We start from the raw sequence: 53,129 nt of genomic DNA, 5'->3' as shown, positions 1-53,129 counted from the left end.
TGTCGGAAGCGGTGGGGTGGCCGGGCGGGGGGGGCGCCTGCCCGCCCCGGTGGGGTGGCCGGGCGAGGGGCGCCTGCCCGCGCCGGTGGGGTGGCCGGGCGGGGGTCGCCTGCCCGCGCCGGTGGGGTGCCTGGTGGCCCCTGCTGGAAGAGCGCGGGGGAGGCACGACTGCCCGCACCCGTGTACGTCCGTTCCGGCGCCGGAACCGCTCACACCCCCGGCGCCAGCGCGCCCCGCCTCGGCTGGATCCCCGACGGGACCGCGCGGGAGCGGGACGGTGTGCCCGTCCAGCACGTGCCGCGGCGGGCGAGCAGGCGCCGCAGCCACAGTTCGAGCGAGACCAGGTCGGCGAGGCCGTCCAGTGGCAGGGGCTCGTCCGCCGCCCCGCCCCGCAGGGCCGCGCGGACGACCCGGGCCTCCACCAGCCCGGCGTCGGCCAGCAGCGGTGTGGCGAACAGGTCCAGGAGAGGGTCGGCGGCGGCCCGCAGCCCCGCGCGTGCCGCCGCCACCGTGGGGGCGTGGGAGGGGGCGCCCCAGCCGGCCGGGAGGCCGGTGACGCCGGCGCCCTCCAGGACCGTGCGCAGGACGGCGGCGCGGGCGCCGGGCCGGACGCGCAGAGCCTCGGGGAGGTCGCGGCAGGCGCGGACCACCTGGTTGTCGAGGAACGGCGCGTGCAGCCGCTGGGAGCGGATCTCCGCGGCCTGCTCCAGGACGCGGAGGTCGGCGGCGTGCCGGGCGAGCGCCGCACGCGCGCGGTAGTCGCCGGGCCGCTGGACGCCGGTGCCGGAGCGGTCGGCCTCCGCCTGGAGCAGAACCGATACTTCGGCCAGCGCCTCCCCGGTCAGCCAGCGCGCGGCGGGACCGGGCCCGGCCCAGCTCAGCGCGGCGAGGGACGCGTCGGCCGCACCCTGGGGCTCGTCGAAGCGGCGCCGCATCAGCCGCTCGGCGAGTGCCTCCAGGCCCGCCCGGTAGGGGGTGCGGGCCAGGCGCCGGGCCGCGCCGTACACGCGGGCGGGGACGAACACCGAGCCGTCGGCACGGGCCAGCGCGGCGACCGGCCGGACCAGGTGGCGCCGCCGGCGGTCCATCAGGAGGTCGGCGAGCCGGGCGGGGTGGGCGTCCAGGACCTGGCGGGCGCCGTGGCCGGTGAAGTGGTCGGCGCTGCCGGCGGCGAGCCGTGCCCGGTGCCGGGCGGCCTGGACCAGGCAGGGGCCGGGTTCGTCGGTCAGGGGGCCGTCCAGGTCGGCGTACGGCAGGGTCTCCTGGCCGCCGGTGACCACGACGTGGTGCAGGCGGGGGCCCGCGGCCAGGGCCGCCGCCCGCTCGAGTTCGGCCTCGCGGCCGGGCACGGCCAGGTCGTTGAAGGTGACGGCGAGGAGGCGTTCGCCGGCGCCGGTGCGATGGCCGAGGAGCGTGCCGGGGCGGCCGGGCAGCCCGGCGGCCAGCAGCGCGAGGGTGCCGGAGGCGGGCCCGCCGGAGAGGTCGGCGCCGACGCCGGGGACCGGCATCCCGCGCGCGGCGCGCCGCTCGGCCGGCCCCATGCCGGGCACCGGTCCGGGGTCCAGGTCGGGTACGTGCCGGGGGGCGGCGAGCCGGGTGCGGACCGCCTCCACCAGGGCGTCCCGTACTGCGTCCACGGCGCGGTCGGGGTCGGCGGGGGGCGCGGCCACGGCGAGGGAGGCGACCGGTTCGTACCCGGCGATCTCGCGCGCTCCGGCGCGCAGCACCAGGGCGTGCCCCGGCGGAACGCGCCGTACGCCGTCGTAAGGGGTGGTGTCGCGCAGCGCGGCCGGCACGTCCGGGGCGGCGAGCAGGGCGGCGAGGTGGGTGAAGTCGAGGTTGGCCTCGACCAGGTCGGCGAGGGGCAGGGCGGCGGTGGCGTAGGCCGTGCCGCCGTTCCAGGGGGTGTGGAAGACCGGCCGGGCGCCCGCGAGGTCGCCGCAGACGGTGATGCGGCGGCCCGCCTGGACGACGGCGGTGTAGCTGCCGGGCCAGGTGGTCAGGTGGCGCACCGCGCCTCCGCGCGCGGTGAACAGGCCGCGCCGCAGTTCCTCGTCGGTGGCGCCGCAGATACCGAGGACGGCGATCCGGTGCTCGGGGTCGGCGTGCACCACCCGCACCTCGTCGGGGCGCCAGTCGCCGACCGCCCACAGGGGGTCCGGGTCGCCCCACAGGAGCTGGGAGCCGACCGGTTGCAGGGTTTCGCCGTCGTAGCCGACGGCCCCCGCGGAGCCGGTCCCGGCGGCGCCCGCGGTGGTGCTGCTCCACCCCACCAACCACCGCATCGACGCCTCCACAGGCTGTGGACCACCAGTGCACCGCACGAACCGGCCCCCATGCTGCCATGAAGAGCAGGCCGGGGAGACGCGGCGTGGCCGCCTCAGCCGAGGGATGTACGCGCTGCGGGAAGGGGAGTTGACGGGCGCCGGGCGGGTGCGGCGGAGGCGGCGCTCCACGGGGGCGGGAGGCGGCGCTCCCCACGTGCGATACGAATGCGCCCCCAATGCGCTCCCCCAAATCCCCTTTCGCGCCCCGAAGTTGCATGGTCACGAAGGAAATTCACCGCACGATCGGGGGATTATTTTCAGCCAATTCCGTGACGGCGCGCCGGAATCGAGCACTCTCCGTACAGGCTTGCGGAGCGCCTGGGGGCTTACAGGTACGCACGGTCCGGGAGGCGGACGACGCCTCCCGGACCGGTCCGCCACCCGCGGGGATGAAGGCGGCGGTGTCCCCCAGCCCACTGGATCCAGTACAGCGGGCCGACCCACGCACGGCCCATGGAATCGCCCCCGGGATGGCCGGAGAAGAGCGCACGGGCGGGCGCACGGCCACACGGGCGGGGGCACGTCGCGACGGTCCGTGCACGGTGCGTACAGGGCCGCGCCCGCCTACCGACCACAATCCCGCCATCCGGAACATTGCCCCTTAACGCTTGGGATGCGGCGAACTACGCTGGGTTTACGAATGCCGCACGGTTATGCCAGCGCGGCAGCCGTCTGTGTCGAGGGGTGGCGCATGTCCAGGGAGCAACGCGGGCCGAACGAAAAGCTCGGCGCCGTTCTCGCCCTCGCGGGAATCAGCAACGCCGGACTCGCCCGGCGCGTCAACGACCTTGGCGCCCAGCGTGGTCTGACGCTTCGCTACGACAAGACGTCCGTGGCGCGCTGGGTGTCGAAGGGCATGGTGCCGCAGGGAGCGGCGCCGCATCTGATCGCCGCCGCCATCGGCCAGAAACTCGGCCGCCCGGTCCCGCTGCACGAGATCGGCCTGGCGGACGCCGATCCCGCGCCGGAGGTGGGTCTCGCCTTCCCCCGGGACGTGGCACAGGCGGTGAAGTCGGCGACCGAGCTGTACCGCCTCGACCTGGCCGGCCGCCGGGCCGGCTCCGGCGGCATCTGGCAGTCCCTCGCCGGATCGTTCGCGGTGAGCGCATACGCAACGCCCGCCTCGCGCTGGCTGATAACCCCCGCCGACAGCTCGGTCGCCCGGGAGGCGGGCGCCGCCGAGGGCTCCGGCCCGCCGCTCAAAGTCGGCCACAGCGACGTGCAGAAGCTGCGCGAGGCCGCCGAGGACGCCCGGCGCTGGGACTCCAAGTACGGCGGCGGGGACTGGCGTTCGTCGATGGTGCCGGAGTGCCTGCGGGTGGAGGCGGCACCGCTGCTGCTCGGCTCCTACTCCGACGAGGTGGGCCGCGCCCTGTTCGGCGCCTCCGCCGAACTCACCCGGCTCGCGGGCTGGATGGCCTTCGACACCGGGCAGCAGGAGGCCGCGCAGCGGTACTACATCCAGGCGCTGCGCCTCGCGCGCGCGGCGGCCGACGTCCCCCTCGGGGGGTACGTACTGGCCTCCATGTCGTTGCAGGCCACCTACCGCGGCTTCGGCGACGAGGGCGTGGACCTCGCGCAGGCCGCGCTGGAGCGCAACCGGGGGCTGGCCACCGCCCGCACCATGAGTTTCTTCCGGCTGGTCGAGGCGCGGGCCCACGCGCGCGCGGGCGACGCGCAGGCGGCCGGCGCGGCACTGAAGGCGGCGGAGAGCTGGCTGGAACGGTCCCGGCCCGGCGACAACGACCCCTCCTGGCTGGGTTTCTACGGATACGACCGGTTCGCCGCGGACGCCGCCGAGTGCTACCGCGATCTCAAGGCACCCCGTCAGGTGCGGAGGTTCACCGAGCAGGCGCTGTCGAAGCCGACGGAGGAGTTCGTGCGGTCGCACGGGCTGCGGCTGGTCGTCTCCGCCGTCGCCGAGCTGGAGTCGGGGAACCTCGACGCGGCCTGCGAGCAGGGGGTGCGGGCCGTGGAGGTGGCGGGCCGGATCTCGTCCGCGCGCACCACCGAGTACGTCAAGGACCTCCTGCACCGGCTGGAGCCGTACGGGGACGAGCCGCGGGTGGTGGAGCTGCGGGAGCGGGCCCGGCCGCTGCTGATGGCCCCGGCGTAGGGCCGCGCCGCTCCGGCGTCCGCCGAGGGACGCCGGCCGGGCGTTTGAAGCCGCTGTCAGTGGCGCAGTGCACTATCGGGAGTGGAGGTGGTGCTCGGTGCTGGGCGGGGCGTACGACTGTGATGTGCTCGTGGTCGGCGGGGGGATCGTCGGGCTGTCGACGGCGTACGCGATCACCCGGGCGGCGCCGGGCACCCGCGTGACGGTGCTGGAGAAGGAGGACGGGCCCGCCCGGCACCAGACGGGACGCAACAGCGGGGTCATCCACAGCGGGATCTACTACCGCCCGGGCTCCCTCAAGGCGCGGTACGCGGTGCGGGGCGCCGCCGAGATGGTGAAGTTCTGCGCCGAGTACGGCATCGCGCACGCCGTCACCGGCAAGCTGATCGTCGCCACCGAGCGGGCCGAGCTGCCCCGGCTGCACGCGCTCGTGCAGCGCGGCCGGGAGAACGGCATCCCGGTGCGGGAGCTGGGACCGGCGCAGATCGCCGAGTACGAACCGGAGGTGCGCGGCCTGGCCGCGATACACGTCGGCACGACCGGCGTGTGCGACTACGCGGCGGTGGCCCGCGAGCTGGCCCGGGCCTCCGGGGCGGAGATCCGCTACGGCGCGCGGGTGGTCCGGGTGGACCGGCGGCCGGAGCGGGGCGTGGCCGTGCTCACCGCGGCCGGAGCCGTCGTCCGCGCCCGGGTGCTGGTCAACTGCGCCGGGCTGCGCTGCGACGAGGTGGCGCGGCTGACCGGGGACGAGCCGGGGATGCGGATCGTGCCGTTCCGCGGGGAGTACTACGAGCTGGCCCGGCCGGAGCTGGTGCGGGGCCTGGTGTATCCGGTGCCGGACCCGGCGTTCCCGTTCCTCGGGGTGCATCTGACCCGCGGCGTCGACGGCGGTGTGCACATCGGCCCCAACGCGGTGCCGGCGCTGGCCCGCGAGGGGTACGGCTGGGGGGTCGTACGGCCCCGGGAGCTGGCCGGGACCCTGGCCTGGCCCGGCGCGTGGGCGATCGCCCGGCGGCACTGGCGGTACGGCGCGGGCGAGCTGCGCCGCTCGGTGTCCAAGGGGGCGTTCCTGGAAGCGGTGCGCAGACTGCTGCCCGGCGTGGACGCCGGGGACCTGGTGCCGGCCCCGGCCGGGGTGCGGGCGCAGGCGGTGCTGCGGGACGGGACGCTGGTGGACGACTTCCTGATCCGGGAGGGTGCGCGGGCGGTGCACGTGCTGAACGCGCCCTCGCCCGCCGCCACCGCCTCCCTGCCCATCGGCCGCGAGATCGGCCGCCGGGCCCTGGCCATGCTCCGCGCGCCGGAGTGACCGCCCGGCCGGCGGGCCCGGCCGCGCGAAACCCCGCCCACCGGGCCCGTGGACCCGGCCGCACAGACCCTGACCCCAGGGCCCGAAGAACCAGCCGCACAGACCCTGACCCCAGGGCCCGAAGAACCAGCCGCGCAACCCTTGACCCCCGGCCCTGAAGAACCAGCCGCGCACAACCTGCCCCCCGGCCCCATGGAACCGGCCCCGGAACCGGACCACCGGCCCCGGACGACCCGACCCGTAAAATTGGGCTCACTGTGTCTGACTCCCTGAACTCCCCCGCCGCCCCGCCCGCCCCCGGTGACCCCGTCCGGCCCGCCCGGGCCAAGGGGGAACCGCGCTTCCCGGACGGGCCCAAGGCGGACCCCGCCGGTTCGCACTTCGAGCGGCGGATCCGGAGCTTCCAGCCACGGCGCAGCCGGGTGACGGCCGGGCAGGCGGACGCCTTGCGGCGGCTGTGGCCCCAGTGGGGGCTGGACATCGACGGGCAGCGGGTGATCGACCCGGCCGAGCTGTTCGGCAACGACCGTCCCGTGGTCCTGGAGATCGGGTTCGGGATGGGCGAGGCCACCGCGCGGATGGCCGCCGGCGACCCGGACACCAACATCCTGGCCGTCGACGTGCACACCCCGGGCCAGGGCAACCTGCTGGGCCTCGCCGACCGGGGCGGCCTCACCAACGTCCGGGTGGGCAACGGCGACGCGATCATCCTGCTGCGGGAGATGCTCCGCCCCGACTCGCTGGACGGGCTGCGCGTCTACTTCCCCGACCCGTGGCCCAAGAAGCGGCACCACAAGCGGCGGCTCATCCAGCCCGAGTTCCTGACGCTCGCGGCGACCCGGCTGAAGCCCGGCGCGCTGCTGCACTGCGCCACGGACTGGGAGCCGTACGCCGAGCAGATGCTGGACGTGCTCACCGCGCACCCGGACTTCGAGAACACCCAGCCGGACGGCGGTTTCGCGCCGCGCCCGGAGTTCCGGCCGCTGACCCGTTTCGAGGGACAGGGACTGGACAAGGGACACGTCGTGAACGATCTGCTGTTCCGACGCGTACCGCACCGCCAGGACGGATAGCCGACCGGAGGGCCCGGACCACCCGACCGACCGGGCCGATAATCCGCTCAGCCCCTCGTGCCGTCACCGTTAGGGTCGATGCCGTGGCCACCAGTCCTCCGTTCCCGACCCGTCCCCCGAGCCCAGGCGACGGGGGGCTCCGCCACCCGCACTGGTGGCAGCGCAGGTGGGTGCGGTACGGGGCGCCGAGCACGCTGCTGGCGCTGTCCGGGCTGGTCATCCTCGCGCTCGTGCGGCGGCAGACCGGCACGGACGGGTTCCTCGTCGGGCTCGGGCTGGCCGTGCTGCCGGTGCCCTGGCTGATCGCCGCCTTCCGGTGGCTGGACCGGGTGGAACCGGGCCCCTGGCGCAACCTGGTGTTCTCCTTCGCCTGGGGCGCCTGCGCGGCGGCGCTGATAGCCATCGTGGCCAACAGCTTCGCCACCGAGTGGATCGCCACCTCCACCGCCGACCCGGCGAGCGCCGACACCCTCGGCGCCACGGTGATAGCGCCGGTCGTGGAGGAGTCCGCGAAGGCCGCCGCCGTGCTGCTGGTCTTCCTGTTCCGCAGACGCGACTTCACCGGGATCGTGGACGGCGTGGTGATAGCGGGGACCACCGCCACCGGGTTCGCGTTCACCGAGAACATCCTCTACCTCGGTACGGCCTTCGGGACCGACCAGCTCACCGGCGACCGGGGCATCGCCTCCGTCACCGCCGCCACCTTCTTCGTGCGCATCGTCATGTCCCCGTTCGCGCACCCCCTGTTCACCGTCCTGACCGGCATCGGCTTCGGCATCGCCGCGCTGTCCGCCGAGCGCCGGCCCGTGCGGCGGGTCCTGCTGCCGGTGTGCGGACTGCTGCTCGCGATGGGCATGCACGCCTTCTGGAACGGCTCGGCCACCTTCGGGCAGTACGGGTTCTTCGCCGTCTACGGCGGCTTCATGGTGCCCGTGTTCGGGCTGGTGACCTGGCTCGCGGTCTGGACCCGGCAGCGGGAGCTGCGCACCGTACGGGCGGAGCTGCCGGCGTATGTGCTGGCCGGGTGGCTGGGGCCGGGCGAGCCGTTCGCGCTCGGGTCGATGCGGGCGCGCCGGATGGCCCGGGACTACGCCCGGCACCACCACGGCCGCCCGGCGGCCCGGGAGGTGGCCCGCTACGAGGGGTACGCCACCTCGCTCGCCTTCCTGCGCCGGCGCGGACGCGCGGGCAGGGCCGGGCCGGACTTCGCCGTACGGGAGCGGGAGCTGCTGGCGGAGCTGTGGCGGCGCCGGCACGTGGCCCGGCCGGCGCTGGAGTACGCGAGCCGGGCCGCCGCACCGGCCCCGGTGTACCGGCCGGCGGTGCCGTACGGCTACCCGGCGGTGACGTACTCCGCCTCCAACCCGTACCGGACCTGACCGCGGGGGCTGCCGGGCGGGCGGCACCGCCGGAGCGCGCCGGGCGCGGGCCGTTCTAGGCCGAGGCCTCCGTCAGCTTCGCGACCTCCGCGTCCGTCAGCTTCAGCTCCGCCACGCCGAGCAGCGCCGGGAGCTGCTCCGGGGTGCGGGCGGAGGCGATCGGGGCGGTGACCGTCGGCTGGGCGGCCAGCCAGGCCAGGGCGACCGTGGCGACCGGGGCCTCGTGGGCGGCGGCGACCTCGTCCAGGGCCGTCAGGACCTTCTGGCCGCGCTCGGAGGCCACGTAGTCCTGCACCCGGTCGGCGCGGGCGCTGTCCACCGTCGCGCCGGGCCGGTACTTGCCGGTCAGGAAGCCCGAGGCGAGCGCGAAGTACGGGACGGCGGACAGGCCCTCGGCGGCGACGAGTTCCTGGAGCGGGCCCTCGTAGGTGTCGCGGGAGACCAGGTTGTAGTGCGGCTGGACGGCGACGTAGCGGGCCAGGCCCTCGCGGTCGGAGAACTCCAGGGACGCGCGCAGGCGGTCGGCGCCGATGTTGGACGCGGCGATGTGCCGGACCTTGCCGGCCTTCACCAGCTCGTCGAGCGCGCCGATGATCTCCTCGACCGGCACCTCGGGCTGGTCGAAGTGGGTGTAGTAGAGGTCGATGTAGTCGGTGCCCAGGCGGCGCAGCGAGGCGTCGGCGGCGGCCTTGATGTTCGCGGCGGACAGGCCCTGGAACTCGGGGTGCTGGCTGACCTTCGTCGCGACGATCACGTCCGAGCGGTTGCCGCGGGCCTTGAGCCAGGCGCCGAGGATGGTCTCGGACTCGCCGCCCTTGTTGCCCTCGACCCAGGCCGAGTACACGTCGGCGGTGTCGATGAAGTTGCCGCCGGCCGCGGTGTAGGCGTCGAGGACGGCGAAGGAGGTCTGCTCGTCGGCCGTCCAGCCGAAGACGTTGCCGCCCAGGGAGAGCGGGAAGACCTCGAGGTCGGAGGAGCCGAGTTTACGAAGTGACGTCATACATCGTGTCAACGCCGGCGGAGGACGATCGCATCCCGCCGCCGGCGCCGATTTCCGGTCTCCCGGGAGAGAGCCGTCAGGGGGTGAGGCCCTTGTCGCGCAGCCACGCCATCGGGTCGATGCCGGTGGGCGCGCCGCCGGGGTGGACCTCCAGGTGCAGGTGCGGGCCGGTGACGTTGCCGGTGGCGCCGACGCGGCCGATGACCTCGCCGGTGCCGACCTTCTGGCCGGCCGTGACGTTGATCGAGGACTGGTGGCAGAACCACAGCTCGGTGCCGTCGTCCAGGGTCAGGATGGTGCGGTAGCCGTAGGCGCCGGCCCAGCCCGCCTCCGTGATCGTGCCGCTGTGCACGGCCTTGATCAGGGTGCCGGTGGGGGCGGCGAAGTCCAGACCGGTGTGGTGGCCGGAGGACCACATCGAGCCGGCCTGCCCGAACGTCGAGGTGATCGTGTACGAGGAGGTGGGCAGCGCGTACTGCCTGGCCAGCTCGGCCAGCCGCTTCTTCTCGGCCGCCTTCTTCGCCTCGGCCTCCGCCTTCTCGGCCTCCGCCTCCGCCTTCTCCTTGGCGGCGGCGGCCTGGGCGGCGGCCTCCTGCTCGGCCTGGGCGGCGGCCTGGGCGGTCTGCTTCTCGGCGGCGGCGAGCGCGGCGGCGGTCGCCTTGCTGTCGGCCTGCCCCTGCTGCTGCTCGGCCTGCGCCATGATCCGGTTGCGCAGCACCTCGCCCGCGTCGGCGCTGTCCTGGCCCGCGTCGGAGGCCACGGCGACGGTGCTGAGGGTGGTGGCCGCGGCGGCCTCGGCGGGCCGGTCGTCGCCGGAGCCGTCCTGGAAGAGGGAGCCGACCGAGGGCAGGTCCGGCATGGAGATGGACACCGGCGGCTTGCCGGTGTTGGCGCTGGCCATGCCGCCCGCGCCGACCGCGGCCATGACGCCGACGCCGAGGACGGTGGAGCTGCGCGCGAGACCGCCGCGCTGCTTGGCGACCCGGTGCCGGCCGCGGACCGGGGCGACGGAGTCCTCGGTGGGGTTCCACTCCTCCCACGGGCCCTCGTCGGCGCGGTAGGCGCCGTAGGCGAAGCTCGCGGGTTCGGGCTCGTGCGCGTGCTCGCGCTGTGCCGGTATGGACGGGGCTTCGGGGCCAGGCCGGTTGGACGCCACCCGGGCGTACTCCTTTCCTTCCTCCGCCTACCGGGTTAGCTGACGGGTTCGGAGCAGGAAGGTCTCCTACGCGCGTATACCGGTCGTGGACTCGCGTGAGTGCACGGCGGTTTCCGCGTGATTCACCCCAAAGTGGTGGTTCCCCGGTTCCCTCGCGGGATTCGGCGCGTGCGCACGGAGCCGTCTCTGGTGACGGCTGGGACGACCGCGCTGCGTTATCGAACGTTAATAGACCTGACAGTCACTTTCCAAGCCGGTCCCCTTGATCATTAACGTTTTTACCGGTGGAGTTATCAGCAACTATCCCGACACAACGGGCAATGTGACCGGCGTTCAGAAGCGGTCAGCAGTCACTCGTACTTTTGATGGTGACTCAGTTGTTATGCGTGCGCACTCGTCCGGTCACCTTGCGTGACACCTGCGTCCGGGCCCCTCGGGGAGGCTCTCCGGGGGCCCGCGAAAACCGGTGTGCGAAGCATCCCGCGCATGGCGTACACTGAAGTCACAACGACGCGGGGTGGAGCAGCTCGGTAGCTCGCTGGGCTCATAACCCAGAGGTCGCAGGTTCAAATCCTGTCCCCGCTACTGAAGGCCCAGGGCCCGGAATCCCAAGGATTCCGGGCCCTGGGTGTATCCGCACCCGGGCGGCGCTCAGCCCGGCAGATGGGCGTTCGGCGCCTTCGCCAGCTCCTCCAGCTCCGGCAGGACGACGACCCGCGCCCCCGCCGCCGTCAGCACGCCCGTCCCGTCGGCCGCCTCGACGAACGTGTCCGGCTCCCGCCAGGCGGTGACCACCCGGCGCACCCCGGCGCGCAGGATCAGCTCGGCACAGGGCGCCGGCCGGGAGGCGCGGCGGGCGCACGGCTCCAGGCTGGAGTACACCGTGGCGCCGGACAGCCGCGGGTCGGCCGGGTCGGTCTTCGCCAGCGCCGCCTCCTCCGCGTGCACCACCGGGTCACCGCCCTCGCGCGAGTGGCCCCGGGCCAGTTCCGTGCCGTCGGCGGCGACCACGACCGCGCCCACGCTGAACGCCGTCCCGGACGGCGGGCACAGGGACGCCAGTTCGCAGGCGGTGCGCAGCCAGTGGCGGTCGGCCGCGGTGGCGGCCGTGCCGGAGCCGGGAGCCGTGGGCGCGTAGCGCATGAGGACGACGTCCTCGATCCGGCGGGTGTCCAGCAGGCGCAGGCGCCCGCCCTGGTAGGCGCCCGGACCGAACAGCCGCGGGGCCGCCGGATCGCCGACGAACAGCGGGGCGAGCACCAGCTGGAGTTCGTCGGCCAGGCCCTGCTGGAGGAGCTGGGTGTGGACCGTGCCGCCACCCTCGACCATCAGCCGCCGCACACCGCGCACGTCGTGCAGGTGCTCCAGCAGGGCCCGCCAGTCCAGGGCGGGGCCGAGCGGGACGACGTCGGCGGCGGCCCCGAGGAGGCGCGCGGCCCGGGCGGCGCCCCGGTCGGTGGTGTAGACGAGCTTGTCGCCGCCGGTGTGCCAGAAGTTCGCCGCCGGGTCGAGGTCGCCGGAGCCGGTGACGGTGACCTTCAGCGGGTACTCGGACCGGCCCGCCGCGCGCCGGGCCGCGCGCCGCTCGGCCGAGTTGACCAGCAGGCGGGGATTGTCGGCGCGGATCGTGCCGGCACCGACCAGGATGGCGTCCACCGAGGCCCGTACCCCGTCGACCCGGTCGAAGTCGGCCGGGCTCGACAGCAGGAGCCGCTCGGGGCCGGTGTCGTCCAGGTAGCCGTCGAGGGAGACGGCGGCGGACAGCAGCACGTACGGCAGGGGCATCGGCGCTCTTTCCTGTGGAGGCGGACGGGCGGGGCGGGGCCGCGGGCGGCTTGGTTCAAGTTTTAAACAAACCTACACTGGCGGCATGACGACCCGCTGGCTCACGCCCGAGGAGCAGCGCGCCTGGCGCGCCTACATCGCCGCCTCCCGCCTCCTGGAGGACGCGATCGACCGGCAGCTCCAGCAGGAGGGCGGCATGCCGCACCTGTTCTACTCGGTGCTGGCCACCCTCTCCGACGCGCCCGGCCGGCGGCTGCGCATGACCGATCTCGCCGAGGCGCTGAAGATCACCCGCAGCCGGCTGACGTACGTGGTGACCCGGCTGGAGCGGGACGGCCTGGTGCGCCGGGAGAACTGCGCCGCGGACAAGCGCGCCTCGCTCGCGGTGCTGACGGACCAGGGGACGGCCGTGCTGGAGCGTACGGCGCCCGGGCACGTCGAGACGGTCCGCTCGCTGCTATTCGACCGGCTCACCGCGGAGCAGGTGGGGCAGCTGGAGGAGATCTGCACGGGCATCGCCCACGGGCTGCAGGGCGAGGGGGCCGGGGCGGGGACGGACGACGTTCCCTGGCGGCGCCGGTCGTCCTGCTCCTGACCTCGCAGGGGCTCCTCGGCGAGGGCAATTGCTTTAATTTTTAAGCATGAGGTAGGGTCCCTGCGAACGACTGCTTCAAATCTGAAGCACAGGCCCCGGAGGGATCCGCATGCCCGACATCCCCGCCGCCACCCCGCGCGCCCGCGTCCGGGTACCGCTGCGCTTCGCCGACGGCTACGGCGCCGACGCCGAACTCGTCACCTTCCACGGCCTCACCGACGGCCGTGAGCACCTCGCCGTCGTGCTGGGCGACCCGGGCCCCGTCCCGCTGGTGCGGCTGCACTCCGAGTGCCTGACCGGGGACGTCTTCGGCTCGGCCCGCTGCGACTGCGGACCGCAGCTGCGCGAGGCGGTCGAGCGCATCGCCGGCCGCGGCGGGATCCTGCTGTATCTGCGCCAGGAGGGCCGGGGCATCGGCCTCTACAACAAGCTCGACGCGTACGCCCTCCAGGACGAGGGGCTCGACACCTACGCGGCGAACGCCGCCCTCGGCCTGCCGGAGGACGCCCGCGACTACACGGCCGCCGCCCAGATGCTGACCGCGCTCGGCGTCACGGAACTGGACCTGCTGTCCAACAACCCCGACAAGGCGGCGCAGTTGCGCGCGCTGGGCATCACCGTCCGGGACCGCGTGCCCACCGGCGTCTTCACCACCGCCCACAACCTCCCCTACCTGCGCGCCAAGGCGCTCCAGACCCGGCACACCCTGCCCCTGGCCGCCCTCACGGAGCTGACGGCGGGCTGACGGGCGGCCGGGCTCGGCCCCGTCGTCCGCCCGGGAGGCGCAGCGCGGCCGGTAGCGCGAGGGCGAGCAGTGCCGCCGCCACGGCGTAGGCGAGCCGGAAGCCGGCCGGGTCCGGGCCGGCCGCCCCGAGCAGCACGGACAGCAGGGCCGTACCAGCCGACGCGGCCGGCTGGGCGTTGATGCTCAGCGCGGTGCTCGCCCCGGCCAGCCGGTCCGCGGGCAGCTCACGGCTCGCGGCGGTCATCGCCGGCATCAGCGTCATCCCGGCGCCCACGCCCATCACCATGCCCGCGACGACGATCCGCCACGGCGCGGCCCCGGGCGTCCCGGTCTGCCAGGCCGGCAGGCCGATGCCGAGGGCGCCCGCCGCGCACCCCGCCGCGATCAGCAGGCGCGGGGCGACCCGGTCGACCCGCCGGGCCGCGATCCGCATCGTCGTACCGACCACGAGCCCGGCCGGCGCGCCGAGCAGTCCGGCCACCGTGGCGCTCAGGCCCCGCTCCTGCTGCCAGTACTGCGGGCCGAGCAGCATCGAGCCGAAGTAGCCGCAGGTGAACGGGGCGAGCGTGGTGACGGCGGCGGCGAAGGTACGGTCCCGCAGCAGCCGCAGGCCCAGCAGCGGCGCGCGGACGGTGAGCGCCCGCCGGACGAAGACCGTGGCGAGCACCGCGCCGGCGAGCGTCGGCACCAGCGCGCCGGGAGCCGTGAAGTCCCCGCGCTCGCCGCCGCGCGAGAGGCCGTACAGCAGCAGGGCCAGTCCGGGCGAGAGCGTCAGCAGACCGGGCAGGTCCAGCCTGGGCCGGGCGGCGCCGGGGGCGGGCGGGGCGTCCTTCGGCAGCAAGCGCGCCGCGAGGACCAGGGCCAGGGCGCCGACGGGCAGGTTGATCAGGAAGACCCAGTGCCAGGAGGCGGCGTCGACCAGCCACCCGCCGAGCACCGGTCCGGCGACCGGGCCGACCAGGATCGGCAGCCCCAGCAGGGCCATCGCGCGGCCGAGCCGGGCCCGGTCGGCGACCCGCATGCCCATCGCCATGCCGACCGGCTGGAGCAGTCCGCCGCCCAGCCCCTGCACCGCGCGGAACGCGATCAGGCTCTCCGCGTCCCAGGCACAGGCGGGGTGTCGGCGTTCCTCCGGGCGTACCGGGCGGGGTGAAAGTCCGCCCCTCGGGCCGGCTACGGGCCAGCAGACGATCTTGAACGCGGGAAGAAACGACAGGACCCCAGCTCGTTCACGCGCTGAGCTGGGGTCCGAACCGTAGGCCCTGTGGGACTCGAACCCACAACCAATGGATTAAAAGTCCACTGCTCTGCCAATTGAGCTAAGGGCCCGGGCGATGTTGCTTGTCCGAGCATAGCCGGACGGGGCCGTGTCGCCGATCGGGTATCGGGGACACGGCCGCGTCGCGGCGGGCGGGACGGGCGTGATGGTCACTTTTCGGCCGGTGTGGAAACCGGTGGGCGGGCCAGGAACCAGTGGCGGGCCGACGCCAGCCACCAGACCGTGGCGAAGCCGAGGACGGCCAGCACGGCCACCGGGGCGTAATTGAAGGTCTTCCAGGTGACCGGGGAGACCTGCGGCAGCATGAACAGGACCGTGATCGCCAGTACCCAGGCCACCGAGACCACTCCGATCGCACCGGACCAGCGGCCCAGGTGCCAGGGGCCGCGGTCGAACGCGGTGCCCTTGCGGACCCGCAGGAAGGTCGGGATGACGTAGGCGATGTACAGGCCGATGACCGCGATCGACGTCACCGCCGCGTAGGCCGTGGTGTTGATCAGGTAGGGCAGGCCGAGAACCAGCGCGCCGAGCGCGGCCAGCCAGACCGCCGCCACGGGGGTGCGGGTGCGCGCGCTGACCGTGTGCCAGACGCGGGAGAACGGCAGCGCGCCGTCCCGGGAAAAGGCGTAGATCATACGGCTGTTGGCGGTGACGGAGGCCATGCCGCAGAACAGCTGGGCGCCGATCACCACCAGCAGGAGCAGTTTGCCGGCGGTGGCCCCGAGGGCGTCCAGGAGGATCTGGGCGGGCGGGGCGCCGGTGGGGGAGGCGAGTTCGGCGTCGTAGGACTGGATGGCGAAGGTGAAGCCCAGCAGGAGCACGAAGCCGGCGATCCAGGATGTCCAGATCGAGCGGACGATGCCCTTCGGGCCCGCCGTGGCGGCGTCCCGGGTCTCCTCGGTCATGTGGGCGGAGGCGTCGTAGCCGGTGAAGGTGTACTGGGCCATCAGCAGCCCCAGCAGGACCACGTACGGGCCGCTGCCCCAGCCCGTCTCGTTGACGAAGTGCGTGAAGACGAAGGACGCCGGCTGGTGGTGGTCGGGGACCAGCGCCAGCGCGCCGGTGATGAGGGCGACCCCGAGGACGTGCCACCACACGCTCACGCCGTTCAGGAACGCCACGATCCGGACGCCGAAGGTGTTCAGCAGGCCGTGCAGGACGAGGATCGCCGCGAACAGCGCCACCGTGCGGCCCGGGGTCACCTGGAACCCGGTCTGGAGGTTCAGGTAGGCGCCCAGGAAGGAGGCCGCGCCGAAGTCGATGCCCGCGGTCACCGCCACCTGGCCCAGCACGTTGAACCAGCCCGTGAACCACGCCCAGGCCGCCGCCGAGCGCGCGGGCGCCAGCCGGTGGGCCCAGAAGTACAGGCCCGCCGAGGTCGGGTACGCCGAGCAGATCTCGGCCATCGACAGGCCCACGAACAGCGTCATCAGGCCGACCGCGACCCAGCCCCAGGTGATCACCGCGGGGCCGCCCGTGGTCATCCCGAAGAGGTACAGCGTCAGACAGCCGGAGAGGACCGAGATGATCGTGAAGGAAACGGCGTAGTTCGAGAACGCCGACATCCGGCGGGCGAGGACCTGGGTGTAGCCGAGCTGGGCCAGCCGCTCCTCGTCCGACGGGCCGGGCGCCGCCCGCTGTCCGGTCACACGCGCGTCGTCTGCCATGCCCCAGCAATTCCCTGCCCGCTGTTGTGATATGCGCCACTGGGCAGGCATGAGGAAGGGCCCGTACGACGGGTGTCGTACGGGCCCTTGTGTCAGCTCACTCGGCGTCAGCCGTTGCGCTTCCAGCGCGGCTTGTCCTCGCGGCGGCCGAAGGAGCCGCCGGTGCCGCGGTGGTCGTCACGACGGCCGTAGGGGCGGTCGTGGCCGCCGGAGCGGAAGCCCGGGCGGTCGTCACGGCGGTCGCGGTTGAACGGACGGTCGCTGCCCCGGTGCCCACCACGGTCGTCACGGCGGAAGCCCGGGCGGTCGTCACGGCGCTCGAACCCACGGCCGCCACGGTCGTCACGACGCTCGAAGCCCCGGCCACCGCGGTCGTCACGACGCTCGAAACCACGGTCACGGTCGCGGTCGAAGGGACGGCGGTCGCCCCGGTCACCCCGGTCGTCACGGCGCTCGAAGTTACGACCGCCACGGTCGTCACGACGCTCGAAGCTACGGCCACCGCGGTCGTCACGACGCTCGAAGCCACGGTCCCGGTCACGGTCGCGGTCGAAGGGACGGCGGTCGCCCCGGTCACCCCGGTCGTCACGGCGGAAGCCCGGACGGTCGTCACGGCGCTCGAAGCCACGGTCGCGGTCACGGTCGCGGTCGAACGAACGGCGGTCGCCCCGGTCCTCACGGCGGTCGTCGCGACGGTCGTCCCGGCGCTCGAAGCCGCGCCGCTCCCGGCGCTCGTACGGCGCCGCCGCCGGGCGCTCCTCGCGCTCGGTCTCGCGCTCCGCCGGCTCCTCGGCCACGGCGAGCTGCTCCGCCGCCGTCGCCTGGGCCTCGGCCACGGCCGTCTCCGGGTCCTCGCCGCGCTCGCGGGCGACCCGGGCCACCAGCCGGTCGGCCTCCTCGCGCAGCTCGGTGGCGCGGCGCTGGGCGCGCTCCAGCTGCTTGGTGAGCTGGGCGACCTCGCGCTCGGCCTGCTGGGCGGCGTTGGCGGCGGACTCGGCCTGGACCTCGGTCATGGAGCGGGCGCCGGTGATCTCGGCGACCTCCGGGTCGAAGGCGGCACCGCCCTGGATGATGTGGCGGGCCGCGTCGACGCCGGCGTCCTCCATCAGACGGAAGATCTGGCGCCGCTGGTGCGGCAGGGAGAGCGAGACGACCGTGCCGGTACGGCCCGCGCGGGCGGTACGGCCGGCCCGGTGCAGGTAGTCCTTGTGGTCGCCGGCCGGGTCCACGTTCAGGACCAGGTCGATGCCGTCGACGTGGATGCCGCGGGCGGCGACGTCGGTGGCTACGAGCACGTTCACGTACCCGTCCTTGAAGTCCGCGAGGGTCCGCGTGCGGGCGCCCTGGGTCATGCCGCCGTGCAGCGCGTCGGCCTTCACCCCGGCGTCGCGCAGCTGCTCGGCGACGCGGTCGGCGCCCAGCTGGGTGCGGACGAAGATGATCGTGCGGCCCTTGCGGGAGGCGATCGCGGCGGTGACCGGCGCCTTGTCCTTGGGCTTCACGATGAGGATGTGGTGCGACATGGTCGTCACCGCGCCCTGGGCCGCGTCCACCTCGTGCAGGACGGGCTCGGTCAGGTAGCGGTCGACCAGGGTCTTGATCTCGTTCTCCATCGTGGCGGAGAAGAGCATGCGCTGGCCGCCGGCCGGGACCTGGTCGAGCAGCTCGGTGACCTCGGGCAGGAAGCCCAGGTCGGACATCTGGTCGGCCTCGTCGAGGACGGCGATCCGCACGTCCTCCAGGGAGCAGGCGCCACGGTTGATGATGTCGCGCAGCCGGCCCGGGGTGGCGACGAGGATGTCCACGCCGCGCTCCAGGGCGTAGATCTGGTTGCCCATGGACGTGCCGCCGCAGACGACCTTCATCTTCAGGCCGAGGACGTCGCCGTACGGCTGGAGGGCGTCGGCGACCTGCATGGCCAGCTCGCGGGTCGGGGTGAGGATGACGGCGCGGGGCCGCTTCTTCTCGGTACGGCCCTCGGCCAGCAGGGCCAGGGTGGGCAGACCGAAGGAGAGGGTCTTGCCGGAGCCGGTGCGGCCACGGCCGAGGATGTCCTTGCCGGCCAGGGCGTCCGGGATGGTCGCGGCCTGGATCGGGAAGGGGGTCGTCACGCCGTTCTGCGCGAGCTTGCGCACGATGCCCTCGGGGAGGCCGAGGTCGGCGAAGGTGGTCTGGGGGGTGGTGTCAGCGGCCTCGGGGGCCTCGGTGACCTCGTTCGTCACGTCGAGTTCGTTCTCGTTCTCGTTCTCGGACATGACGATCTGGTCAGTACTGGACACGGACATGCGAATGCGAAACCTTCCGGAGTCTCGTCGGCACGCGCCCGTCAACTCCGTGATTCGCTCACGACCGCCTAGATGCGGTCCGCCACGGCAAAGGAGAGTACGCGCCACACGGCGCGCTCTGTGGTGGCGCCGGGCAAATGGGATCAAACGATCTACCACCATACGCACCCACCCCCCTGGAAGGCAAACCCGGTGGTATAGACGCACGTCACAGTGGCCTACCGGGTCCACCGGAGCGGACGGTGTCACACCGGCGCGCCCGCCGCGGGCGCCGGTTCCCGCTGGACCAGCTGGGGCCCGGTCTCCTCGTGCGCCGACGAGGACGGCTCGGCCGACGGCGGCTCCGTGGCGGGCGGCGGCTCCGTGGTGGCCGGGGGTACGGGCGGGGCGGTGCTGGCCGGGGGCGCGGGCGGCGCCTTGGTGGGCGCCGGGTCGCCGGGCGCGTCGCTCTTTCCCGGCTTCCCCGGCTTCCCCGGCTTCTCCGGCTCGTCCTGCCCGCCCGGCTCCCGCGGTGCGCCGGAGGCGCTGTCCTTGCCCGACGGGGCGGGCGACGCCGAGCCGGACTGCCCCGGCTTCGCCCGGCCGCCGTGACCGTGTTCGCCGGCACCGGTCCCGCCCGCCTCGACGGGGCCGCCCACGCCCCGTACCGGGCCGCCGTCGGGTGCCTCGCCGGCGGGCCGGCCCGCCGAGTGGGAGGGGCGGGCCCGCCCCGCGTCGTCGCCCACGTTCACACAGCCGGCGGCGGCGGTGACGGTCAGCGCCGCGGCGGCCAGACGGACGGGTACGGACAAGGGGCGCACGGCGGCCACCTCCGGGGGCGGGGGACGGGAGTCAACCTCCCCAACTCCCGCCGCCCACAAGAGGACACGCGCACGCCCCGGGCGCACGGCGGCACCCGGCACGCCACGTTCACCCGCGCGCCGGGCGCCCCGCGCCGCGTCGGTCACAGGGCGCGGCGCCCGGGTCACCCGTACCCGAGGGCGTGCAGCCGGTCGTCGTCGATGCCGAAGTGGTGGGCGATCTCGTGCACCACCGTCACCTCGGTCTCCGCGATCACGTCCTCGCGGCTGGCGCACATCCGGAGCGTCGGTCCGCGGTAGACGGTGATCCGGTCCGGCAGGACACCCGCGTACCACTCGCCGCGCTCGGTCAGCGGGGTCCCCTCGTAGAGCCCGAGCAGCTCGGGATCGTCGGCGGGCGGTTCGTCCTCCACGAACACCGCGACGTTGTCCATCAGCCGCGTCAGCTCCGGCGGGATCCGGTCCAGCGCCTCGGCGACCAGTTCCTCGAACTCCTCGCGCGTCATCTCCAGCACACGGCCATTGTCCGGGAACGGCGCCGCATATCCACCCCTTGACGTGGGAATACGGCACCAATAACCCGCGTCCCCGTCGCAGTCCCGAGCCGCATGCCGAACCGGACCCCGCCCCGCGCACGCCCCCGCCCGCTCCCCCGTCTCGAACTCGCCGCCCGGCCCCGTCCCTGGGCGCGCGCCCTCGGTCTGGCCGCCGTCGTGCTGGCCGGCGCCTGGCTGGGCCTGCTGGTCGTCGGCGCCGTCCGGGTCCCGGTCGGCCCGGTGGACACGACGATGGCGCTGCGGCCCTCCCTGACCGGCGGCACGAGGATCGACGTGTCCCCGCTGGGCTCGCTCGCCCTGGACAGCCACGCGGCACCGGTGCGCCTGGACGTGAACGTCGACCGGCTGGACCCGCCCCGCTCCCAGGCGCTGGTCGACCATCCGGAGCGGATCTCCGGACTCCAGGACGAGATCGTCCGGGACGTCGAGCACGGCACCCGGGACCTGGCCGTACGTTCCTGCGTCGCCGTGGTGCTCGGGGCCACCGGTCTCGGTCTCGCCGTCTACCGCCGCCCGCGCCGGGCCCTGGCGGCCGGCGGGCTGGCCCTGGCGCTGCTCGCTGCCTCGGGGGCGTCGGCGTACGCCACCTGGAACCCGAAGGCGGTCCTGGAGCCGAGGTTCTCCGGGCTGCTGGCCTCGGCGCCGTCCGTGGTCGGCAACGCCCGCAGCATCGTCACGGAGTTCGACGTCTACCAGAAGGAGCTGGCGCGCCTGGTGACGAACGTGACCAAGCTGTACGACGCCACGTCCACCCTCCCCGCCTACCGCCCGGACCCGTCCACCATCCGGGTCCTGCATGTGTCGGACATCCATCTCAACCCGGCGAGCTGGAAGATCATCGGCTCGCTGGTGAAGCAGTACCAGGTCAACGTGATCGTGGACTCCGGGGACACGATGGATCACGGCACGGCGGCGGAGAACGGCTTCCTGGACCCGATCCGGGACCTGGGCGTGCCGTACGTGTGGGTGCGCGGCAACCACGACTCCCGGACCACCCAGCGCTATCTGGAGCGCATGCGGAACGTGCGCGTGCTGGACGACGGCCGGGCGGTGACCGCGGGGGGCCTGCGGTTCGCGGGCATCGGGGATCCGCAGTTCACCCCCGACCGCTCGGCGGTGCCCGGTGGCGAGGCGGCCGAGCGGCTGGCGGGGGCCCGGCTGGCCAGCGCCCTGCGGGACCAGCAGGCGGCCGGGACCCCGGTGGACGTGGCGGTGGCGCACGAGCCGACGGCAGCCGAGGAGACCGACGGCGAGGTGCCGCTGGTGCTCTGCGGCCATCTGCACCACGAGGGGACGCGGATGCTGCCGTACGGCACCCGGCTGCGGAGGGAGGGCTCCACCGGCGGCAGCGGGCTGCGGGCGGTGGAGCGCGGGCACCCCGCCCCGATCCAGGCCTCGATCCTCTACTTCGACCGGGACAGCCGCCGGCTCCAGGCCTGGGACGCGATCGAACTCGGGGGACTGGGACTGACAACGGCCGAGGTCAGCCGCCATCTGGTGGACGAGAACCAGCCCGGTGCCACCGCTCCCTCGCGCTCCCCTTCCCCCACCCCGCCGAGCGCCTCTCCCGGCACCTCTCCGTAAACCGTTTTGGCGATACCCCTCGCCATCCCATATGCTTCTCACGTCCCCGACGCGCTGAGAAGCGCCCAGGCGGGCCGATAGCCCTCATCGTCTAGCGGCCTAGGACGCCGCCCTTTCAAGGCGGTAGCACGGGTTCGAATCCCGTTGGGGGCACGCATTACCGTGTGCGACACTGTTGCACGCACGCTTGGTCCTGTGGAGCAGTTTGGAGTGCTCGCCACCCTGTCAAGGTGGAGGCCGCGGGTTCAAATCCCGTCAGGACCGCTGGTGTTTCACGTGAAACACCGTGGCTGGGTAGCTCAGTTGGTACGAGCGTCCGCCTGAAAAGCGGAAGGTCGCCGGTTCGACCCCGGCCCCAGCCACAGCCGCCCTGACCAGGGCAGAGCCCCTCTCCGTTCGCGGAGAGGGGCTCTTTCGTACCCACCACGCCCGCCACCCGCCATGCCCCCCGGTACGCCCACGGAGCCCGCCACGGTGAAGGCATTACCGAGCATCGACCCCACGCTGCCGTCCGACCGGTATCCCGAGCGGGTCTGGTACACCTCCTACGGCTCCAACACCCACCTGGACCGGCTCGCCGCCTACCTCAAGGGCGGGCGTCCGCCCGGTGCGGGCAGGGAGTACCCGGGGTGCCGCGATCCCGCCATGCCGGCCCAGTCGATCCCGGTGGAGCTGACCGGTGCGATGTACTTCGCCACCGAGTCCGCCGTCTGGGGCGGTGGGCGCGCCTTCTACGACCCGGATGCGGACGGCCGGGTGCTGGCCAGGGCGCATCTGGTGACGAGCGGGCAGTTCGCCGACATCGCGGCGCAGGAGATGTACCGGTTGCCGGCCGGGGACCTGGACCTGGCCGAGGTGCTCACGCGAGGTCGCGCCGTCCTCGGGGACGGGCGCTACGAAACCCTCGTCTGCGCCGGTCAGGTGGACGGCCTGCCGGTGCTGACGTTCACCGCGCCGTGGGGGATGAACGACGTGCCGTGGCTCGCCCCCTCCGCCCCCTACATCCGCTTCCTGGCCTCGGGCCTGCTCTCCGCCGGGGCGTGGGACACCGACGCGGTCGCCTCCTACGTCGCCTCCTGCCCCGGCGCCGACGGCCACTGGTCGCCCCGGGCCGTCACCGCGCTCCTCGGCAGCGGCACGGACGGGAACCGGCCACCGTAAGGCCCTGACCCGGGCCGGCCCGGCCGCCCCGGGGTGACCGCCTTGGCACCGCGCCCGCCCGGCGCTACGTTCGGCCTCACCGCGCGTGGTGCGCGGGAACGGGGGAAGAGAACATGAGCCGGAACGAGGGCAGAGCCGGGCGGGACACCGATCTGGAGAAGATCCGGGCCCGGTACGGACTGTTCGCGGTCATCGTCAGCAACCTCGCGATCGCCGTGGTGGCGATCGTCGGCGTCTGGCAGCTCGACGGGGACAAGGGAGTGATCATCGGCATCCTCACCGCCGCGTTCACCGCCGTCAGCAGCCTGACCACGGCCTACCTGGGCATCAAGGCCGTCTCCAACACCGCCCAGGCGATCGCGCTCGGCGACGGCGCGGCCCGCAGGCACCCCGAGGTCACCCCGGCGGCCCCGCCCGCCCAGGGCGCCTCCTAGGGCCTCTCCTCCTCCCGCGCGGCCGGTCCGACCGGGCGTCCGCCCGGGTGGCGGTGGCGCCAGATCAGGAAGACCGCGCAGGAGACCGCCGCCCAGCCCGCCAGCACCAGGAACGGGACCGCGTGCTGGTGGCCCCGGAAGTACACGGCGGTGTGCTGGGCGTTCACCGAGGCGCCGGGCGGCAGCCAGCGGCCGATCGTGCCGAGCAGGGACGGCAGCAGCGGCCAGGAGACGGCACCGCCGGACGACGGGTTGCCCAGCAACACCATCAGGCCCCAGGTCGGCAGCATGGCCCACCGGCCGAACAGGGTGTTGAACATCGTGAACACCATGCCGGACGTGAACATCGTGTAGGCGAGGATGGCCCAGGACTCGACGAACGGCAGCCGCACCGCCCCCAGCCACCAGTCGACCACCGCGGCGATCGTGAACCCGCCGAGCACCGAGTAGGCGACGGTGTAGGCGATCCGTTCCAGCGGGTTGAGCTCCCGCGCGTGCACGCTGAGCTGGATGGCGCCGACGAAGCCGATGATCACGGCGGCGAGGGTGATGTAGAAGATGGCCAGCCCTCGCGGGTCGCCCGGCTGCAACGGTTTGAGGTCACGGACCGTCACGGTGGTCCCGGTGGCCTTGCCGACCTGCCGCGCCGCCTGCCCGAGCACCTGGGCGACCGCCGCGCCGGACGCCCCGGACACGTCCAGGGTGATCGTGCGGCCGTCGGCGGGCGCGTCCAGCACCGCGAACACCTTCTGCTCGTCCACGGCCCGTACCGCCTCGTCCCGGCTGCCGTACGGGTGCAGCCGCATCGAGGCGTCCAGCGCCTCCTCCATGCCGTCGATGAACCGCCGGGCCGCCGGTGCGTCGTAGTGGCCGGTGACCGCGGTGGGGATGCCGTGCGGGGTCGGGTTGGCCATGGCGTACGTGTACGAACCGGCGAAGAGGCCGGCCGCGGCGGCGAGGATGAGGACGAGGACCGTGGCGGGGAGGAAGGGGGACTCCCGGAACGCCGCCCAGCGTTGCGAATCGGGCATAACGGTTACTTTGGCATCCCGTCGCGGGAGGTGCCTCCCGATGACCCGGACCGCGCACCGCCCCGGACCGCGCACCGCGCAGGGCCGCACACCGCCCCGGTCAAATCGTTCGCGTGTTTTTCGCCCCGGGTGAGATCCTGGATCGCGTATGTCTACGCATCCTGCCCCCGCCGTCGGCACCCTCGCCCCCCGTCTGACCGAGTTGTCGCTGCGCGACGCGCACCGGCTCGGGCGGCGGCTGGAGGGCGCGCGCAAGATCCGCAAGCCGGAGGCCCGCGCCGCCGTCCTCGCCGAGATCGAGACCGAGATCGACCGTGCCGCCCAGCGGATGGCCGAGCGCCGTTCGCGCGTGCCGGCCGTCACCTACCCCGAGCAGCTGCCGGTCAGCCAGAAGAAGGACGTGATCGCGGACGCCATCCGCGACCACCAGGTCGTGATCGTGGCCGGTGAGACCGGCTCCGGCAAGACCACGCAGATCCCCAAGATCTGCATGGAGCTGGGCCGGGGCGTGCGCGGCATGATCGGGCACACGCAGCCGCGCCGGATCGCCGCCCGGACGGTCGCCGAGCGGGTCGCGGAGGAGCTGAAGACCCCGCTCGGCGAGGCCGTCGGCTGGAAGGTCCGCTTCACCGACCAGGTGAACCCGGACGCCACTTTCGTCAAGCTGATGACCGACGGCATCCTGCTCGCCGAGATCCAGACCGACCGCGAGCTGCGCGCCTACGACACGATCATCATCGACGAGGCCCACGAGCGGTCCCTCAACATCGACTTCCTGCTGGGCTACCTGGCCCAGCTGCTGCCCAAGCGCCCGGACCTGAAGGTCGTCATCACCTCGGCGACCATCGACCCCGAGCGCTTCTCCCGGCACTTCGGCGACGCCCCGATCATCGAGGTGAGCGGGCGGACGTACCCCGTGGAGGTGCGCTACCGGCCGCTGCTGGAGGAGGAGTCCGAGGACGCCGACCGGGACCAGATCACCGCCATCACCGACGCCGTCGAGGAGCTGATGGCCGAGGGACCGGGCGACATCCTGGTCTTCCTCTCCGGCGAGCGGGAGATCCGGGACACGGCGGACGCGCTGGAGAAGAAGAAGTACCGATTCACCGAGGTCCTGCCGCTGTACGCCCGGCTGTCCCACGCCGAGCAGCACCGTGTCTTCCAGCAGCACACCGGACGCAGGATCGTCCTGGCCACCAACGTCGCCGAGACCTCCCTCACCGTCCCGGGCATCAAGTACGTCATCGACCCCGGCTTCGCCCGGATCAGCCGCTACAGCCACCGCACCAAGGTCCAGCGGCTGCCCATCGAGCCGGTCTCCCAGGCCAGCGCCAACCAGCGCAAGGGCCGCTGCGGCCGTACGTCCGACGGCATCTGCATCCGGCTGTACTCCGAGGAGGACTTCCTCGCCCGCCCGGAGTTCACGGACGCGGAGATCCTGCGGACGAACCTCGCCTCCGTCATCCTCCAGATGACCGCGGCCGGCCTCGGCGACATCGAGAAGTTCCCCTTCATCGACCCGCCGGACCACCGCAACATCCGCGACGGCGTGCAGCTGCTCCAGGAACTGGGCGCGCTGGACCCGGCCCAGAAGGACCCCCGCAAGCGGCTCACGGACACCGGCCGCAAGCTGGCCCAGCTGCCGGTCGACCCGCGGCTGGCCCGGATGGTCCTGGAGGCCGACAAGAACGGCTGTGTCCGCGAGGTCATGGTGATCGCCGCCGCGCTGTCCATCCAGGACCCGCGCGAACGCCCGGCCGACAAGCAGGCCCAGGCCGACCAGCAGCACGCCCGCTTCAAGGACGAGACCAGCGACTTCCTCGCCTATCTGAACCTGTGGCGTTACGTCCGTGAACAGCAGAAGGAGCGCGGCTCCAGCTCCTTCCGCCGGATGTGCAAGCAGGAGTACCTGAACTTCCTGCGCATTCGCGAATGGCAGGACATCTACACCCAGCTGCGCACGGTCGCCAAGCAGATGGGCATCCATCTGAACGAGGAGGACGCCCCGGCCGACCGCGTCCATGTCTCCCTCCTGGCCGGCCTGCTGTCCCACATCGGGATGAAGGACGTCAAGGACGGCAACAAGAACGAGTACCTGGGCGCCCGCAACGCCAAGTTCGCGATCTTCCCCGGCTCGGCGCTGTTCCGGAAGCAGCCCAAGTTCGTGATGTCCGCCGAACTGGTGGAGACGTCCCGGCTCTGGGCCCGGGTCAACGCGAAGATCGAGCCCGAGTGGGTCGAACCCCTCGCCGGTCACCTGCTGAAGCGGACGTACAGCGAACCGCACTGGGAGAAGGACCAGGCGGCCGTGATGGCGTACGAGAAGGTCACGCTGTACGGCGTGCCGATCGTCGCCCAGCGGAAGGTGAACTACGGCCGGATCGACCCCGAGGTCTCCCGCGAACTGTTCATCCGCAACGCGCTGGTGGAGGGCGACTGGCGCACGCACCACAAGTTCTTCGCCGACAACCGCAAGCTGCTCAGCGAGGTCGAGGAGCTGGAACACCGCGCCCGACGCCGGGACATCGTGGTCGACGACGACACGCTCTTCGACTTCTACGACCAGCGAGTGCCCGAACACGTCGTGTCCGGCGCGCACTTCGACTCCTGGTGGAAGCACAAGCGGCACGAGCAGCCCGACTTCCTGGACTTCGAGCGGGAGATGCTCATCCGGGAGTCGGCGGAGGCGGTCACCAAGGACGACTACCCGGACACCTGGCGCCAGGGCAACCTGAAGTTCCGGGTCACCTACCAGTTCGAGCCGGGCGCGGACGCGGACGGCGTGACGGTGCACATCCCGCTCCAGGTGCTCAACCAGGTCACGGACGAGGGCTTCGACTGGCAGATCCCTGGCCTGCGCGAGGAGGTGGTGACGGAGCTGATCCGCTCGCTGCCCAAGCCGGTCCGCCGCCACTACGTACCGGCGCCGAACTACGCCAAGGCGTTCCTGGAGCGGGCGGTGCCCCTCCAGGAGCCGCTGACCGTCACCATGGCCCGCGAGCTGAAGCGGATGGTCGGCGTGCCCTTCGAGGCGGACGACTTCGACTGGGCGAAGGTCCCCGACCATCTGAAGATCACCTTCCGGATCGTCGACGAGCGGCGCCGCACGCTCGCCGAGGACAAGGACCTGGAGGCGCTGAAGCTCCGGCTGAAGCCGAAGGCGCGCCAGGCCCTGTCCCAGGCCGCGGCGGCGACCGCGTCCCGCGAGGGCGGCGAGTCCCTGGAGCGCAAGGGCCTCACCGACTGGACGATCGGCACCCTCAACCGGGTCTTCGAGACCCGCCGGGCCGGGCAGCCGGTGCGGGCCTACCCGGCGCTGGTGGACGACGGCGACACGGTCTCGGTCCGGCTCTTCGACACCGAGGCGGAGCAGGCGGAGGCCATGTGGAAGGGCACCCGCCGGCTGATCCTGCGCAACATCCCGGTGAACCCGGCGAAGTTCGCGTCCGAGAAGCTGACGAACCAGCAGAAGCTGGCCCTGTCCGCGAATCCGCACGGCTCCGTCCAGGCCCTGTTCGACGACTGCGCGATGGCGGCGGCGGACAAGCTGATCGCGGACTTCGGCGGCCCGGTGTGGGACGAGGAGTCGTACCGGAAGCTGTACGACAAGGTGCGCGCGGAGATCGTGGACACCACGGTCCGTACGGTCGCCCAGGTGCAGCAGGTGCTGGCCGCCTGGCAGGCCTGTGAACGGCGCCTGAAGGCCGTGCGCAGCCCCGTGCTGCTCGCCAACCTGACGGACGTCCGCAAGCAGCTGGACGCCCTCGTGAAGCCCGGCTTCGTCACCTGGGCGGGCATACGGCGCCTGCCCGACCTGATGCGCTATCTGGTGGCCGCCGACCGGCGCCTGCAGCAGATGCCGACCAACGTGCAGCGGGACACCACGCGCATGGAGAAGGTGCACGAGATGCAGGACGAGTACGCCTGGCTGCTGGAACAGCTCCCCCAGGGCCGCCCGGTGCCGCGGCAGGTGCTGGACATCCGCTGGATGATCGAGGAGTTGCGGGTCAGCTATTTCGCCCACGCGCTGGGCACGGCGTACCCCGTCTCGGACAAGCGGATCGTGAAGGCGATCGACGCGGCGGCCCCGTAGCCGTACGGGTACGGAGGGTGAGTTCGACCAGGACCCTCGCCCTCCTGTACAGTCCTTCTCGCAGCGCAACGCACGAACAAGCGCCGCGAGCAAGGTCCTGTGGAGCAGTTTGGAGTGCTCGCCACCCTGTCAAGGTGGAGGCCGCGGGTTCAAATCCCGTCAGGACCGCAGAGAGAGTGTTTCGAGGCCCGCACCCCGCAAGGGGCGCGGGCCTCACTCATTGCATCCGCCTGCCATGAAAGGGCCCCCGCGAGGGGGCCCTTTCGTGTCTGCCGTGTCGGCGTGCGGCCTTGACGGGGTCTGCTTCCGCCGGTACCCAGGGAGCAGGGCCCGTTCCTCCTGTGCGGCCCCTGGAGGTGGCGTATGGCGGCGTCGGTCAGGCACGAGACGCGGGCGCTTCTGAGGGCCCATCTGTCGGCCGCCTCGTCCTACCGGCATCTCACCCGCCACTGTCCCGTCTGCCACCGCCTGCTGCGGCTGGCGATGGCCGCCGGCTCGCGAGGCCAGGAGGACGGGCGGGAGACCACCGAGGCCGCGAGTCGCCGCGCGTGACCCCGCCGGGCCCAACACCCGTACAGGCGTGGGAATCTGGAACCGGCGCTTCCCTTTAACCCATGCGGACCGCGAGCGGCAAGCGCCCCGCGGTGTGACGGGAGTCACCGCACGAGTTCGGGAAACAGGGGAACTTACCCCCTCCCTACAACGGGTCAATTTAATATGTGCAATTGCACTCCGCCCCGGGCTCGCACACAGCCGTTCCGACAGGCCTCCCCAGAGTCCGACAAGGACGCTCACAAGCCCCGCCCGCCGCCCCGGTCCGCGCACAAAAAAGATCGCGCTGGACCCGGCGGAGTCCAGCGCGATCGACGACGCACCCGGTGCCGTATGCCTACGGCGACCTCATCGGCTTGGGCGTGGGGCCTGTTGGGGCAGGACCCGCGTCGCTTGGAGCTAGGGTTTCGGGCGCCCCGGACGGTTGGGGGACCGTCCGTCTTGCCCGGTTACGCGGTTGTTCAGGCCTCGCTGCGCTGCTGCGGGATGCCCGCCAGCAACGCCCGGACCTCCGCCTCGCGGTAGCGGCGGTGCCCACCGAGCGTGCGGATGGACGTGAGCTTGCCGGCCTTCGCCCACCGCGTGACCGTCTTGGGGTCGACGCGGAACATGGTGGCGACCTCAGCGGGGGTCAGCAGCGGCTCGGCATCAGGGGTGCGAGCGGTCATGAGCGGCCTCCTCGGGAGAACCGAACCTTCTCGGTTCTTTCCTCTAAATTCTGCACCTTGACCCGCGTTGCCCGAAATGGCGGACGCGAGTCGAGTCGGTTATAGGACGAACGGCTTGTCCTCGGCACTACAACTACACCATCTGTCCAGCCGCGTCGGCCAAACCGATGGAATTGCCCTCCCAGGTGTTCATCAGCGACGGAAGCCGATGGACCATGCCATAGCGGACAGTCACTCCACTGTGACGATCAGTCACAGTGGCGTTCAGGAGTCACCGGACCCCCCAAAGCGTGCAATGCTGAGATTCCGGCCATAGTGGAGCATAGTTGGACGGACGGAGCCCTCCCCGGACTCCTTGTCCTATTTTGGCACGAGGGGTGGCATCCAGGGCAAGGGCCTTGTAAGTGCAGTCCATCACCCTTGGGACAAAAGTCCAGATCGAGTCCAACGTCCCGTCAGGTGGTCAAGCGAGGTAGAACGTACGTCTTCCAGCGCCTGTTTGACTGTGACGCACGCCACTCAGTTCGCGGAACGCAGATCCCTGACCGCCCGCCAGCGCTCCACGAGCCGCCCGTACGCCTCCCCCGCGGCCACCCCGTCGCCCCGGCGCAGCGCCTCGATGCCGGCCGCCACGTCCGCCGCCGAGTGGTCGTCCTCCAGCTCGCCCGCCGGCAGCACGTGCACCAGCCCGCCGTAGTCCAGCTCCACCAGCGAGCGCGGGTGGAACTCCTCCAGCCAGCGGCCGACGTCCAACACGCCGTCGACCAGCGGCCCCTCCTCGACGGTGTCCCGCAGGGTGCGCAGCGCCCGCGCCACCCGGCGCCGGGCCTGCACCATCGGGGTGCGGTAGCGCAGCACCGGGGGCACGTCGGCGGTCCCCTTGTCGTACCGCCGCTCCTCGTCGGAGACCAGCACGAACCAGTTCAGCGGCACCTGCCAGGTCGCCGTGCGGATCCACGGGCGGGCGTCGGGGTTGCGGGCGAGCCAGCGTTCGTAGTCCTGGGCCGCCTGCCGGCGCACCACGGGCGGCAGCACCGCGTCCAGCACCGGCGGGGGCAGCTCCTCCGCGAGCCCGTCCAGGGCCTGCCAGCCGCGCAGCCGGGTCCGCCAGGGGCACACGCGGACGTCCCCGTCGACCTCCAGCACGAAGGCGTCGCCGCTCTCGTGCACCGGCACCGCGACCGGCGGGGTGGCCACCAAGTCGGCCAGCGAACGCCGCAGTTCGTCCTGGTAGGAGGGGCGGTCGGGGCGGCGGGCGTAGCGCGCCCAGTGGGCGCGCTCCGACTCCGGGAAGGCGCCCAGCGGCTCGTACACACGCAGGTACGCGGCATAGGGGACGACCACGGAGGACACCTTGGGCACGCCTGCTCCCTCCCCATCGGGCCCGGCTCGAAACCACTGCAAATCGTGCCACGGACATGCGTGCGCGGCGGGCCCCGGAGAGTGATCCTGAACACTGAGCGGATGGTGACGGGGCCGAGGCTCTACGCTCATGCCACGGCTCCCCGCCACCCGTACGGGGACCGACCCCACTCGCCGCTAGTACACAGGAGTCACCACAGTGACCGACGTAACCGGCGCGCCTGCCGATGTCCTGCACACCCTGTTCCACTCGGACCAGGGCGGCCATGAGCAGGTCGTGCTCTGCCAGGACCGCGCCAGCGGCCTCAAGGCCGTGATCGCCATCCACTCCACCGCCCTGGGCCCCGCCCTCGGCGGCACGCGCTTCTACCCGTACGCGTCCGAGGCCGAGGCCGTCGCCGACGCCCTGAACCTCGCGCGCGGGATGTCGTACAAGAACGCCATGGCGGGTCTGGACCACGGCGGCGGCAAGGCCGTGATCATCGGTGACCCGGAGCGCGACAAGACCGAGGACCTGCTGCTCGCCTACGGGCGCATGGTCGCCTCCCTCGGCGGGCGCTACGTCACCGCATGCGATGTCGGCACCTACGTCGCGGACATGGACGTCGTGGCCCGCGAGTGCCGCTGGACCACCGGCCGCTCCCCCGAGAACGGCGGGGCCGGCGACTCCTCGGTGCTCACCGCCTTCGGTGTCTACCAGGGCATGCGTGCCTCCGCCCAGCACCTGTGGGGCGACCCGTCGCTGCGCGGCCGCAAGGTCGGCATCGCCGGCGTCGGCAAGGTCGGCCACCACCTGGTGCGGCACCTGCGCGACGAGGGCGCCGAGGTCGTGATCACCGACGTGCGCGCCGACGCCGTGCGGCGCATCCTCGACGAGCACCCCGAGGGCGTGACGGCCGTCGCCGACACCGAGGCGCTGATCCGGGTCGAGGGCCTCGACGTCTACGCGCCCTGCGCGCTCGGCGGCGCGCTGAACGACCTCACCGTGCCGGTGCTCACCGCCAAGGTGGTGTGCGGGGCGGCCAACAACCAGCTCGCGCACCCGGGCGTGGAGAAGGACCTCGCCGACCGCGGGATCCTCTACGCGCCGGACTACGTGGTGAACGCCGGCGGGGTCATCCAGGTGGCCGACGAGCTGCACGGGTTCGACTTCGAACGGTGCAAGGCGAAGGCGTCGAAGATCTTCGACACCACGCTGGCCATATTCGCACGTGCGAAGGAAGACGGGATTCCGCCGGCCGCCGCGGCCGACCGGATCGCCGAGCAGCGGATGGCCGACGCCCGCGCGCACCGCACCGCGCGCTAGCCGTTTCGCACACATGAGCGGTACCCGTCGGCGGGAACTTCGAGAGAACTCTCACTTCCCCCGGCGGGTCGTTCCCCGATAAGTGGTTAAAATCGCCACTGACCAGCGAGGACGGGGCGCCTCGAAGGTCCTGTGCACACGCGCGTGCTGCGGGCGACGTACCGTATGGGCGCGGGCTCAGGTACCGTGGAAGCCCTACGGACCGGCCTCTCCATGGAGAGTCCGTTCCAGATCATGAACGCGTGTCAGACTCTGGGGCCGTCGAGCCCCGTCGTTGAGGGGGTCGAGCCATGGGGCGCGGCCGGGCCAAGGCCAAGCAGACGAAGGTCGCCCGCCAGCTGAAGTACAACAGCGGTGGGACGGACCTCTCACGCCTGGCCGAGGAGCTGGGCGCATCGACGTCGAACCAGTCGCCGAACGGCGACCGATTCGAGGACGATGAGCACGACGACGACCTGTATGCACGGTACGCCGACCTCTATGAGGACGACGACGACGAGGACGACAGTCCTCAGCAGCACCGTCGCGGCGCGTAACGCTTGCAGCGGGCTTTACCGCACTTTCCCGGTCCGGGGCCGTAGCACCGGACCGGGTTTTGTGCTGTCGTCCTGCGTGCTGCCGTCGCGGGGCCGGGGCCCCGCGTTCCGGCCTTACGCGTAGTCGCCGACCAGTTCGGCGCCCGTGGTCTTCTCGCCGCGCTCGGTGATCTCGCCGGCCACCCAGGCGTCGACACCCCGGTCGGCCAGGGTCGTCAGGGCCACCTCGGCCGACTCCTGCGGGACGATCGCCATCATGCCGACGCCCATGTTCAGGGTCTTCTCCAGCTCCAGGCGCTCGACACTGCCGGTCTTCCCGACCAGGTCGAAGATCGCGCCCGGGGTCCAGGTGGAGCGGTCGACCACCGCGTGCAGACCGTCCGGGATCACCCGGGCCAGGTTCGCCGCGAGCCCGCCGCCGGTGATATGGCTGAAGGCGTGCACCTCGGCGGTGCGGGTGAGGGCCAGGCAGTCCAGCGAGTAGATCTTCGTGGGCTCCAGCAGCTCCTCGCCGAGGCTGCGGCCCAGCTCCGCGATCTCCGACTCCAGGGACAGCCCGGCGCGGTCCAGCAGGACGTGACGGACCAGGGAGTACCCGTTCGAGTGAAGCCCGGAGGACGCCATGGCGATCACCGCGTCACCCGTGCGGATGCGATCGGCGCCCAGCAGCCGGTCGGCCTCCACGACGCCCGTACCGGCCCCGGCGACGTCGAAGTCGTCCTCGCCCAGCAGGCCCGGGTGTTCGGCCGTCTCGCCGCCCACCAGCGCGCAGCCGGCCAGCACGCAGCCCTCCGCGATGCCCTTGACGATGGCCGCGACCCGCTCGGGGTGAACCTTGCCGACGCAAATGTAGTCGGTCATGAACAGCGGCTCGGCGCCGCACACCACGATGTCGTCCATGACCATGGCGACCAGGTCGTGGCCGATGGTGTCGTAGACGCCCATGCGGCGGGCGATGTCGACCTTCGTGCCGACGCCGTCCGTTGCGGAGGCCAGCAGGGGGCGTTCGTAGCGCTTGAGGGCGGAGGCGTCGAAGAGCCCGGCGAAGCCGCCGAGGCCGCCCAGCACCTCGGGGCGCTGCGTCTTCTTCACCCATTCCTTCATGAGCTCGACGGCGCGGTCGCCCGCCTCGATGTCGACGCCCGCCGCTGCGTAGCTGGCACCAGTTGTCTCAGACATGGCTGTGAGAGCTTTCGTGTCGTACTGCGGGGGGTGTTACGGGCGGCGGATCGCGTCGGCCGCGGCCGTGGCGGCGGGACCGGCGGCCAGCTCGGTCTCCAGCAGCTGCTTGCCGAGCAGCTCGGGGTCCGGCAGCTCCATCGGGTACTCGCCGTCGAAGCAGGCGCGGCACAGGTTCGGCTTGGCGATCGTGGTCGCCTCGATCATGCCGTCGAGGGAGATGTAGGCGAGGGAGTCGGCGCCCAGGCTGGTGCCGATCTCCTCGATGCTCATGCCGTTGGCGATCAGCTCCGCGCGGGTGGCGAAGTCGATGCCGAAGAAGCAGGGCCACTTCACGGGCGGCGAGGAGATCCGGATGTGCACCTCGGCGGCGCCGGCCTCGCGGAGCATGCGGACCAGGGCGCGCTGGGTGTTGCCGCGCACGATCGAGTCGTCCACGACCACCAGGCGCTTGCCCTTGATGACTTCCTTCAGCGGGTTCAGCTTCAGCCGGATGCCCAGCTGGCGGATGGTCTGCGAGGGCTGGATGAAGGTCCGGCCGACGTAGGCGTTCTTGACCAGGCCGGCGCCGAAGGGGATGCCGGAGGCTTCCGCGTAGCCGATGGCGGCCGGGGTGCCGGACTCCGGGGTCGCTATGACCAGGTCGGCCTCGACCGGGGCTTCCTTGGCCAGCCGGCGGCCCATCTCCACGCGGGAGAGGTACACGTTGCGGCCGGCGATGTCGGTGTCCGGGCGGGCCAGGTACACGTACTCGAAGACACAGCCCTTGGGCTTCGCTTCCGCGAATCGCGAGCTGCGCAGGCCGTTCTCGTCGATGGCGACGAACTCGCCCGGCTCGATCTCGCGCACGAAGCTGGCGCCCGTGATGTCCAGGGCGGCGGTCTCGGAGGCGACCACCCAGCCGCGCTCCAGGCGGCCGAGGACCAGCGGGCGGATGCCCTGCGGGTCACGGGCGGCGTAGAGGGTGTGCTCGTCCATGAAGACGAGCGAGAAGGCACCACGCGCCTTCGGGAGCACCGCGTGGGCGGCCTCCTCGACGGTGAGCGGCTTGCCGTCCTCGTCGACCTGGGCGGCCAGCAGGGCCGTCAGCAGGTCGGTGTCGTTGGTGGCCGCGACCCGGGTGGAACGGCTGTTGTTGTCGTTGGGCAGGGCGGCGACCATCTCGGCGAGCTGCGCCGTGTTGACCAGGTTGCCGTTGTGGCCGAGCGCGATGGAGCCGTGCGCGGTGGCGCGGAACGTCGGCTGGGCGTTCTCCCACACGGAGGCCCCGGTGGTCGAGTAGCGGGCGTGTCCGACCGCGATGTGACCCTGGAGCGAACCGAGCGAGGTTTCGTCGAAGACCTGGGAGACCAGGCCCATGTCCTTGAAGACGAGGATCTGGGAGCCGTTGCTGACCGCGATTCCCGCGGATTCCTGACCCCGGTGCTGGAGGGCGTAGAGCCCGAAGTACGTGAGCTTTGCGACCTCTTCACCCGGAGCCCAGACGCCGAAGACGCCGCAAGCGTCCTGGGGGCCCTTTTCGCCGGGAAGCAGATCGTGATTGAGTCGACCGTCACCACGTGGCACGCCACCGAGTGTAGGCGAGGTCGTCCACTGGTCCGAATTGGGGATACGTGCCCTCGCCCGGGCGGGCCACCCCGATCACCTTGGTGCTTTTCGCGTTTTCGCAGGTCATCGGGAGTTCGCCGGGGAACCGGCGGATCCCGGGCCCGGCCGCTGTCAGACGATTACCGACGATTCGCCGCCGCGATGAGTGAGGTGTCGCACATCATTCGGGAGCGCCACGGGTGAGGTGCACGCGGTCTCCGTGACCGGTGGTGAGGGTGAGCCCGCCGCGCTCGGCCGCGCCGGTGAGCGTCTGGCCGTCGAGCGCCCTGGCGAGTGCCCGCTCGAAGCTCATCCGGGCGGGGTCACAGGCCATCTTGGTGGTGCGCAGCGCCCCGAAGGCGATCCGGTCCCCGTGCACGCTGACGGGAGCGCTGAAGCGGTTGCAGCCGAGGTTCCCGGCCGCGGTGCCGTCGGTGCCGATCCGCAGGTGCGGGGAGCCGGCGGCGGGAGCGGCGAGGCTCTCCCCGCCGACGGTGACCCGTTCGACCCGCCACTCCACCCCGGTCACCGGTTCGCTCGCGTCCATGGCACCACTGTCCGCCTTCCCGGCGGCACAGGCCACCACCAGGGGAATCGCCGCCACACCGAGCCACTGCTTGTGCCGTTTCATACCGTTTCGACGCACCCGGAGGCCCGCCGGTTCCGCTAGCCGAGCAGCGGCAGCAGTCCCCCGAGGTCGGCCCGCTCCCCGCTGGCGCCTACCTGCGCGCCGGCCAGGGCGTCCGCCCAGGACAGGCGGCCGGTGGCGAGCCGGATCCAGGTCAGCGGGTCGGTCTCCACGACGTTGGGCGGGGTGCCGCGGGTGTGCCGGGGCCCTTCCACGCACTGCACGACGGCGTACGGCGGCACGCGCACCTCGGTGGAGCCGCCGGGCGCCTTGACGGCCAGCGCGTCGGCGAGCAGCCGGGTGGCGGTGGCCAGGGCCTGCCGGTCGTACGGCACGGCGAGGCCCGGGACGGCGGCGTTCAGGTCGTCGGTGTGGACGACGAGTTCGACGGTACGGGTGACGAGGTAGTCGTCCAGCGCCATGGCTCCCGCGCTGGTCTCCAGCAGCCGGCCGGCGGGGTGCTCGGCCAGCAGGGCGCGCAGGCCGTCCTCGGCCTCCGCGAGGTAGGCGTCGAGGTCGGGGCGCTCCGCGGCGAGCCGGCGCGTGAAGTCGTCGATCGCGGCGGAGTTGGCGGCCGTGGCGAAGGTCCAGTCGACCACCCGGACGTCCTGCTTCGGCGGCGCCGGCCGGGCGGCGGCCCGCAGCACGGCGGTGACGGCCATGCCGATGTGCACGACCAGCTCCCGCACGGTCCACTCCCCGAGCCGCGTGGGCAGCCCGAGCCGCTCCTCGTCCAGCCCGCGCACGGCCTCCCGCACATGCCCGAGCTGAGCGAACACGGCGGCCCGCGTCTTGACGGGGTCGTAACTACGCGCACGTTTCCTGGCTGTTGGCATGGGGCGAGCCTATGCGGAGCTCTGCCGTCGATCACTCGTGCGGGTGGTCGACGCCGAAACCCGCTTCGGGCGCCGGGACCGGACAACACTGGCCTGTGCCTGGAAGGGGCTGCAGCATGACGGTTATGGCCGAGCGCACGTCTCAGATGTCGGTGCAGGAGTTCGAGAAGATCGCCTCCACCACTCCCGAGACCGTCACGTTGGAGTTCATCAACGGACGGATCGGAGTCAAGAAGGTGGCCGACGGAGACCACGACACCATCGTCACCTGGCTGGCCCGCCGCTGTATGCAGGCAAGGCCCGACCTTGATCTGTATCAGGGCCGTGGACTTCGGGTGGAGGCGTCCCGCGAGGGCAGGGCGAAGCCCGACGCGGTGATCGCTCCCGAGGCCCACTTCGCGGGGCACGGCGAGTGGGCCGACCCGGCCGGTGTGCTCATGGTCGTCGAAGTCACCTCGTACGACTCGGACACCGACCGGCGGGACCGGCACGAGAAGCCGACCGTGTACGGCCAGGCCGAAATCCCGCTCTACCTCTTGATCGACCGGGACTCCTGCACGCTCACCGTGCACAGTGGGCCGGACCGGCAGATCGGCGGCTACCGCGACGTCCACACCGCGAAGTTCGGTGAGAAGGTGGCCCTGCCCGGCCCGATGGGCATCGAGCTGGACACCGAGATCCTCCAGAACTACATGCGCTGAACCGGAGGGTCCGGCCCGGACGGTATGCCCGGGCCGGGCCCTCACCGCGTACGGGCTTTACGCCAGCAGCGCCGGGATCGTCTCCTCGTGGGCCTTGCGGAGTTCCTCCAGGGTGAGGGAGAACTCGCCCTGGATCTCCACCGTGTCCCCGTCGACCACGCCGATGCGGGTGGCCGGCAGGCCCCGCGCGCCGCACATGTCGGTGAAGCGGATCTCCTCCGAGCGCGGGACGGCGACGATGGCACGGCCGGCCGACTCCGACAGCAGGAAGGTGAAGGCGTCCAGGCCGTCGGGGACGACCAGGCGGGCGCCGATGCCGCCGAGCAGCGCGGACTCCACGACCGCCTGGACCAGACCGCCGTCGGACAGGTCGTGCGCGGAGTCGATCATGCCGTCACGGGAGGCGGAGATCAGGATCTCGGCCAGCAGCCGCTCCCGCTCCAGATCCACCGCCGGGGGCAGGCCGCCGAGGTGGTCGTGGACCACCTGGGACCAGGCCGAGCCGCCGAACTCCTCGCGGGTGTCGCCGAGGAGGTAGATCAGCTGGCCCTCCTCCTGGAAGGCGACCGGGGTGCGGCGGGCCACATCGTCGATCACGCCGAGGACGGCCACGACCGGGGTCGGGTGGATCGCCGCCTCGCCGGTCTGGTTGTAGAGCGAGACGTTGCCGCCGGTCACCGGGGTGCCCAGCTCCCGGCAGCCGTCCGCCAGACCGCGTACCGCCTCCGCGAACTGCCACATCACCGCCGGGTCCTCGGGCGAGCCGAAGTTCAGGCAGTCGGAGACGGCCAGCGGCTTGGCGCCCGTGGTGGCCACGTTCCGGTAGGCCTCGGCGAGGGCCAGCTGCGCGCCCGTGTACGGGTCGAGCTTGGCGTACCGGCCGTTGCCGTCCGTCGCGATCGCGACGCCGAGACCGGTGGCCTCGTCGATGCGGATCATGCCGGAGTCCTCCGGCTGCGCCAGCACGGTGTTGCCCTGCACGAAGTGGTCGTACTGCTGCGTGACCCACTTCTTCGACGCCTGGTTGGGCGACGCGACCAGCTTCAGGACCTGGTCCTTCAGCTCCTCGCTCGTCTCCGGGCGGGGCAGCTTGTTCGCGTCGTCCGCCTGGAGGGCGTCCTGCCAGTCGGGGCGGGCGTACGGGCGCTCGTAGACCGGGCCGTCGTGCGCGACCGTGCGCGGGTCGACGTCCACGATCTTCTCGCCGTGCCAGAAGATCTCCAGCCGGTCGCCGTCGGTCACCTCACCGATGACGGTGGCGATGACGTCCCACTTCTCGCAGATCTCCAGGAAGCGGTCGACCTTCTCCGGCTCCACGACCGCGCACATGCGCTCCTGCGACTCGCTCATGAGGATTTCCTCAGGAGACAGGGTCGAGTCGCGCAGCGGCACGTCGTCCAGCGTCACGCGCATGCCGCCGGAGCCGTTGGACGCCAGCTCGCTCGTCGCGCAGGACAGGCCGGCCGCGCCGAGGTCCTGGATGCCGACGACCAGCTTCTCCTTGAACGCCTCCAGGGTGCACTCGATGAGCAGCTTCTCCTGGAAGGGGTCGCCGACCTGGACGGCGGGGCGCTTGGAGGGCTTGGCGTCGTCGAAGGTCTCGCTCGCCAGGATCGACGCGCCGCCGATGCCGTCGCCGCCGGTCCGGGCGCCGTAGAGGATGACCTTGTTGCCCGCGCCGGAGGCCTTGGCGAGGTGGATGTCCTCGTGCCGCATCACGCCGATGGCACCGGCGTTGACCAGCGGGTTGCCCTGGTAGCAGGCGTCGAAGACGACCTCGCCGCCGATGTTGGGCAGGCCCAGGCAGTTGCCGTAGCCGCCGATGCCCGCGACCACGCCCGGCAGGACGCGCTTGGTGTCGGGGTGGTCGGCGGCGCCGAAGCGCAGCGGGTCCACGACCGCGACCGGGCGGGCGCCCATCGCGATGATGTCGCGGACGATGCCGCCGACACCGGTGGCCGCGCCCTGGTAGGGCTCGACGTACGACGGGTGGTTGTGCGACTCGACCTTGAAGGTCACGGCGTAACCCTGGCCGACGTCGACCACGCCGGCGTTCTCGCCGATACCGACGAGCAGCGCGTCGCTCTGCGGCGCCTTCTCGCCGAACTGGCGCAGGTGGACCTTGGAGGACTTGTACGAGCAGTGCTCGGACCACATGACCGAGTACATGGCGAGTTCGGCGCCGGTCGGGCGGCGGCCGAGGATCTCCACCACCCGCTCGTACTCGTCCTTCTTCAGGCCGAGTTCGGCCCAGGGCAGCTCGACGTCGGGGGTCGCGGCCGCGTGCTCGACCGTGTCCAGAGGCGTCCGGCTCATGCGTTGACCAGCTTCTTGAGGATCGAGGTGAAGAAGGGGAGCCCGTCGGTACGGCCGGTACCGATCAGCGGCTCGACGGCGTGCTCGGGGTGCGGCATGAGACCGACGACGTTCCCGGCCTCGTTGGTGATGCCGGCGATGTCCCGCAGCGAGCCGTTGGGGTTGAAGTCGAGGTACCGGAAGACGACCCGGCCCTCCGCCTCCAGCTTGTCGAGCGTGTACGCGTCGGCGACGTACCGGCCGTCCATGTTCTTCAGCGGGATGTGGATCTCCTGCCCGGCGCGGTAGTCGCCGGTCCAGGCCGTCTCCGCGTTCTCCACCCGCAGCTTCTGGTCGCGGCAGATGAAGTGGAGGTGGTCGTTGCCGAGCATCCCGCCCGGGAGGAGGTGGGCCTCGGTGAGGATCTGGAAGCCGTTGCAGATGCCGAGGACGGGCAGCCCGGCCTTCGCCTGCTCGATCACGGTGTCCATCACCGGCGAGAACCGGGAGATGGCCCCGGCCCGCAGATAGTCGCCGTAGGAGAAGCCGCCGGGCAGGACCACGGCGTCGACCTGCTTGAGGTCCTTGTCCTTGTGCCACAGGGCGACCGGCTCGGCGCCCGCGAGGCGGATCGCGCGCTGGGTGTCCCGGTCGTCCAGGCTGCCCGGGAAAGTGACGACGCCAATACGAGCGGTCACTTGGCCGCCTCCGCGACTTCGTCGACCCGGACCGTGAAGTCCTCGATCACGGTGTTGGCGAGGAAGGATTCCGCAAGATCGCGGATGCGGGCGAGCGCGGCCTCGTCGACCGGCCCGTCAACTTCCAGTTCGAATCGCTTTCCCTGACGTACGTCCGAGATCCCTTCGAATCCCAGGCGGGGCAGCGCACGCTGGACCGCCTGGCCCTGGGGGTCGAGGATCTCCGGCTTGAGCATGACGTCGACTACGACGCGTGCCACTGGCACTCCCGGTGTGTGGTGCTGAGCAGGTTCCTTCAGACTACCCGCACAAAATTTCTACGCGGGTAGAGTTGGAGGAAAGTACGTGAGGCGCATCACGATCGGGTGTCGAAGCCGCGCACCCGCGAAAAGTTCTGGGAAAGTTCCACAGTCCGCCCACCGGCTCCTATTGCGCCCGGACACGCGGACGGATTTAGTCGGGCTTCACATTTCATTGCCGGGCACTGTACAAATGAATTGGCAATAGCCGATACTCGGCACGTCATCGGCGTTGAGCTGTAACGACGTGCCGCACGAAGGGACCGATATTCGTGGCGCAAAAGGTCGTGGTCACTCTCTTTGACGACATCGACGGCTCGGAAGCGGCGGAAACGATCGCCTTCGGACTCGACGGCAAGTCGTACGAGATCGACCTGAACGAAACCAACGCCAAGAAACTGCGCAAGGCGCTCGCGCCGTACGTCGAGGCCGGCCGCAAGCGGTCGCGGTCCGGCAAGGCGTACAAGCAGACGGAGGTCGCCCCCGACCCGGCGGCCGTCCGCGCCTGGGCCCAGGCCAACAAGATGGACGTCCCGGCCCGGGGACGCATCCCGAAGAAGGTCTACGAGGCGTTCACCGCCGCGCAGTGAGCCCGCGAAGGGGCGGCTCCCGGGGTCCGTCAGCGGACCCCGGGAGCCGTGCACTTGGGACATACGGGACCGGGCGGGAGCCGACTTGCGCTACCCCCCCGATGATCGGCTAATGTCTGGAGCACGCCGAGGGGCGAGGCCGAAAGGCCGGATCCCGAGGACACGCGGGTGTAGTTCAGTAGTAGAACATCCCCCTTCCAGGGGGAAGGCGCAGTGTGCGATTCCTGTCACCCGCTCTGCACCGCCGACACGACCACCGTTGTGGATCAGGTAGGCTGGTGCTCGCACCGGCCGGTGAGAGCCGATCGGGAGCAGTGCGGACGTAGCTCAGTTGGTAGAGCGCAACCTTGCCAAGGTTGAGGTCGCGAGTTCGAGCCTCGTCGTCCGCTCGGGAATGAGACCCCGGTCCACTGGACCGGGGTCTTTTCGTGCTCCGGCCCGGTGCTGACATTTGTCATGCGCGGGGATGACATCGCGCACTGCCGACGCGGGCGCGCCGCGCGGACGCTGGTGTCATGAACATCGACGGACACGAGCACGTGATCGAGGTCACCGACCTCAGGCGTGTCTACGGGGGCGGGTTCGAAGCCGTACGCGGAATCAGCTTCTCCGTGGCGCGCGGGGAGATCTTCGCCCTGCTGGGCACCAACGGCGCCGGGAAGACCTCGACGGTCGAACTGCTGGAGGGGCTCGCCGCACCGGCCGGCGGCCGGATCCGGGTGCTCGGCCACGACCCCTTCCGCGAGCGGGCCGCCGTACGGCCCCGCACCGGCGTGATGCTCCAGGAAGGCGGCTTCCCCGCCGAACTGACCGTCGCGGAGACCGCCCGGATGTGGGCCGGCTGCACCACCGGGGCCCGGCCCGAGGCCGAGGTGCTGGACCGGGTGGGACTCGCGGACAAGCACGGCGTACGGGTCAAGCAGCTGTCCGGCGGGGAGCGCCGGCGCCTCGACCTGGCGCTCGCCCTGCTCGGCGACCCGGAGGTGCTCTTCCTCGACGAGCCGACCACCGGACTCGACGCCGAGGGCCGCCGGGACACCTGGACGCTGGTGCGCGCCCTGCGCGACCAGGGCACCACCGTGCTGCTCACCACGCACTACCTGGAGGAGGCCGAGCACCTGGCCGACCGGCTCGCCATCCTGCACGAGGGCCGGATCGCCGCCTCCGGGACACCGGCCGAGGTCACCGCCGGCCGACCCTCCCGGATGTCCTTCGAACTGCCCCCCGGCTACTTCCCCGGCGACCTGCCGCCGCTCGCCGCCCTCGGCGTCTGCGACCACGAGTACGACGGCCGGACCGTCCGGCTGCGCACCCGCGAACTCCAGCGGACCGCCACCGCCGTCCTCACCTGGGCCGAGCGGGCCGGGGTCGAACTGGGCGCGCTGGACGTGCGCTCGGCCTCCCTGGAGGAAGCCTTCCTCGGAATCGCCCGGGAGCGGGAGGAGGTGACCGCGGCATGAGCACGGTCCTCACCACGCCCTCCGTGCGGCGGCTGCGGGCGCTGGCCCGGGCCGAGCTGTCCCTGCTCGGCCGCAACCGCGGGGTCGTCGTCACCGCGCTCCTGGTGCCGCTCCTGCTGCCGTTCAGCATGCGGCCGGCCCTGGACCACGTCGACCTGGAGAAGCAGGGCATCAGCGTCGGCGCGGCCATGCTCACCGCCGGGATCGGCTTCTCGTTCCTCTTCGCCGTCTACAGCGCGCTCGTCAACGCCTACGTCGCCCGCCGCGAGGAACTCGTCCTGAAGCGGCTGCGCACCGGAGAGCTGACCGACACCGAGATCCTCACCGGCACCGCCCTGCCCACCCTGACCCTCGGCTTCGCCCAGGCGCTGGTGCTGTGCGCGGCGTGCGTGGCGCTGCTCGGCGCGGGGGCCCCGAAGGCGCCGTACCTGTCCCTGCTGGGGCTGGTGGCCGGGCTGGTGCTGAGCGCCGCGCTGGCCGCGCTCACCGCCACCGTCACCCGCACCGTGGAGAGCGGTCAGGTCACCGCGCTGCCCGTGGTGTTCGGTTCGATGATCGGCTCGGGGATCATGGTCCCCACCGAGGTCATGCCGGAACCGCTCGCCTCCGTCTGCGAGCTGCTCCCGCTGTCCCCCGCCATCCGGCTCGTCCGGGGCGGCTGGACCGGCCAGTTGAGCGCCTACGAGGCACTGGGCGCGCTCGCGACCGCGCTGGCCTGGACCGTGGTGGCGGTGGTCGCTGTCCGACGGTGGTTCCGGTGGGAGCCCCGGCGCTGAGGAACGGGGGGTGGCGCGTGTGGTGGGGCCGATACGGCGGTGGCAGCAGCGGCACTGGCGGGAGCGTGGCAAGGCGGACCGGGTGGAGCTGTACACGGTGGTCTCCTGGTACGTCACCACCTGGTTCTTCACCTTGAGCTGGCTGATGCTGCCACTGACCCCCGGACTCGTCCGCGGCCGGCCCGCGGCCCTCCTCCTCGGCATCCCGCTGATCCTGGTGGCCGCCCTCCAGTGCGCCGCCGCCAACCGGCTCACCCGGCCCGTGCTCGACGACTACCTGGGGCGCGCCCGGCTGCCGGCCGGAGCCCACCGCGTCCCGGCCGTGCTGCTGGGCCTCGCGGTGGCGCTGATCGTGGCGCTCGCCGCGGTGCACGGGACCGACCATGGGTCGCTCCGGCTGGCGCTCGGCGCCGTCCTGCTGCCGTTCGCGCTGCTGTACGGCCTCACCGTCCCGGTACGGGTCTTCCTGCGCGGTGCGGCCGTGCTCTCGGTGCTGCTCGTGGCCGCCCTCGGAATCGCCGACCGGTCCGCCGCCGGACTGCTGGGCACCGCTCTGGTCACCGCCTTCATGACGGTGTTCGCGCTGCTCGCCTGCCGGTGCGGGGCCTGGACGCTGTCCGTGCTGTGGGAGGCGGAACGGGCCCGCGAGGTGGAGGCCCGGCTCGCCGTCGCCGAGGAGCGACTGCGGTTCGGCCGGGACCTGCACGACGTCCTGGGCCGGAACCTGTCGGTGATCTCCCTCAAGAGCGAGCTGGCCGTGCAACTGGCCCGGCGCGGACGGCCCGAGGCGGTGGAGCAGATGATCGAGGTGCAGCGGATCGCGCAGGAGACCCAGCGGGAGGTGCGGGCCGTGGTGCGCGGCTACCGGGAGGCCGACCTCGGCGCCGAACTCGCCGGGGCGCAGGGCGTGCTGGCGGCGGCCGGGATCGACTGCGAGGTCAGCGCGCAGACCGGCGGACTGCCCGCCGAGGTGCAGTCCGCGCTCGGCTGGGTGGTGCGCGAGGCGGCCACCAACGTGCTGCGGCACGGGGACGCGAACCGGTGCCGGGTGGGGCTGACGGTGCGTGAGGGGCGGGCGGTGCTGACGGTGGAGAACGACGGAGCCGTGGCGGCCGGCGGCAGCGGGGGCGGCGGCTCGGGGCTGGCCGGGCTGCGGGAGCGGCTGGCCGCCGTGGGCGGGACCTTGGAGGCGGGCCACGCCGGTCCGGACCGGGACCGGTTCCGCCTGGTCGCGGACATACCCCTGACCACTGTGGGAGGAGACACCTCGTGAGCGCACCGGTACGGCTGTTGCTGGCCGACGACGAGCATCTGATCCGGGGCGCCCTGGCCGCGCTGCTGTCCCTGGAGGACGACCTGCTGGTCGTCGCGGAGGCGGCGAGCGGGCCCGAGGCGCTGGCCATGGCGCGGGCGCACGCACCCGACGTCGCCGTCCTGGACTTGCAGATGCCGGGCGCCGACGGTGTGAAGGTCGCCACATCCCTGCGCACCGAACTGCCCGGCTGCCGGGTGCTGATCGTCACCGGGCACGGCCGCCCCGGGCATCTGAAACGGGCGCTCGCGGCCGGTGTGCGCGGGTTCGTCCCGAAGACCGTCAGCGCCCAACGGCTCGCCGAGATCATCCGCACCGTGCACGCGGGAAACCGCTACGTCGACCCGGAGTTGGCCGCCGACGCGATCTCCGCCGGGGACTCTCCGCTGACCGCGCGGGAGGCCGAGGTGCTGGAGCTGGCCGCCGACGGGGCGCCGGTCGCGGAGATCGCCGAGCGGGCCGCGCTGTCCCCGGGGACCGTGCGGAACTACCTGTCCTCGGCGGTCACCAAGCTCGGTGCCGAGAACCGTCATGCGGCGGTGCGTCTCGCACGGGAGCGAGGTTGGGTATAGTTGCTCTCGCGCCACGGCGCAACGCGGACGTAGCTCAGTTGGTAGAGCGCAACCTTGCCAAGGTTGAGGTCGCGAGTTCGAGCCTCGTCGTCCGCTCCATGAAGAAGCCCCCGGTTCCCACCGGGGGCTTTTCGCGTACCCCCGGCTTTCGCCGGGGGCTCGCGGGCTACGACCAGCTGGTGCCGGTCAGCCGCTCGTACGCCTCCACGTACTTCTGCCGGGTCGCGGCCACGACCTCCTCGGGCAGCGGCGGCGGGGGCTGCTCGCCGTGGCGGTCCCAGCCGGACGCCGGCGAGGTCAGCCAGTCGCGCACGAACTGTTTGTCGTACGACGGCTGGGCGCGGCCCGGCTGCCAGGTGTCGGCCGGCCAGAAGCGGGAGGAGTCCGGGGTGAGGACCTCGTCGGCGAGGACGAGCGTGTCGCCGTCGAAGCCGAACTCGAACTTGGTGTCGGCCAGGATGATCCCCCGGTCCCGGGCGATGTCCCGGGCCCGCGAGTACACGGCGAGGGTGGCCTGGCGCAGCTGGGCGGCGGTCTCCGCGCCGACCTGGCGGGCCACCTCCTCGTAGGAGACGTTCTCGTCGTGCTCGCCGACCTCGGCCTTGGCGGCCGGGGTGAAGATCGGGGCGGGCAGTTCGGAGCCGTCGACGAGGCCCTCGGGGAGGGCGAGGCCGCAGACCGTACGGGACTGCTGGTACTCGGCGAGGCCGGAGCCGGTGAGGTAGCCCCGGGCCACGCACTCCACCGGGACCATCCGCAGGGACTTGCACACCAGCGTCCGGCCCGCCCAGTCGGCCGGGGCGCCCTCGGGCACGTCGGTGCCGATGACGTGGTTCACGGCGAGGTCGCGGAGCTGGTCGAACCACCACAGGGAGAGCTGGGTGAGGACCCGGCCCTTGTCGGGGATCTCGGTGGGCAGCACCCAGTCGTAGGCGGACATGCGGTCGCTGGCGACCATCACGAGGTCGCCCGCCTCGTTCTGGTACAGGTCGCGCACCTTTCCGGTGTGCAGGTGCACCAGGCCCGGAACCTCGATCGGCTCGGGCTTTTCTACGAATCCGGACACGGTTCCTCCCCGTGGCTCTGTCCAATGCCCCGATTCTCCCGTACGGGGCCGATCGGGCGCCGCCCGGGGGTCAGTCGCGTTTGCAGATGCGGTCCAGCAGGTTCGCCGTGGCGCGCTGGATCCGGGTGTCCACGTGGCCGGGGCGGTCCAGGGCCGGGGACCAGGCGAAGGTCCCGGAGGCGAACACCCAGGCGCCGGAGGGGGCGCGGTACAGGGAGGTCTCCTGGTGCCGGCGGACGCCGCCGGCGTCGGTGTACGGGGAGTGGGCGAGCAGGATCCGCTCGTCGTGCTCGGGCAGCGCGGTGCGCGGGAAGTAGCGGTCCGCCTCGCCGGCGACCAGGCCCTTGAGCTCGTCCCCCTCGTGCGCGCCGGTCGCCTCCCACAGCCAGTGGCCGCCGTTGCGGACGATCAGCGGATGCGGCTCGGGCACCCGGCCCGCGTACTGGATGCCGATCAGCTCCTGTTCCGGCCGGTCGATCTCGCGCCAGAGCACCGGCCGCCCCGGGCCCTTGCGCTTGCGGCAGGTCAGCAGCCGGTCCGGGACACCGGACGGGGAAGGCGCCAGCTCCACCTGCCAGTACATGGTGTTGGCGGAGAGGAAGACCAGCGAGGTGCCCCGGTCCCGGGCGTCCTCGACGGCCCGGCGCATCGGCACCGACCAGTACTCGTCGTGGCCCGGGAAGACCAGGCCCCGGTAGCGGGTGGGGTCGATCCGGCCGGCGTGCAGGTCGCGGGCGTCGGCGTAGGCGAGGTCGTAGCCGTAGCGCTCGGCCCAGCGGATGAAGTCGTAGGCGTGGCCGACGTGCAGGGGCAGGCCCGCGCCCGCGTACGGCCGGTCGAAGGAGACCGTGGTGGCGGCGTCGGCCTCGCCGAGGAGGCGGCCTTCCTCGTCCCAGGCGTGGTAGAGGCTGGCGCCGGTGCGGCCGTCCTCGGGGTAGAGGTTGTACGCCTGCCAGGTGACGTCGGGCAGCAGCAGGAGCAGGTCGGCGGGGTGGCTGTCGCGGACCGTGAAGGGCACGTGGGAGCGGTAGCCGTCGTGCGTGGTCAGGACGGCCACATAGGCGCCGATGCTCCAGTAGGAGGGCACCTGGAGGCGCCAGGACAGCCACCAGTGGTGGCAGGAGACCGTGCGGTCGGCGGTCAGCGGCGGGGGCTGGACGATGCCGGAGAGCCGGGGGCTGGTGGTGATCTTGGCCGCGCCGTCGCCGCCGTAGTGGCCGATGCGGTAGATGTCCACGACGAACTCCTGCGGCGGGTCGACCGTGATGTGGAAGTCGATCGCCTCGCCGGGCGCGACGGCGCCGGTGGAGGTGAAGCCCTTGATCTGGCGGTGCACGTCGTCGGCGGAGCGGGGCCCGGCGGAGGAGGTGCGGGGGGCCGGGGCGCGGCGGCGGCCGGATCCCGCGGACACCTGCGGGCAGGCGTCGACGTACCAGGGCATCACCTTGCCGAAGTCGTCGATGTACGGCTCACTGCCACGCAGCCAGGGCACCGGGCCCTGGCCGAAGGGGTCAGTGACGCCATGCGCGAGTGCTCCGGACTCCCAGCGGCGAATGCGGTCCGAGGCCATGGTCGCTCCCCTCCCTCATCCCCCCGTGTCTGGGCTCGCTGTGCGGTGGCTCCGCCGTGTTCGGCCGCGCTGTCGTATGTCGCGCGCCCTTGCCAAAGGCGTGGTCGGTCCCAGCACATCACATAACGCACGGGGCCGGTCACTACTCGTTGCGAATTGACCTGAAGTGGAAATCGCCTTTCCGTTACAGGAGTGGCCGATGAGGGTACGGCTCCGGCACCCCTTGGTGCGGGCGCGGACGGCCGGGCGGGCGGGCCCGCCCACGGTCTGCGCCGCGGCGTCAGACCAGCCGTACGGGCTTCTCGGGGCGTATGCCGAAGGCGGTCAGCCAGTCGCGGAGCGGGCCCGGGTCCCCGTCCTCGATCAGGGTGAGCACCTTGGGCGCGAGGTCGGCGGCGCGTTCGCCGTCCAGCAGCAGGGAGGGGCCGTCCAGCCAGTCCAGGGCGGGGACCGCGCCGGCGGTGTCCACGGCCGCGCAGCACACCATCGCCGTGACGTGGTCGGCGAGCAGCTCACGGCCGGTGCGGTGGGGCTGGAGCGGGAAGGGGGGCAGGCCGGGGTCGCCGGGGGCCCAGGCCACGCTGTCGGGGCCCTGGAGGGCGCCGGCGGCGCCTTTGCCGGCCCGCAGGGCCTGGGCCTCCTCGCGGGCCAGCTCGGCGGTGAGACGGGCGGCCAGGGCGACGCTGCGGTCGGTGCCGGGCTCCGCCTCCGCCTCCCCGCCGGCGTCCATGCCGCGCCCACCCACACCACCCGAGCGAGTGACGTCGTCGGACGCGGGTGACCCCTGCGAGGAGTACCCGCCGCCGTCGGCGGCCCGGGGCGCGGGACGCGCGGGAGCCGGCCGGAGGGGCTCGTGCGGGTGGGCGGGCTCGGCCGGGGGTGTGCCGCCGGTGGTGAGGTGGTCCAGGACCCGGGCCAGCGTGGGGCCGCCCGGGTCGGGGGTGCCGGGGTGGCGGGAGGGGCGGACGCCCAGCGCGTCCAGGGCCCGGTGGAGACGGGCCGCGTCGACGCGCCAGGTGCGGTCCACGACCTCCTCCGGATACGCCTGCCAGTCCACCGGCGCCCAGTCGGCGCACGGCGTCGCCGGTCCGCCGTGGAAGAGGCGGGCGGCGAGCAGGGAGGCGGCCTCGTCCACCGCGCCGGGCTCCTCCAGCAGATCGCAGGCCGGCCGCTCGCCGAGCCGGGAGGTGAAGCCCTCGGCCAGCCGGTCGCGCCGGGACAGCTCCGTGAGCGCCGCCACCACGCCCGCGTCCAGCCGGGACGGCCAGCGGCCCATGCGCCAGGCGGGCAGCGCGACCCTGGTCAGCAGCCGGTCCCAGCCGGCGTAGGCGAGCCCGACCTGTTCCTGGGCGACGATCCGCAGGCCGTAGTCGACCGCCTGGGCGCGCTCGGCCGCCGCCGCCGCGACCCCGCGCTCCATCTGCGTCGCGTGCTCCCGGCAGCCGCGCAGCAGCAGCCGGGCCACCCAGCCGACGGCCGCGCACAGCCCGCGGACCGGCGGCCGGCGGCCCGGGGCCGAGGCGACGGCCACGGCCGCGTCCAGCCCGCGCACGAAGCGGCGGGCGGCCGCTATGTCCGGGTGCGCCGAGGGTCCCGTACCCGCGATGACCGGGGCGAGGACCGCGCGCAGCTCGCCGACGCGCATCCACCACAGGAAGGGCGAGCCGATGACGAGGACCGGCGGGACCGGGGTCCGGGGCCCCGCCGGCCGGCCGGGTGCCGGGCGCGGCGGCGGGCCGTGCGCCGAGTGCGCCCGGTCCTCCAGCCAGCTGTCGCAGTCCGGGGTGAGCGCTATGGCCGACGGGGCCGGGACCTCCAGGCGGTCGGCCAGGTCGCGCACCATCCGGTACAGATCGGGGGCGGACTCCTCCGGGACCGGCACCGTGGGGCTGATGGCGGGGCGGGCCCGGGCCACGACCAGGCCGACACCGGCCGCGGCCAGCAGCACCAGCACCGCCGGCACGCCCACGGCCCAGCGGGCGGCGTCCCAGCCCGGGCCGACGAGATGGCCGGTGGAGGCGCCGGTCAGCAGGATCACCGCGGCGCCCGCGGGCAGCACCGCCACGGCCAGCGCCCGGCTGCGGACCCGCAGCACGGCGAGGGCCCGGGAGCGCGCGGCCTGCGCGCCCGCCTCCACACCGATTCCGCTCACGTGCCGATCTCGCCCCCTCCCTGCCGCTCGCGTCCTGCCCTGCTGATGCTCACTCCCCCACTGTGGCACCCGCCACTGACATCGCAATGCCGGTGGGCCAAGTGCCGGAACGCTTGCGCGGCACCCTAGTTGGGGCCTCGCCCCCCGTCAGCCGGATAGCCGATTGCTCACTCGATGGAATGGCTTTGGTCAGAGCTGGGTGACAGACAGCAAAGGTCAGGCCCCGGATGGTGAATCCGGGGCCTGAATGGCATACGTGCAGGTCAGGAGGGTGTGGGCTCAGGCGCCCGAGGCCTGCGCCGCCTTCGCCGCGATGTCGGTGCGGTACTGGGAACCGTCCAGTCCGATCCGGCCCACCGCCCGGTAGGCCCGCTCGCGCGCCTCGGCCAGGTCCTTGCCGGTGGCCGTGACGGACAGCACGCGTCCGCCGGCGCTGACGACCGCGTCGCCCTGGTGCTTCGTACCGGCGTGCAGCACGTACGCGTGCGGGGCGTCCTCGGCGGCCACCGCGTCGAGCCCGGTGATCGGGTCGCCGGTGCGCGGGGTGCCGGGGTAGTTGTGCGAGGCGACGACGACGGTGACGGCCGCGTCCTCGCTCCAGCGCAGCGGCGCCAGATCGGCCAGGTTCCCGGTGGCGGCGGCCATCAGCACGCCGGCCAGCGGCGTCTTCAGGCGGGCCAGCACGACCTGGGTCTCCGGGTCGCCGAAGCGGGCGTTGAACTCGATGACCCGGACCCCGCGCGAGGTGATCGCGAGGCCCGCGTAGAGCAGCCCCGAGAAGGGCGTGCCGCGGCGGTGCATCTCGTCCACCGTCGGCTGGAGCACGGTCTGCAGCACCTCGTCGACCAGCTTGGGGTCGGCCCACGGCAGCGGCGAGTACGCGCCCATGCCGCCGGTGTTGGGGCCCTCGTCGCCGTCCAGGGCGCGCTTGAAGTCCTGGGCGGGCTGGAGCGGTACGACGGTCTCGCCGTCGGTGATGGCGAAGAGGGACACCTCGGGGCCGTCGAGGAACTCCTCGATCACCACCCGGTCGCACCCGGCGGCGTGCGCCTTGGCGACCTCGAGGTCGGAGGTGACGACCACGCCCTTGCCCGCGGCGAGACCGTCGTCCTTGACGACGTAGGGGGCACCGAAGGCGTCCAGGGCCTCGGCGACCTCCTCGGCCGTGGTGCAGACGTAGGAGCGGGCGGTGGGCACCCCGGCCGCCGCCATGACGTCCTTGGCGAAGGCCTTGGACCCCTCGATCCGGGCGGCCTCCCCGGAGGGGCCGAACACCGGGATGCCGGCCGCGCGGACGGCGTCGGCCACCCCGGCGACCAGCGGGGCCTCCGGGCCGACGACGACCAGCTCGGCACCGAGGCGGGTGGCCAGTCCGGCCACGGCGGCACCGTCGAGCGCGTCGACCTGGTGCAGCTCGGCCACCTCGGCGATCCCGGCGTTGCCGGGGGCGCAGTGCAGAGCGGTGACGTCGGGGTCGAGGGACAGGGAGCGGCACAGGGCGTGTTCGCGGGCGCCGCCGCCGATGACGAGGACCTTCACGGGGTCAGCCTAATGGCAAGGTCACCGAAGTCCGGGGGCCGGGCTTGTCGGAGGTTCCTCCAAAGACCTTCCGGCGAGGCTCCGGTCAGCGGGCGGCCGGCGCTGTCCGCAGCCTCCGCGTGCGGGCCCTTGGTGGGGCGCGCCGGACGAGGCCGGGTGGCTACCCACCGTCGGTGGGCTGCTCGTCGCTGGGCCACCCTCCGGCGGACTACTCGCCGGCGGGCTACTCGTTGGTGAACTCCTCCACGACCGTCGCGCCCAGCTCGCGGACGATCAGCTCGTGGCCGGAGAGGGCCGACTCGTCCAGATCCGGGTCGTCGTCCTCGGCGATGTCGTCCTCGGGGGCGACGGGCGGCGGCTCGGGGGCGGCGGCCGGCTGGGGCGCCGGTGCGGGTGCGGGCGCGGCCGGAGCGCTGTGCCGGGTGCCGGCGGGGGCCTGCGCGGCGCCCTGGGGAGCCGCCGGGCGGGGCGCGGCCGGGGCGCCGTAGCCACCGCCGGGAGCGCTGCCGTAGCCACCGGTGGGGGAGCCGCCGTAGCCGGACGCGCCGCCCGGGGCCTGCGGGGCACCGCCGCCGGACGGGTCGACGACCGCCTCGATCTTCCACTGCACGTTGAACTGCTCGGCCAGCGCCTGCCGCAGTACGTCCTCGCTGCCGCTGCTCGCGAAGTTGTCACGGGCACCGGCGTTGACGAAGCCGAGGTGGAGGGTGGTGCCGTCGAAGCCGGTCACCTGGGCGTTCTGGCTGAGCAGGATCCAGGTGAAGCGGCGGCGGTTCTTGACGGCCTCCAGGATGTTCGGCCAGAGCGCGCGGGGGTCGAGGCCGCCGGCGGGGGCGGGCGCCGGAGCCTGAGGCGCGGGCGCGGGTGCGGGTGCGGGCGCGGGAGCCGTACGGCCCGGCTGCTGCTGGGGCTGTGCGGGCTGCTGCGGCTGGCCGGAGCCCTGTCCCTGACCTGCCCGCCCGCTCGCCGGAGCGGCGGCCGTGGGCCAGCCACCGGGGCGCCGGCCACTGCCGGCGGGGGCCGCGGTGGGCCAGGCGCCGGGGGCGGGGGCGGGGGGGGCCGGGGGGTG

General features: G+C 72.7%; 42 protein-coding genes, 9 tRNA genes, 1 pseudogene and 1 riboswitch. Of the genes and pseudogenes, 27 read left to right on the top strand and 25 right to left on the bottom strand.

Annotated elements, in window-relative coordinates; all coding sequences use genetic code 11:
* Positions 1–209 precede the first annotated feature (209 nt).
* Positions 210–2,285 (bottom strand): asparagine synthase-related protein, encoded by a 2,076-nt coding sequence (locus tag IH25_RS0133875; protein ID WP_030619730.1) that lies wholly within the window; start codon positions 2,283–2,285, stop codon positions 210–212.
* Between the two features lie 733 nt (positions 2,286–3,018).
* On the opposite strand from IH25_RS0133875, the gene IH25_RS0133870 reads away from it, so the two are divergent.
* The 4 genes from IH25_RS0133870 (at position 3,019) to IH25_RS0133855 (ending at position 8,204) form a co-directional block, all read left to right on the top strand.
* Positions 3,019–4,443 carry a hypothetical protein gene (locus IH25_RS0133870; RefSeq protein WP_030619727.1) on the top strand — a complete coding sequence of 475 codons (1,425 nt, stop codon included), beginning with the start codon at positions 3,019–3,021 and terminating at the stop codon, positions 4,441–4,443.
* 97 nt (positions 4,444–4,540) lie between these two features.
* Positions 4,541–5,752 (top strand): L-2-hydroxyglutarate oxidase, encoded by a 1,212-nt coding sequence (lhgO, locus tag IH25_RS0133865; protein ID WP_030619723.1) that lies wholly within the window; start codon positions 4,541–4,543, stop codon positions 5,750–5,752.
* Positions 5,753–6,009: 257 nt separating this feature from the next.
* Positions 6,010–6,825, top strand: a complete 816-nt coding sequence (gene trmB, locus IH25_RS0133860) for a tRNA (guanosine(46)-N7)-methyltransferase TrmB (RefSeq protein ID WP_030619720.1) — start codon at positions 6,010–6,012, stop codon at positions 6,823–6,825.
* Between the two features lie 83 nt (positions 6,826–6,908).
* The gene (locus tag IH25_RS0133855; protein ID WP_030619717.1) at positions 6,909–8,204 is read left to right on the top strand and encodes a PrsW family intramembrane metalloprotease; all 1,296 of its coding nucleotides are present in this window, start codon (positions 6,909–6,911) and stop codon (positions 8,202–8,204) included.
* Positions 8,205–8,259: 55 nt separating this feature from the next.
* Here the strand turns inward: IH25_RS0133855 and IH25_RS0133850 are convergent, their stop codons facing one another.
* Both IH25_RS0133850 and IH25_RS0133845 read right to left on the bottom strand, forming a co-directional pair.
* Positions 8,260–9,204 (bottom strand): aldo/keto reductase, encoded by a 945-nt coding sequence (locus IH25_RS0133850; RefSeq protein WP_030619715.1) that lies wholly within the window; start codon positions 9,202–9,204, stop codon positions 8,260–8,262.
* A gap of 76 nt (positions 9,205–9,280) precedes the next feature.
* Complete coding sequence (locus IH25_RS0133845) at positions 9,281–10,360, bottom strand: M23 family metallopeptidase (protein WP_030619712.1); 1,080 nt, start codon at positions 10,358–10,360, stop codon at positions 9,281–9,283.
* A 9-nt stretch (positions 10,361–10,369) separates the two neighbouring features.
* A riboswitch (cyclic di-AMP (ydaO/yuaA leader) is annotated at positions 10,370–10,537 on the bottom strand.
* A 334-nt stretch (positions 10,538–10,871) separates the two neighbouring features.
* On the opposite strand from IH25_RS0133845, the gene IH25_RS0133840 reads away from it, so the two are divergent.
* Positions 10,872–10,945, top strand: a tRNA-Met gene (locus tag IH25_RS0133840).
* 66 nt (positions 10,946–11,011) lie between these two features.
* Here IH25_RS0133840 and IH25_RS0133835 read toward each other — a convergent pair.
* A complete protein-coding gene (locus IH25_RS0133835; protein WP_030619711.1) occupies positions 11,012–12,145 on the bottom strand; it encodes a dihydrofolate reductase family protein in 1,134 nt (377 codons plus the stop codon).
* Positions 12,146–12,230: 85 nt separating this feature from the next.
* On the opposite strand from IH25_RS0133835, the gene IH25_RS0133830 reads away from it, so the two are divergent.
* Both IH25_RS0133830 and IH25_RS0133825 read left to right on the top strand, forming a co-directional pair.
* Positions 12,231–12,740: a MarR family winged helix-turn-helix transcriptional regulator gene (locus tag IH25_RS0133830; RefSeq protein ID WP_030619708.1), complete on the top strand. Its 510-nt coding sequence runs from the start codon at positions 12,231–12,233 to the stop codon at positions 12,738–12,740.
* 109 nt (positions 12,741–12,849) lie between these two features.
* Entirely contained in the window at positions 12,850–13,485 is a 636-nt protein-coding gene (locus IH25_RS0133825) for a GTP cyclohydrolase II (RefSeq protein WP_030619707.1), read from the top strand.
* Here IH25_RS0133825 and IH25_RS0133820 read toward each other — a convergent pair.
* From IH25_RS0133820 to IH25_RS0133795, 6 genes are all read right to left on the bottom strand, one after another.
* On the bottom strand, positions 13,463–14,677 hold the full coding sequence (locus IH25_RS0133820; RefSeq protein ID WP_280842555.1) for a DHA2 family efflux MFS transporter permease subunit: 1,215 nt from the start codon (positions 14,675–14,677) through the stop codon (positions 13,463–13,465). The genes IH25_RS0133825 and IH25_RS0133820 overlap by 23 nt on opposite strands.
* A gap of 64 nt (positions 14,678–14,741) precedes the next feature.
* Positions 14,742–14,814, bottom strand: a tRNA-Lys gene (locus IH25_RS0133815).
* A 99-nt stretch (positions 14,815–14,913) separates the two neighbouring features.
* Positions 14,914–16,431 (bottom strand): amino acid permease, encoded by a 1,518-nt coding sequence (locus tag IH25_RS0133810; protein WP_030619703.1) that lies wholly within the window; start codon positions 16,429–16,431, stop codon positions 14,914–14,916.
* A gap of 107 nt (positions 16,432–16,538) precedes the next feature.
* Entirely contained in the window at positions 16,539–18,716 is a 2,178-nt protein-coding gene (locus tag IH25_RS0133805; RefSeq protein ID WP_030619701.1) for a DEAD/DEAH box helicase, read from the bottom strand.
* A gap of 245 nt (positions 18,717–18,961) precedes the next feature.
* The gene (locus IH25_RS0133800) at positions 18,962–19,516 is read right to left on the bottom strand and encodes a hypothetical protein (protein WP_030619700.1); all 555 of its coding nucleotides are present in this window, start codon (positions 19,514–19,516) and stop codon (positions 18,962–18,964) included.
* A 164-nt stretch (positions 19,517–19,680) separates the two neighbouring features.
* On the bottom strand, positions 19,681–20,031 hold the full coding sequence (locus tag IH25_RS0133795; RefSeq protein WP_030619698.1) for a metallopeptidase family protein: 351 nt from the start codon (positions 20,029–20,031) through the stop codon (positions 19,681–19,683).
* A 93-nt stretch (positions 20,032–20,124) separates the two neighbouring features.
* Between IH25_RS0133795 and IH25_RS0133790 the strand changes: the two genes are divergently transcribed.
* The 6 genes from IH25_RS0133790 (at position 20,125) to IH25_RS0133765 (ending at position 23,252) form a co-directional block, all read left to right on the top strand.
* Entirely contained in the window at positions 20,125–21,657 is a 1,533-nt protein-coding gene (locus tag IH25_RS0133790; RefSeq protein ID WP_030619695.1) for a metallophosphoesterase family protein, read from the top strand.
* 80 nt (positions 21,658–21,737) lie between these two features.
* Positions 21,738–21,810, top strand: a tRNA-Glu gene (locus IH25_RS0133785).
* A 36-nt stretch (positions 21,811–21,846) separates the two neighbouring features.
* A tRNA-Asp gene (locus IH25_RS0133780) sits at positions 21,847–21,921 on the top strand.
* Positions 21,922–21,945: 24 nt separating this feature from the next.
* Positions 21,946–22,019 (top strand) — tRNA-Phe (locus tag IH25_RS0133775).
* Positions 22,020–22,131: 112 nt separating this feature from the next.
* A complete protein-coding gene (locus IH25_RS0133770) occupies positions 22,132–22,818 on the top strand; it encodes a hypothetical protein (RefSeq protein WP_037656179.1) in 687 nt (228 codons plus the stop codon).
* Positions 22,819–22,931: 113 nt separating this feature from the next.
* On the top strand, positions 22,932–23,252 hold the full coding sequence (locus IH25_RS0133765; protein ID WP_030619688.1) for a hypothetical protein: 321 nt from the start codon (positions 22,932–22,934) through the stop codon (positions 23,250–23,252).
* Here IH25_RS0133765 and IH25_RS0133760 read toward each other — a convergent pair.
* Positions 23,249–24,283 carry a membrane protein gene (locus IH25_RS0133760; protein WP_030619684.1) on the bottom strand — a complete coding sequence of 345 codons (1,035 nt, stop codon included), beginning with the start codon at positions 24,281–24,283 and terminating at the stop codon, positions 23,249–23,251. The two genes, IH25_RS0133765 and IH25_RS0133760, sit on opposite strands and share 4 nt — an antisense overlap.
* 148 nt (positions 24,284–24,431) lie before the next feature.
* Here IH25_RS0133760 and hrpA point away from each other — a divergent pair, with 148 nt between their 5' ends.
* From hrpA to IH25_RS0133745, 3 genes are all read left to right on the top strand, one after another.
* Entirely contained in the window at positions 24,432–28,376 is a 3,945-nt protein-coding gene (gene hrpA / locus IH25_RS0133755) for an ATP-dependent RNA helicase HrpA (protein ID WP_030619683.1), read from the top strand.
* 93 nt (positions 28,377–28,469) lie between these two features.
* Positions 28,470–28,544, top strand: a tRNA-Asp gene (locus tag IH25_RS0133750).
* Between the two features lie 195 nt (positions 28,545–28,739).
* Positions 28,740–28,928 carry a DUF6274 family protein gene (locus tag IH25_RS0133745; RefSeq protein WP_030619680.1) on the top strand — a complete coding sequence of 63 codons (189 nt, stop codon included), beginning with the start codon at positions 28,740–28,742 and terminating at the stop codon, positions 28,926–28,928.
* Positions 28,929–29,389: 461 nt separating this feature from the next.
* On the opposite strand, the gene bldC is transcribed toward IH25_RS0133745, so the two are convergent.
* Positions 29,390–29,596, bottom strand: a complete 207-nt coding sequence (gene bldC, locus IH25_RS0133740) for a developmental transcriptional regulator BldC (protein ID WP_003949541.1) — start codon at positions 29,594–29,596, stop codon at positions 29,390–29,392.
* A 519-nt stretch (positions 29,597–30,115) separates the two neighbouring features.
* On the bottom strand, positions 30,116–30,958 hold the full coding sequence (locus tag IH25_RS0133735) for a hypothetical protein (protein ID WP_030619677.1): 843 nt from the start codon (positions 30,956–30,958) through the stop codon (positions 30,116–30,118).
* 199 nt (positions 30,959–31,157) lie between these two features.
* Between IH25_RS0133735 and IH25_RS0133730 the strand changes: the two genes are divergently transcribed.
* Positions 31,158–32,264: a Leu/Phe/Val dehydrogenase gene (locus IH25_RS0133730; RefSeq protein WP_030619674.1), complete on the top strand. Its 1,107-nt coding sequence runs from the start codon at positions 31,158–31,160 to the stop codon at positions 32,262–32,264.
* 290 nt (positions 32,265–32,554) lie between these two features.
* Positions 32,555–32,800 (top strand): DUF3073 domain-containing protein, encoded by a 246-nt coding sequence (locus IH25_RS0133725; protein ID WP_030619673.1) that lies wholly within the window; start codon positions 32,555–32,557, stop codon positions 32,798–32,800.
* Positions 32,801–32,914: 114 nt separating this feature from the next.
* On the opposite strand, the gene purM is transcribed toward IH25_RS0133725, so the two are convergent.
* From purM to IH25_RS0133705, 4 genes are all read right to left on the bottom strand, one after another.
* The gene (purM, locus tag IH25_RS0133720) at positions 32,915–33,979 is read right to left on the bottom strand and encodes a phosphoribosylformylglycinamidine cyclo-ligase (protein WP_030619670.1); all 1,065 of its coding nucleotides are present in this window, start codon (positions 33,977–33,979) and stop codon (positions 32,915–32,917) included.
* Positions 33,980–34,015: 36 nt separating this feature from the next.
* Positions 34,016–35,545, bottom strand: a complete 1,530-nt coding sequence (gene purF / locus IH25_RS0133715) for an amidophosphoribosyltransferase (RefSeq protein WP_030619667.1) — start codon at positions 35,543–35,545, stop codon at positions 34,016–34,018.
* Positions 35,546–35,747: 202 nt separating this feature from the next.
* Positions 35,748–36,197, bottom strand: a complete 450-nt coding sequence (locus IH25_RS0133710) for an META domain-containing protein (RefSeq protein WP_030619665.1) — start codon at positions 36,195–36,197, stop codon at positions 35,748–35,750.
* 35 nt (positions 36,198–36,232) lie between these two features.
* Entirely contained in the window at positions 36,233–37,030 is a 798-nt protein-coding gene (locus tag IH25_RS0133705; RefSeq protein ID WP_030619662.1) for a maleylpyruvate isomerase family mycothiol-dependent enzyme, read from the bottom strand.
* Positions 37,031–37,146: 116 nt separating this feature from the next.
* Here IH25_RS0133705 and IH25_RS0133700 point away from each other — a divergent pair, with 116 nt between their 5' ends.
* The gene (locus tag IH25_RS0133700; protein WP_030619659.1) at positions 37,147–37,731 is read left to right on the top strand and encodes a Uma2 family endonuclease; all 585 of its coding nucleotides are present in this window, start codon (positions 37,147–37,149) and stop codon (positions 37,729–37,731) included.
* A 57-nt stretch (positions 37,732–37,788) separates the two neighbouring features.
* Here the strand turns inward: IH25_RS0133700 and purL are convergent, their stop codons facing one another.
* The 3 genes from purL to purS are packed head-to-tail and all read right to left on the bottom strand — an operon-like array spanning position 37,789 to position 40,984.
* The gene (purL, locus tag IH25_RS38100) at positions 37,789–40,047 is read right to left on the bottom strand and encodes a phosphoribosylformylglycinamidine synthase subunit PurL (RefSeq protein ID WP_037656175.1); all 2,259 of its coding nucleotides are present in this window, start codon (positions 40,045–40,047) and stop codon (positions 37,789–37,791) included.
* Positions 40,044–40,724 carry a phosphoribosylformylglycinamidine synthase subunit PurQ gene (purQ, locus tag IH25_RS0133690; RefSeq protein WP_030619657.1) on the bottom strand — a complete coding sequence of 227 codons (681 nt, stop codon included), beginning with the start codon at positions 40,722–40,724 and terminating at the stop codon, positions 40,044–40,046. Before purQ ends, purL begins: the two co-directional genes overlap by 4 nt.
* Positions 40,721–40,984, bottom strand: coding sequence for a phosphoribosylformylglycinamidine synthase subunit PurS (purS, locus tag IH25_RS0133685; RefSeq protein ID WP_014673609.1), 264 nt, complete (start codon positions 40,982–40,984; stop codon positions 40,721–40,723). Before purS ends, purQ begins: the two co-directional genes overlap by 4 nt.
* A gap of 311 nt (positions 40,985–41,295) precedes the next feature.
* Between purS and IH25_RS0133680 the strand changes: the two genes are divergently transcribed.
* The 8 genes from IH25_RS0133680 to IH25_RS0133645 all read left to right on the top strand — a co-directional run bounded on the left by IH25_RS0133680 (position 41,296) and on the right by IH25_RS0133645 (position 45,832).
* A complete protein-coding gene (locus IH25_RS0133680; protein ID WP_030619653.1) occupies positions 41,296–41,613 on the top strand; it encodes a histone-like nucleoid-structuring protein Lsr2 in 318 nt (105 codons plus the stop codon).
* Positions 41,614–41,777: 164 nt separating this feature from the next.
* A tRNA-Gly gene (locus IH25_RS0133675) sits at positions 41,778–41,849 on the top strand.
* 80 nt (positions 41,850–41,929) lie between these two features.
* Positions 41,930–42,002, top strand: a tRNA-Gly gene (locus IH25_RS0133670).
* 126 nt (positions 42,003–42,128) lie between these two features.
* Positions 42,129–43,073, top strand: a complete 945-nt coding sequence (locus IH25_RS0133665; protein WP_030619650.1) for an ABC transporter ATP-binding protein — start codon at positions 42,129–42,131, stop codon at positions 43,071–43,073.
* Positions 43,070–43,849, top strand: coding sequence for an ABC transporter permease (locus IH25_RS0133660; RefSeq protein WP_030619647.1), 780 nt, complete (start codon positions 43,070–43,072; stop codon positions 43,847–43,849). Before IH25_RS0133665 ends, IH25_RS0133660 begins: the two co-directional genes overlap by 4 nt.
* Positions 43,850–43,859: 10 nt before the next feature.
* Positions 43,860–45,122, top strand: coding sequence for a histidine kinase (locus tag IH25_RS0133655; RefSeq protein ID WP_030619645.1), 1,263 nt, complete (start codon positions 43,860–43,862; stop codon positions 45,120–45,122).
* A complete protein-coding gene (locus IH25_RS0133650) occupies positions 45,119–45,733 on the top strand; it encodes a response regulator transcription factor (protein ID WP_030619643.1) in 615 nt (204 codons plus the stop codon). The genes IH25_RS0133655 and IH25_RS0133650 overlap by 4 nt, the downstream gene beginning before the upstream one ends.
* Before the next feature lie 23 nt (positions 45,734–45,756).
* Positions 45,757–45,832: transfer RNA gene (locus IH25_RS0133645), tRNA-Gly, on the top strand.
* Positions 45,833–45,899: 67 nt separating this feature from the next.
* Here the strand turns inward: IH25_RS0133645 and IH25_RS0133640 are convergent.
* The 5 genes and pseudogenes from IH25_RS0133640 to IH25_RS0133620 form a co-directional block, all read right to left on the bottom strand.
* Positions 45,900–46,799, bottom strand: a complete 900-nt coding sequence (locus IH25_RS0133640; protein WP_030619641.1) for a phosphoribosylaminoimidazolesuccinocarboxamide synthase — start codon at positions 46,797–46,799, stop codon at positions 45,900–45,902.
* Between the two features lie 70 nt (positions 46,800–46,869).
* Positions 46,870–48,369 (bottom strand): N,N-dimethylformamidase beta subunit family domain-containing protein, encoded by a 1,500-nt coding sequence (locus IH25_RS0133635; RefSeq protein WP_030619639.1) that lies wholly within the window; start codon positions 48,367–48,369, stop codon positions 46,870–46,872.
* A gap of 280 nt (positions 48,370–48,649) precedes the next feature.
* Positions 48,650–50,521 (bottom strand): M48 family metalloprotease, encoded by a 1,872-nt coding sequence (locus IH25_RS0133630; protein ID WP_030619636.1) that lies wholly within the window; start codon positions 50,519–50,521, stop codon positions 48,650–48,652.
* 279 nt (positions 50,522–50,800) lie between these two features.
* Positions 50,801–52,060: a phosphoribosylamine--glycine ligase gene (gene purD / locus IH25_RS0133625; RefSeq protein WP_030619633.1), complete on the bottom strand. Its 1,260-nt coding sequence runs from the start codon at positions 52,058–52,060 to the stop codon at positions 50,801–50,803.
* A 223-nt stretch (positions 52,061–52,283) separates the two neighbouring features.
* Positions 52,284–53,129, bottom strand: a pseudogene (locus IH25_RS0133620) (DNA polymerase III subunit gamma and tau); the annotation flags it as partial.

Origin of the sequence: Streptomyces achromogenes subsp. achromogenes, from assembly GCF_000720835.1 — a bacterium.
Classification (GTDB): domain Bacteria; phylum Actinomycetota; class Actinomycetes; order Streptomycetales; family Streptomycetaceae; genus Streptomyces; species Streptomyces achromogenes.
The sequence above is the reverse complement of the archived record's forward strand: the minus strand, read 5'-3'. Positions and strand labels throughout refer to the sequence as shown.

Bases quoted from the DNA above. Each gene is read 5' to 3' on its own strand.
- IH25_RS0133875 (WP_030619730.1), bottom strand. From the start codon at position 2,285: ATGCGGTGGTTGGTGGGGTGGAGCAGCACCACCGCGGGCGCCGCCGGG.
- IH25_RS0133870 (WP_030619727.1), top strand. From the start codon at position 3,019: ATGTCCAGGGAGCAACGCGGGCCGAACGAAAAGCTCGGCGCCGTTCTC.
- IH25_RS0133850 (WP_030619715.1), bottom strand. From the start codon at position 9,204: ATGACGTCACTTCGTAAACTCGGCTCCTCCGACCTCGAGGTCTTCCCG.
- IH25_RS0133835 (WP_030619711.1), bottom strand. From the start codon at position 12,145: ATGCCCCTGCCGTACGTGCTGCTGTCCGCCGCCGTCTCCCTCGACGGC.
- IH25_RS0133830 (WP_030619708.1), top strand. From the start codon at position 12,231: ATGACGACCCGCTGGCTCACGCCCGAGGAGCAGCGCGCCTGGCGCGCC.
- IH25_RS0133825 (WP_030619707.1), top strand. From the start codon at position 12,850: ATGCCCGACATCCCCGCCGCCACCCCGCGCGCCCGCGTCCGGGTACCG.
- IH25_RS0133810 (WP_030619703.1), bottom strand. From the start codon at position 16,431: ATGGCAGACGACGCGCGTGTGACCGGACAGCGGGCGGCGCCCGGCCCG.
- IH25_RS0133805 (WP_030619701.1), bottom strand. From the start codon at position 18,716: ATGTCCGTGTCCAGTACTGACCAGATCGTCATGTCCGAGAACGAGAAC.
- IH25_RS0133790 (WP_030619695.1), top strand. From the start codon at position 20,125: ATGCCGAACCGGACCCCGCCCCGCGCACGCCCCCGCCCGCTCCCCCGT.
- IH25_RS0133765 (WP_030619688.1), top strand. From the start codon at position 22,932: ATGAGCCGGAACGAGGGCAGAGCCGGGCGGGACACCGATCTGGAGAAG.
- IH25_RS0133760 (WP_030619684.1), bottom strand. From the start codon at position 24,283: ATGCCCGATTCGCAACGCTGGGCGGCGTTCCGGGAGTCCCCCTTCCTC.
- hrpA (WP_030619683.1), top strand. From the start codon at position 24,432: ATGTCTACGCATCCTGCCCCCGCCGTCGGCACCCTCGCCCCCCGTCTG.
- IH25_RS0133745 (WP_030619680.1), top strand. From the start codon at position 28,740: ATGGCGGCGTCGGTCAGGCACGAGACGCGGGCGCTTCTGAGGGCCCAT.
- bldC (WP_003949541.1), bottom strand. From the start codon at position 29,596: ATGACCGCTCGCACCCCTGATGCCGAGCCGCTGCTGACCCCCGCTGAG.
- IH25_RS0133725 (WP_030619673.1), top strand. From the start codon at position 32,555: ATGGGGCGCGGCCGGGCCAAGGCCAAGCAGACGAAGGTCGCCCGCCAG.
- purM (WP_030619670.1), bottom strand. From the start codon at position 33,979: ATGTCTGAGACAACTGGTGCCAGCTACGCAGCGGCGGGCGTCGACATC.
- IH25_RS0133710 (WP_030619665.1), bottom strand. From the start codon at position 36,197: ATGAAACGGCACAAGCAGTGGCTCGGTGTGGCGGCGATTCCCCTGGTG.
- IH25_RS0133705 (WP_030619662.1), bottom strand. From the start codon at position 37,030: ATGCCAACAGCCAGGAAACGTGCGCGTAGTTACGACCCCGTCAAGACG.
- IH25_RS0133700 (WP_030619659.1), top strand. From the start codon at position 37,147: ATGACGGTTATGGCCGAGCGCACGTCTCAGATGTCGGTGCAGGAGTTC.
- purL (WP_037656175.1), bottom strand. From the start codon at position 40,047: ATGAGCCGGACGCCTCTGGACACGGTCGAGCACGCGGCCGCGACCCCC.
- IH25_RS0133665 (WP_030619650.1), top strand. From the start codon at position 42,129: ATGAACATCGACGGACACGAGCACGTGATCGAGGTCACCGACCTCAGG.
- IH25_RS0133660 (WP_030619647.1), top strand. From the start codon at position 43,070: ATGAGCACGGTCCTCACCACGCCCTCCGTGCGGCGGCTGCGGGCGCTG.
- IH25_RS0133635 (WP_030619639.1), bottom strand. From the start codon at position 48,369: ATGGCCTCGGACCGCATTCGCCGCTGGGAGTCCGGAGCACTCGCGCAT.